This is a genomic window from Delftia sp. K82 (assembly GCF_002193035.1).
Lineage (GTDB): Bacteria > Pseudomonadota > Gammaproteobacteria > Burkholderiales > Burkholderiaceae_C > Comamonas > Comamonas acidovorans.
The window spans coordinates 364035-419332 of record NZ_MYFL01000004.1; the positions used below are offsets into that span (position 1 = coordinate 364035).

At 68.6% G+C, this 55298-nt stretch carries 55 protein-coding genes and 1 pseudogene (2 of these 56 cut by a window edge); 33 read left to right on the forward strand and 23 right to left on the reverse strand.

Annotated elements, in window-relative coordinates:
- The 10 genes from KDK82_RS25015 to KDK82_RS25060 all read left to right on the forward strand — a co-directional run.
- Positions 1–543: the end of a glucarate dehydratase family protein gene (locus KDK82_RS25015; protein WP_088166540.1), read on the forward strand. Its footprint begins 774 nt before the window's first position; the window shows 543 of its 1317 coding nt (coding positions 775–1317); its start codon lies off the left edge, out of view; its stop codon occupies positions 541–543.
- A 50-nt stretch (positions 544–593) separates the two neighbouring features.
- Positions 594–1592 (forward strand): tripartite tricarboxylate transporter substrate binding protein, encoded by a 999-nt coding sequence (locus tag KDK82_RS25020; RefSeq protein ID WP_034397734.1) that lies wholly within the window; start codon positions 594–596, stop codon positions 1590–1592.
- A gap of 174 nt (positions 1593–1766) precedes the next feature.
- Positions 1767–3332, forward strand: a complete 1566-nt coding sequence (gene garD / locus KDK82_RS25025; RefSeq protein ID WP_088166541.1) for a galactarate dehydratase — start codon at positions 1767–1769, stop codon at positions 3330–3332.
- Between the two features lie 69 nt (positions 3333–3401).
- Positions 3402–4388: a YihY/virulence factor BrkB family protein gene (locus KDK82_RS25030; RefSeq protein WP_088166542.1), complete on the forward strand. Its 987-nt coding sequence runs from the start codon at positions 3402–3404 to the stop codon at positions 4386–4388.
- A 124-nt stretch (positions 4389–4512) separates the two neighbouring features.
- Positions 4513–5451: a LysR family transcriptional regulator gene (locus KDK82_RS25035; RefSeq protein ID WP_013800135.1), complete on the forward strand. Its 939-nt coding sequence runs from the start codon at positions 4513–4515 to the stop codon at positions 5449–5451.
- 236 nt (positions 5452–5687) lie between these two features.
- On the forward strand, positions 5688–6551 hold the full coding sequence (locus tag KDK82_RS25040; protein ID WP_012202199.1) for a branched-chain amino acid ABC transporter permease: 864 nt from the start codon (positions 5688–5690) through the stop codon (positions 6549–6551).
- Positions 6552–7526 (forward strand): branched-chain amino acid ABC transporter permease, encoded by a 975-nt coding sequence (locus tag KDK82_RS25045; RefSeq protein WP_012202200.1) that lies wholly within the window; start codon positions 6552–6554, stop codon positions 7524–7526.
- Entirely contained in the window at positions 7513–8277 is a 765-nt protein-coding gene (locus KDK82_RS25050; protein WP_013800137.1) for an ABC transporter ATP-binding protein, read from the forward strand. Before KDK82_RS25045 ends, KDK82_RS25050 begins: the two co-directional genes overlap by 14 nt.
- The gene (locus KDK82_RS25055; protein WP_088166695.1) at positions 8264–8971 is read left to right on the forward strand and encodes an ABC transporter ATP-binding protein; all 708 of its coding nucleotides are present in this window, start codon (positions 8264–8266) and stop codon (positions 8969–8971) included. The genes KDK82_RS25050 and KDK82_RS25055 overlap by 14 nt, the downstream gene beginning before the upstream one ends.
- Positions 8972–9148: 177 nt before the next feature.
- Positions 9149–10324, forward strand: coding sequence for an ABC transporter substrate-binding protein (locus KDK82_RS25060; protein WP_012202203.1), 1176 nt, complete (start codon positions 9149–9151; stop codon positions 10322–10324).
- Positions 10325–10364: 40 nt separating this feature from the next.
- Here the strand turns inward: KDK82_RS25060 and KDK82_RS25065 are convergent, their stop codons facing one another.
- The 6 genes from KDK82_RS25065 to KDK82_RS25090 all read right to left on the reverse strand — a co-directional run bounded on the left by KDK82_RS25065 (position 10365) and on the right by KDK82_RS25090 (position 14822).
- Complete coding sequence (locus KDK82_RS25065) at positions 10365–10703, reverse strand: BrnA antitoxin family protein (RefSeq protein WP_051941035.1); 339 nt, start codon at positions 10701–10703, stop codon at positions 10365–10367.
- Between the two features lie 2 nt (positions 10704–10705).
- Positions 10706–10999 (reverse strand): hypothetical protein, encoded by a 294-nt coding sequence (locus KDK82_RS25070; protein ID WP_043823439.1) that lies wholly within the window; start codon positions 10997–10999, stop codon positions 10706–10708.
- Between the two features lie 95 nt (positions 11000–11094).
- Positions 11095–11868: an SDR family oxidoreductase gene (locus KDK82_RS25075; protein WP_012202205.1), complete on the reverse strand. Its 774-nt coding sequence runs from the start codon at positions 11866–11868 to the stop codon at positions 11095–11097.
- A 133-nt stretch (positions 11869–12001) separates the two neighbouring features.
- A complete protein-coding gene (locus tag KDK82_RS25080) occupies positions 12002–12808 on the reverse strand; it encodes an IclR family transcriptional regulator (RefSeq protein WP_088166543.1) in 807 nt (268 codons plus the stop codon).
- A 44-nt stretch (positions 12809–12852) separates the two neighbouring features.
- Positions 12853–13626, reverse strand: coding sequence for a ferredoxin--NADP reductase (locus KDK82_RS25085; protein WP_012202207.1), 774 nt, complete (start codon positions 13624–13626; stop codon positions 12853–12855).
- A gap of 260 nt (positions 13627–13886) precedes the next feature.
- Positions 13887–14822, reverse strand: a complete 936-nt coding sequence (locus KDK82_RS25090; protein WP_088166544.1) for a LysR family transcriptional regulator — start codon at positions 14820–14822, stop codon at positions 13887–13889.
- Positions 14823–14915: 93 nt separating this feature from the next.
- Here KDK82_RS25090 and KDK82_RS25095 point away from each other — a divergent pair, with 93 nt between their 5' ends.
- Complete coding sequence (locus KDK82_RS25095) at positions 14916–15707, forward strand: SDR family NAD(P)-dependent oxidoreductase (protein WP_088166545.1); 792 nt, start codon at positions 14916–14918, stop codon at positions 15705–15707.
- 17 nt (positions 15708–15724) lie between these two features.
- Here the strand turns inward: KDK82_RS25095 and KDK82_RS25100 are convergent, their stop codons facing one another.
- The 4 genes and pseudogenes from KDK82_RS25100 to KDK82_RS25115 all read right to left on the reverse strand — a co-directional run bounded on the left by KDK82_RS25100 (position 15725) and on the right by KDK82_RS25115 (position 19044).
- Positions 15725–16012: a DUF3325 domain-containing protein gene (locus KDK82_RS25100; protein WP_088166546.1), complete on the reverse strand. Its 288-nt coding sequence runs from the start codon at positions 16010–16012 to the stop codon at positions 15725–15727.
- Positions 16009–17726: pseudogene (locus KDK82_RS25105) on the reverse strand (PepSY-associated TM helix domain-containing protein). Before KDK82_RS25105 ends, KDK82_RS25100 begins: the two are co-directional and overlap by 4 nt.
- Positions 17723–18037: a DUF3649 domain-containing protein gene (locus KDK82_RS25110; protein WP_088166547.1), complete on the reverse strand. Its 315-nt coding sequence runs from the start codon at positions 18035–18037 to the stop codon at positions 17723–17725. Before KDK82_RS25110 ends, KDK82_RS25105 begins: the two are co-directional and overlap by 4 nt.
- Before the next feature lie 146 nt (positions 18038–18183).
- Positions 18184–19044, reverse strand: a complete 861-nt coding sequence (locus KDK82_RS25115) for a LysR substrate-binding domain-containing protein (protein WP_088166548.1) — start codon at positions 19042–19044, stop codon at positions 18184–18186.
- 162 nt (positions 19045–19206) lie between these two features.
- Between KDK82_RS25115 and KDK82_RS25120 the strand changes: the two genes are divergently transcribed.
- The 4 genes from KDK82_RS25120 to metC all read left to right on the forward strand — a co-directional run bounded on the left by KDK82_RS25120 (position 19207) and on the right by metC (position 23726).
- Positions 19207–19743, forward strand: coding sequence for a cysteine dioxygenase family protein (locus KDK82_RS25120; RefSeq protein ID WP_049801474.1), 537 nt, complete (start codon positions 19207–19209; stop codon positions 19741–19743).
- Positions 19744–19874: 131 nt separating this feature from the next.
- On the forward strand, positions 19875–21455 hold the full coding sequence (locus tag KDK82_RS25125) for a rhodanese-like domain-containing protein (protein ID WP_088166549.1): 1581 nt from the start codon (positions 19875–19877) through the stop codon (positions 21453–21455).
- Positions 21456–21510: 55 nt separating this feature from the next.
- Positions 21511–22509, forward strand: a complete 999-nt coding sequence (locus KDK82_RS25130; RefSeq protein ID WP_088166550.1) for a tripartite tricarboxylate transporter substrate binding protein — start codon at positions 21511–21513, stop codon at positions 22507–22509.
- Positions 22509–23726: a cystathionine beta-lyase gene (gene metC, locus KDK82_RS25135; protein ID WP_088166551.1), complete on the forward strand. Its 1218-nt coding sequence runs from the start codon at positions 22509–22511 to the stop codon at positions 23724–23726. The genes KDK82_RS25130 and metC overlap by 1 nt, the downstream gene beginning before the upstream one ends.
- Positions 23727–23739: 13 nt before the next feature.
- Here the strand turns inward: metC and KDK82_RS25140 are convergent, their stop codons facing one another.
- Together KDK82_RS25140 and KDK82_RS25145 are read right to left on the reverse strand one after the other, a co-directional pair.
- Entirely contained in the window at positions 23740–24813 is a 1074-nt protein-coding gene (locus KDK82_RS25140; protein ID WP_088166552.1) for a nitronate monooxygenase family protein, read from the reverse strand.
- 34 nt (positions 24814–24847) lie between these two features.
- Positions 24848–26050 carry a YbfB/YjiJ family MFS transporter gene (locus KDK82_RS25145; protein ID WP_088166696.1) on the reverse strand — a complete coding sequence of 401 codons (1203 nt, stop codon included), beginning with the start codon at positions 26048–26050 and terminating at the stop codon, positions 24848–24850.
- Positions 26051–26152: 102 nt separating this feature from the next.
- Here KDK82_RS25145 and KDK82_RS25150 point away from each other — a divergent pair, with 102 nt between their 5' ends.
- Positions 26153–27076 (forward strand): LysR family transcriptional regulator, encoded by a 924-nt coding sequence (locus KDK82_RS25150; protein ID WP_088166553.1) that lies wholly within the window; start codon positions 26153–26155, stop codon positions 27074–27076.
- Between the two features lie 3 nt (positions 27077–27079).
- On the opposite strand, the gene KDK82_RS25155 is transcribed toward KDK82_RS25150, so the two are convergent.
- The 6 genes from KDK82_RS25155 to KDK82_RS25180 all read right to left on the reverse strand — a co-directional run bounded on the left by KDK82_RS25155 (position 27080) and on the right by KDK82_RS25180 (position 33867).
- Positions 27080–28435 (reverse strand): HipA domain-containing protein, encoded by a 1356-nt coding sequence (locus KDK82_RS25155; RefSeq protein ID WP_088166554.1) that lies wholly within the window; start codon positions 28433–28435, stop codon positions 27080–27082.
- Positions 28436–28442: 7 nt separating this feature from the next.
- Positions 28443–28742, reverse strand: a complete 300-nt coding sequence (locus KDK82_RS25160) for a helix-turn-helix domain-containing protein (RefSeq protein ID WP_088166555.1) — start codon at positions 28740–28742, stop codon at positions 28443–28445.
- A 170-nt stretch (positions 28743–28912) separates the two neighbouring features.
- Positions 28913–30562, reverse strand: coding sequence for a YifB family Mg chelatase-like AAA ATPase (locus KDK82_RS25165; RefSeq protein ID WP_088166556.1), 1650 nt, complete (start codon positions 30560–30562; stop codon positions 28913–28915).
- A gap of 164 nt (positions 30563–30726) precedes the next feature.
- A complete protein-coding gene (locus tag KDK82_RS25170) occupies positions 30727–32109 on the reverse strand; it encodes a tripartite tricarboxylate transporter permease (protein WP_013800161.1) in 1383 nt (460 codons plus the stop codon).
- Between the two features lies 1 nt (position 32110).
- Positions 32111–32536, reverse strand: a complete 426-nt coding sequence (locus KDK82_RS25175) for a hypothetical protein (protein WP_016448616.1) — start codon at positions 32534–32536, stop codon at positions 32111–32113.
- Positions 32537–32577: 41 nt separating this feature from the next.
- Positions 32578–33867 carry a hydroxymethylglutaryl-CoA reductase, degradative gene (locus tag KDK82_RS25180; protein ID WP_016448615.1) on the reverse strand — a complete coding sequence of 430 codons (1290 nt, stop codon included), beginning with the start codon at positions 33865–33867 and terminating at the stop codon, positions 32578–32580.
- A 118-nt stretch (positions 33868–33985) separates the two neighbouring features.
- Here KDK82_RS25180 and KDK82_RS25185 point away from each other — a divergent pair, with 118 nt between their 5' ends.
- Positions 33986–35392, forward strand: a complete 1407-nt coding sequence (locus KDK82_RS25185) for a PLP-dependent aminotransferase family protein (RefSeq protein WP_088166557.1) — start codon at positions 33986–33988, stop codon at positions 35390–35392.
- Here KDK82_RS25185 and KDK82_RS25190 read toward each other — a convergent pair.
- Entirely contained in the window at positions 35380–36399 is a 1020-nt protein-coding gene (locus KDK82_RS25190; protein ID WP_088166558.1) for a LysR family transcriptional regulator, read from the reverse strand. The genes KDK82_RS25185 and KDK82_RS25190 overlap by 13 nt on opposite strands.
- A gap of 204 nt (positions 36400–36603) precedes the next feature.
- On the opposite strand from KDK82_RS25190, the gene KDK82_RS25195 reads away from it, so the two are divergent.
- The 4 genes from KDK82_RS25195 to aldA are packed head-to-tail and all read left to right on the forward strand — an operon-like array spanning position 36604 to position 41387.
- Complete coding sequence (locus tag KDK82_RS25195; protein ID WP_088166559.1) at positions 36604–37899, forward strand: MFS transporter; 1296 nt, start codon at positions 36604–36606, stop codon at positions 37897–37899.
- A gap of 29 nt (positions 37900–37928) precedes the next feature.
- Positions 37929–39116: an L-rhamnonate dehydratase gene (gene rhmD / locus KDK82_RS25200; RefSeq protein ID WP_088166560.1), complete on the forward strand. Its 1188-nt coding sequence runs from the start codon at positions 37929–37931 to the stop codon at positions 39114–39116.
- 11 nt (positions 39117–39127) lie between these two features.
- Positions 39128–39937 (forward strand): HpcH/HpaI aldolase/citrate lyase family protein, encoded by an 810-nt coding sequence (locus tag KDK82_RS25205; RefSeq protein WP_088166561.1) that lies wholly within the window; start codon positions 39128–39130, stop codon positions 39935–39937.
- 16 nt (positions 39938–39953) lie between these two features.
- The gene (gene aldA / locus KDK82_RS25210; RefSeq protein ID WP_088166562.1) at positions 39954–41387 is read left to right on the forward strand and encodes an aldehyde dehydrogenase; all 1434 of its coding nucleotides are present in this window, start codon (positions 39954–39956) and stop codon (positions 41385–41387) included.
- A gap of 21 nt (positions 41388–41408) precedes the next feature.
- Here the strand turns inward: aldA and KDK82_RS25215 are convergent, their stop codons facing one another.
- Positions 41409–41924, reverse strand: coding sequence for a MarR family winged helix-turn-helix transcriptional regulator (locus KDK82_RS25215; protein ID WP_013800170.1), 516 nt, complete (start codon positions 41922–41924; stop codon positions 41409–41411).
- A 102-nt stretch (positions 41925–42026) separates the two neighbouring features.
- Between KDK82_RS25215 and KDK82_RS25220 the strand changes: the two genes are divergently transcribed.
- Both KDK82_RS25220 and KDK82_RS25225 read left to right on the forward strand, forming a co-directional pair.
- A complete protein-coding gene (locus KDK82_RS25220; RefSeq protein ID WP_088166563.1) occupies positions 42027–43010 on the forward strand; it encodes a tripartite tricarboxylate transporter substrate binding protein in 984 nt (327 codons plus the stop codon).
- Between the two features lie 85 nt (positions 43011–43095).
- Complete coding sequence (locus KDK82_RS25225; RefSeq protein ID WP_088166564.1) at positions 43096–44424, forward strand: sulfatase; 1329 nt, start codon at positions 43096–43098, stop codon at positions 44422–44424.
- A gap of 34 nt (positions 44425–44458) precedes the next feature.
- Here the strand turns inward: KDK82_RS25225 and KDK82_RS25230 are convergent, their stop codons facing one another.
- On the reverse strand, positions 44459–44977 hold the full coding sequence (locus tag KDK82_RS25230) for a DUF2165 family protein (RefSeq protein ID WP_088166697.1): 519 nt from the start codon (positions 44975–44977) through the stop codon (positions 44459–44461).
- A gap of 500 nt (positions 44978–45477) precedes the next feature.
- Here KDK82_RS25230 and KDK82_RS25235 point away from each other — a divergent pair, with 500 nt between their 5' ends.
- The 10 genes from KDK82_RS25235 (at position 45478) to KDK82_RS25280 (ending at position 54051) form a co-directional block, all read left to right on the forward strand.
- Positions 45478–46209, forward strand: coding sequence for a TorF family putative porin (locus KDK82_RS25235; RefSeq protein ID WP_013800176.1), 732 nt, complete (start codon positions 45478–45480; stop codon positions 46207–46209).
- Between the two features lie 23 nt (positions 46210–46232).
- Positions 46233–46571, forward strand: coding sequence for a P-II family nitrogen regulator (locus KDK82_RS25240; RefSeq protein ID WP_012202241.1), 339 nt, complete (start codon positions 46233–46235; stop codon positions 46569–46571).
- A gap of 31 nt (positions 46572–46602) precedes the next feature.
- Positions 46603–47976, forward strand: a complete 1374-nt coding sequence (gene amt, locus KDK82_RS25245) for an ammonium transporter (RefSeq protein WP_179217977.1) — start codon at positions 46603–46605, stop codon at positions 47974–47976.
- 197 nt (positions 47977–48173) lie between these two features.
- Positions 48174–48557, forward strand: coding sequence for a type II toxin-antitoxin system RelE/ParE family toxin (locus KDK82_RS25250; protein WP_071953825.1), 384 nt, complete (start codon positions 48174–48176; stop codon positions 48555–48557).
- Entirely contained in the window at positions 48538–48849 is a 312-nt protein-coding gene (locus KDK82_RS25255; RefSeq protein ID WP_088166565.1) for an XRE family transcriptional regulator, read from the forward strand. Before KDK82_RS25250 ends, KDK82_RS25255 begins: the two co-directional genes overlap by 20 nt.
- Positions 48850–48985: 136 nt before the next feature.
- Entirely contained in the window at positions 48986–50140 is a 1155-nt protein-coding gene (glcE, locus tag KDK82_RS25260) for a glycolate oxidase subunit GlcE (protein WP_088166566.1), read from the forward strand.
- Positions 50141–50165: 25 nt separating this feature from the next.
- Positions 50166–50948: a YoaK family protein gene (locus KDK82_RS25265; RefSeq protein WP_088166567.1), complete on the forward strand. Its 783-nt coding sequence runs from the start codon at positions 50166–50168 to the stop codon at positions 50946–50948.
- Positions 50949–51009: 61 nt separating this feature from the next.
- Complete coding sequence (gene glcF, locus KDK82_RS25270) at positions 51010–52260, forward strand: glycolate oxidase subunit GlcF (protein WP_088166568.1); 1251 nt, start codon at positions 51010–51012, stop codon at positions 52258–52260.
- Positions 52261–52344: 84 nt separating this feature from the next.
- Positions 52345–53211: a ProQ/FinO family protein gene (locus tag KDK82_RS25275; RefSeq protein WP_034397802.1), complete on the forward strand. Its 867-nt coding sequence runs from the start codon at positions 52345–52347 to the stop codon at positions 53209–53211.
- Positions 53212–53532: 321 nt separating this feature from the next.
- Complete coding sequence (locus KDK82_RS25280; RefSeq protein WP_013800183.1) at positions 53533–54051, forward strand: AmiS/UreI family transporter; 519 nt, start codon at positions 53533–53535, stop codon at positions 54049–54051.
- A gap of 19 nt (positions 54052–54070) precedes the next feature.
- Here KDK82_RS25280 and KDK82_RS25285 read toward each other — a convergent pair whose 3' ends face one another.
- A complete protein-coding gene (locus KDK82_RS25285) occupies positions 54071–54970 on the reverse strand; it encodes a DMT family transporter (RefSeq protein ID WP_034397804.1) in 900 nt (299 codons plus the stop codon).
- Between the two features lie 63 nt (positions 54971–55033).
- On the reverse strand, positions 55034–55298 hold the final stretch of the coding sequence (lplT, locus tag KDK82_RS25290) for a lysophospholipid transporter LplT (RefSeq protein WP_034397807.1). The gene runs 1037 nt beyond the window's last position; the window shows 265 of its 1302 coding nt (coding positions 1038–1302); its start codon lies beyond the right edge, outside the window; it ends in the stop codon at positions 55034–55036.

The following is a 55298-nucleotide window of genomic DNA, read 5'->3' on the forward strand; positions in this document are numbered from 1 at the left end:
TACTACGAGGACCCGGCGCCCGGCCTGGACGGCATGGCCGCCGTGGCACGCGAGTGCGATGTGCCGCTGGCCACCAACATGGTGGTGACGGACTTTGCCGAGTTCCGCCGCAACGCCGACATGGGCTGCCCCGTGAAGATCGTGCTCAGCGACCACCACTACTGGGGCGGGCTGCGCGCCACGCAGCGCCTGTCCACGCTGTGCCGCACCTTCGACCTGGGCCTGTCCATGCACAGCAACTCGCACCTGGGCGTGAGCCTGGTGGCCATGACGCACCTGTGCGCCAGCGTGCCCCTGCTGACCTATGCCTGCGACACGCACTACCCCTGGCAGGACGAGGAAGTCGTCGAGGGCGGCCGGCTGCAGTTCGAGCAGGGCAGCCTGCGCGTGCCCACGGCGCCCGGCCTGGGTGTGCGGCTGGACCGCGAGGCCCTGGCACGCCTGCATGACAACTACCTGCACTGCGGCATTCGCAACCGCGACGACCTGGGGCAGATGCGCAAGTACGACCCCGCGTTCACCGGCCACCAGCCGCGCTTCTGAACCCGCTTTCACACCATTCCAACGACAAGCCCTTCCCGGAGACAAGCACCATGCAACGCCGCACACTCATCCAACATTCCCTCGCCAGCGCCCTGCTGCTGGGCACGGCCCTGACCGCCATGCCCGCCGCCGCGCAGGGCAACTGGCCCACGGGCAAGCCCATCACCTACCTGGTGCCGTTCCCGCCTGGCGGCAATACCGATACGCTGGCGCGCGTGATCGCCCAGCCGCTGAGTAAGGCCCTGGGCACGCCCGTGGTGATCGAGAACAAGGGCGGCGCGGGCGGCAGCGTGGGCTCGGCCATTGCGGCGCGCGCACCGGCCGATGGCTACACCATCCTGGGCGGCACCATCAGCTCGCACGCCATCAATGTGAGCCTGTACGCCAAGCTGGACTACGACCCGGTCAAGTCCTTCACGCCGGTCGCCATGCTGGGCTCGGGCCCGCTGGTGCTGGTGGTGCCGGCCTCCAGCCCCTACAAGACGCTGGCCGACGTGCTGGCCGCCAGCAAGGCCAAGGCGGCGGCGGGCGGCCTGACCTCGGCTTCGCCGGGCAGCGGCACCTCCAACCACATGGCGCTGGAGCTGCTGGGCTACCAGACGGGCGTGAAGTTCACCCACGTGCCCTACAAGGGCAGCGGCCCGGCCGTGCAGGACGTGATCGGCGGCCAGGTGGACATGATGTTCGACACCGCCCTGGTCGTCGGCCCCCATGTGCAGGCCGGCAAGCTGCGCCCCATTGCCGTGACCAGCTCGCGGCGCCTGGAGTCGCTGCCCGATGTGCCCACCATCGCCGAGGCGGGCGAGAAGGGCTTCGACATGGGCTCCTGGCAGGCCGTGTTCGCGCCCGCAGGCACGCCGGGGCCCATCGTGGAGCGGCTGCATGCGGAGATCATGAAGATCGTCGCCACGCCCGAGGTGCAGGCGCGCCTGAAGAACTTCGGCATGCTGCCTTCGCAGATGACGCCGGCCGAGCTGGGCGAGTTCCAGAAGGCCGAAGTGGTCAAGTGGGGGAAGGTGATCAAGGCTGCTGGAATAAAGGTGGAATGACCCCCTGAGGCGCTTCGCGCCTTCCCCCTTCTCGCTTCGCGGAGGGGGACAACGCCTTCGGCTGGGCGCCCCCGCCGCGAGGCGGCTCTTGCTCGGCGTTCCTGAGTGGGGACGTGACGGTTGCGAGGGCTGCACTCCGATTGCGACAGGCCCCTAGAAAATTGAGACATTGCCATGAGTACCCCACTTCCTCTTTCCATCAGCATGCATCCGGCCGATAACGTGGCCATCGTGGCCAATGACGGGGGGTTGCCTGCGGGCACGGTGATGCCCGGGGGGCTGGTGCTGGTCGACAAGGTGCCGCAGGCGCACAAGGTGGCGCTGGTGGACATCGCCGAGGGTGGCGAGGTGCGCCGCTACAACGTGGTGATCGGCTATGCGCTGCAGGCCATTGCCGCGGGCAGCTGGGTGCATGAGCGGCTGCTGCGCATGCCGGGGGCGCTGTCTCTTGAGGGGTTGCCGATCGCCACGGTGCAGCCGCCCGAGCTGCCGCCGCTGACGGGCTACACCTTCGAGGGCTACCGCAACGCCGATGGCACGGTGGGCACGCGCAATATCCTGGCCATCACCACCACGGTGCAGTGCGTGGCCGGGGTGCTGGATTTCGCGGTGGGCCGCATCAAGGCCGAGCTGCTGCCGCGCTATCCGAATGTGGACGATGTGGTGGGCCTGGAGCACAGCTATGGCTGCGGCGTGGCCATCGATGCCGTGGGCGCCGAGATTCCGCAGCGCACGCTGCGCAACATCAGCCACAACCCGAATTTCGGCGGCGAGGTGATGGTGGTGAGCCTGGGCTGCGAGAAGCTGCAGCCCGAGCGGCTGCTGCCGCCGGGCTCGTTTCCCATCGTCGATGAGCGAGAACCCGCGCTGGACGTGGTCTGCCTGCAGGACGAGGCGCATGTGGGCTTCATGTCCATGGTGGACTCCATCATGGGCCGCGCCAGGGTGCATCTGGAGCGGCTGAACGCGCGCCGGCGCGAGACCGTGCCGGCCAGCGCCCTGGTGGTGGGCGTGCAGTGCGGCGGCAGCGATGCGTTCAGCGGCGTCACGGCCAATCCGGCCGTGGGCTTTTGCACCGATTTGCTGGTGCGCGCAGGCGCCACCGTGATGTTCAGCGAGGTGACCGAGGTGCGCGACGGCATCGACCAGCTGACCTCGCGTGCCTCCAGCCCCGAGGTGGCCCAGGCCATGATCGAGGAGATGGCCTGGTACGACGCCTACCTGGACAAGGGCCGCGTGGACCGCAGCGCTAACACCACGCCGGGCAACAAGAAGGGCGGCCTGTCCAACATCGTCGAGAAGGCCATGGGCTCCATCATCAAGAGCGGCACGGCGCCCATCACCGGCGTGCTGTCGCCGGGCCAGCGTCTGGCCGACCGGGGCATCCAAAGCGGCCTGGTCTATGCAGCCACGCCGGCCAGCGATTTCATCTGCGGCACGCTGCAGCTGGCTGCCGGCATGAACCTGCATGTGTTCACCACGGGCCGGGGCACGCCCTACGGCCTGGCCCAGGTGCCCGTGATCAAGGTGGCCACGCGCAGCGACCTGGCGCGGCGCTGGCATGACCTGATGGACGTGAACGCGGGTCGCATCGCCGAAGGCCAGGCCAGCATCGAGGACGTGGGCTGGGAGATGTTCCGCCTGATGCTGGACGTGGCCAGCGGCCGCAGGAAGACCTGGGCGGAGCAGTGGAAGCTGCACAACGCCCTGGTGCTGTTCAATCCAGCGCCCGTGACCTGAGCCACGCACACAGGCCCCTGTCGGCACAGGCTGACAGGGCGCTGGTGCGCCGCTGCGCACAATGGGGCCATGCCCTCAGATACCCCGGAAACTCCCCCCGCCTCGTCCTGGTCCGCACGCCTGCAGCGCCTGATGGAGCTGAACCCGCTGCGCGCCATGTGGAATGCCGTGCAGCTGTGGCTGGACGCCGATGGCCTGCGCATGAGCGCGGCCATGTCCTTCTACGGCATCCTGAGCCTGGCGCCGCTGCTGCTGCTGCTGGTCGGCCTGCTGGGCTGGTGGGTGGACCGCAGCTATGTGGAGCACCAGTTGATCGACCAGGTGCAGGACGTGATCGGCGAGCGCGGTGCCCAGGTGGTGCGCGGTGCGCTGGAAAGCGCCCAGCGGCCCGACGAGGGGCGGCTGGCCTCGCTGTTCGGCTTCATCCTGCTGATGTCGGGCGCCACGGGTGTGTTCGTGGAGCTGCAGTCCGCGCTGGAAAAGCTCTGGACCTCGAACGGCGAGCCACCGCCGCCCAAGGCCGTGTGGTGGCGCATGGCCGCGCTGCGGCTGCGCGGCCTGACCTATGTGCTGGCGCTGGGCTTCTTGCTGCTGGTGTCCATGGCCCTGTCCACGGTCATCCAGCTGATCACCAACTGGGCCGGCACCAAGCTGCAGATTCAGCCGCTGGGGCCGCTGATCAGCCTGATCAACGAATGCGTGTCCTTCGGCATTGCCGTGCTGCTCTTCGTGGGGCTGATGCGCATCGGCAGCGGCCCCAAGCCCCGGCTGCGCTATCTCATCTTTGGCGCCATCGTCGGCGCCCTGCTGTTCACGCTGGGCAAGCAGGCCCTGGCCTGGTATCTGTCCACGGCGGCCGTGGTCTCGGCCTATGGCGCGGCGGGTTCGCTGGTGGTGCTGTTGATGTGGATCTATTTCTCGTCGGCCATCCTGCTGCTGTCGGCCGCTACGGCCAAGGCTTTCAGCGACGCCGAGGTGCGCTTCACCCACCCCATCCGCTGGGCGCCGCCCGCCGGTCCAGCGCAGGCCAGGGACACTTCGGACGGCAAGGGCTGAGCGGCTGCATTTCGACGAAGATGAACGCCTGCGCCGCGGCCCGCAAAGCCGCGGCGCAGGGCGTTTGGGAGTGGAACAATGCAGCGAAAGTCCCCGGGCACCGAGGCCCGGGGCCAAGGACAACATGGACCGATTGCAGACCATGCGGGTGTTTCAGACCGTGGCCGACGAGGCCGGGTTTTCGGCGGCGGCGCGTCGCCTGGACATGTCCGTGCCCACGGTCACGCGCCTGGTGGCCGACCTGGAGCAGCACCTGGGCACGAGGCTGCTGCAGCGCACCACGCGCAGCGTGTCGCTGACCGAGGCCGGCGAGGCCTACCTGGAGCGCGTGCGCGGCATCCTGGCCGATGTGGAGGATGCCTTCAGCCTGGCGCAGGCGCACACGCTGGAGCTGTCGGGCGCCGTGCGCGTGCTCACGCCGCCCGTGTTTGCCGAGCATGTGCTGGCGCCGCTGGTGGCGGACTTCCACCGCCTGCACCCGCGCATCTGCATCGAGGTCTTCGTGGAGTCGGCCAGCGAGGCCGCCGTGGGCGAGTACGACATCACCTTCCTCAACGCCGAGGAGGGCTATGACGGCAACGTGGTGGCGCGGCCCATCGTCACCACCTGCGGCCTGGCCTGCGCCTCGCCCGAGTACCTGGACGCCCATGGCGTGCCCGCCGTGCCCGGGGATCTGGCGGGCCACCAGTGCCTGCTGCGCCGCCGCGCCCAGGGCCGCTCCGACGTGCTGCGCCTGCGCCGGCTCGATGGCAACGCGGGCGAGGCCGAGGTGGCCGTGCAGCCCGTGCTGGTGGCCAACCACACCGGCACGCTGCTGCGTGCCACGCTGGACGGCGCGGGCATCAGCACCCAGCCGCTGGACCTGATTGCGCGCCACCTGCGTTCGGGCCGCCTGCGCCATGTGTTGCCCGAATGGACCACGGGCCATTTCACCCTCTACGCCACCTTGCCCACGCGCAAGTTCATGCCGGCGCGCGTGCGCAGCTTCCTGGACTTCGTGGCCGAGCACACGCAGCGCTCCATGCAGGGCCTGCCCGCCAACTTGCCGGCCCTGTCCATCTGAGCGCGGCTGTCATCTAGGTTACTGGCGGGGCCCTGAGGGTCTCGGGGTTTCCCAGGTGAATTCCGCTGTGCGGAATCTTCGGGTTGATCGTGGCGCCGCCCCCCTCCTAAGCTGGCCTTGCCTGTCTGCCGCATGCGTTGTCGCGCCGCGCCGGCCGGCCATGCAAAGGAGACAAGACAATGCAAGCACAGACCCTGGCCGGGCGCCGAGCCGCGCCTTTCCGCAGGAGGCGTTGAATGGACGTTTTTCTGCAGCAAGTGCTCAACGGCCTGACCCTGGGCGGCATCTACGGCCTGGTGGCCCTGGGCCTGACCCTGGTCTACGGCATCCTGCACGTGCCCAATTTCGCGCACGGCGGCTTCTACATGATCGGCGCCTTCGTGGCCTTCCAGGCCATGGTGGCCTGGAGCTGGGGCTACTGGGCGGCCATGCTGACCGCAGCCGTCGCGGTGGCGGTGCTGGGCATCGTCAGCGAGCGGCTGATCTTCCATCCGCTGCGCAAGGCTTCGCCCCTGCATCCCAAGATCGCCTCCATCGGGCTGCTGCTGTTCCTGGAGGCGGGCGCCCAGGCGCTGTGGGGCGCGGACTTCCAGCGCATGCCCACGCCCTACACCTCCATCGTGGAGATGGGCGGCATCACGGCGCCCGCGCAGCGTCTGCTGATCATCGGCGCGGCCTTTGCGCTGATGGTGGCCCTGCACCTGTTCCTGACGCGCACCATCACGGGCGCGACCATCATCGCCATGGCGCAGAACCGAGAAGGCGCATCCATGGTGGGCATCGATGCCAACCGCGTATCCATGCTGACCTTTGCCATCTCGGGCGTGCTCGCGGCCGTGGCGGCCACGCTGTATGCGCCCATCAACCTGGTCTATCCGGCCATGGGCCACCTGGTCATCACCAAGGCCTTCGTGATCATCATCCTGGGCGGCATGGGCAGCATCCCGGGCGCCGTGCTGGGCGGACTGATCATCGGCTTTGCCGAGAGCTTCGGCGCCTACTACATCTCCACCGACTACAAGGACATCATCGCCTTCGTGCTGCTGGTGGTGATCCTGTCGCTGCGCCCGCAGGGCCTGTTCGCCAAGAGGAGTCATTGAATGAACGGATTCATCGACTCCCGCGTTGCCTGGGGCCTGCTGCTGGCCGCCGGCATCGCCTTTCCCTGGCTGGCGGGCAACGACTACCACCTCACGGTGATGAGCACGGCCTACATCTTCGCCATCGCCACGCTGGGCCTGAACCTGATCACGGGCTACACGGGCCAGCTCAATCTGGCGCATGCGGGCTTCATGGCCGCGGGCGCCTATACCGTGGGCATCCTCACGGTGGACCATGGCTGGCCGTTCTGGGGCGGGCTGGTGATGTCGGGCGTGGTGTGCGCGGTGCTGGGCTACCTGATCGGCATCGTCTCGCTGCGCCTAAAGGGGCACTACTTCTCGATCTTCACGCTGTGCGTGGGCTACATCATGTTCCTCGTGATCGAGAAGTGGGAGGGCCTGACCCACGGCACGGTGGGCATCATGGGCATCCCCGCGCCCGAGGCCCTGGGCGCGCTGAGCTTCGAGTCGCCGCTGGCGCTGTACTACCTGGTGCTGGCCTTCCTCGTGGCCTCGGTCTGGGTGATGCGGCGCATCGTCCGGTCGCTGCTGGGCCGCACCTTCATGGCCATCCGCAACAGCGACGAGCTGGCCGAGGCGCTGGGCATCAACCTCATGCGCAACAAGGTGCTGGCCTTCATGCTGAGCGTGGTCTACGCGGGCGTGGCCGGCGGCCTGTACGCAGGCTTCGTGCGCTTCATCGGTCCCGACATGGCCGGCGTGCACCACACCTTCGACATGATGATCTTCGCCATGGTCGGCGGCATGGGCACGGTGCTGGGGCCGCTGCTGGGCGCCATCGGCATGCCCTGGATCACGCAGTACCTGCAGTTCCTGCAGGAGTACCGCTTCATCGTCTTCGGCCCGATTCTCGTGATGCTGGTGATCTTCATGCCCTACGGCGTGGTGGGCAGCTTCACCGCATGGCGCGCGCGCCGCAATGCCAAGGAGGGCAAGCCGCATGCTCAAGATTGACCACCTGACCAAGACCTTCGGCGGGCTGGCCGCCGTCAACGATGTCAGCACCGTGATCGAGGAAGGCCGCATCAACGCCATCATCGGCCCCAACGGCGCGGGCAAGACCACGTTCTTCAACCTGATCAGCTGCGTGCACAAGCCCACCTCGGGCACCATCACCTTCAACGGCCAGGACGTGACCTCGCTGCGCACGGACCAGGTGGCGAAACTGGGCGTGGCGCGCACCTTCCAGACCACGGCGCTGTTCGACCGCGCCACGGTGCTGGACAACCTCATCGTGGGCCACCGGCTGCGCACGCGCTCAGGCCTGTGGGACGTGCTGCGCGGCTCCAGCCGCCTGCGCGAGGAAGAGCGCGTGTGCCGCGAGAAGGCGCGCGACGCGCTGGACTTCGTGGGCCTGTCGCATGTGGCCGGCCGCATCGCGGGCGACATCACGCAGGAGGAGCGCAAGCGCGTGGCCTTCGCGCTGGCCCTGGCCACCGACCCGAAGCTGATGCTGCTCGACGAGCCTGCCGGCGGCGTCAACCCAGAGGAGACCGAAGGCCTGGCCGAGCTGATCCGCAAGCTGGTGCGCCATGGCATCACGGTGGCGCTGATCGAGCACAAGATGGGCATGATCATGAGCCTGGCCGACAAGATCCTGGTGCTCAGCTACGGCGAGAAGATCGCCGAGGGCACGCCCGAGGAAATCCGCCGCAACCCCGCCGTCATCGATGCCTACCTGGGGAGCGAGCATGCTGAAGTTTGAGAACGTGTCGCTGCGCTACGGCAGCTTCCTGGCGCTGGACGGGGTCAGCCTGCATGCCGACCGCGGCGAGCTGGTGGTGCTGCTGGGCGCCAACGGCGCGGGCAAGAGTTCGTTGTTCCTCACGGCCAGCGGCATCCACAAGGCCGCGGGCGGCTCCATCGTCTGGAATGGCAAGGAGCTGGCCGGCAGCAAGCCATCGGCCATCGTGCAGTCCGGCGTGGTGCAGTGCCCCGAAGGGCGCAAGCTGTTTCCCCAGATGTCGGTGCTGCGCAACCTGCAGCTGGGCGCCTATGTGCACCGCCGCGACCCCGGTCCCAGCCAGAAGACGCTGCAGGAGGTAATGGAGCTGTTTCCCATCCTGCGCGAGAAGCAGCACGACCCGGCCGGCTCGCTATCGGGCGGCCAGCAGCAGATGGTGGCCATCGGCCGCGCCATGATGGGCCGGCCCCAGGCCCTGCTGCTGGACGAGCCCTCGCTGGGCCTGGCGCCCCTGGTCATCAAGCAGATGTTCGAGGCCATACAGCGCATCAACGCGGCCGGCACCACCGTGCTGCTGGCCGAGCAGAACGCCTATGCGGCGCTGAAGATCGCGCACCGCGCCTATGTGATGGAAAGCGGCCGCATCGTGCGCCAGGGCAAGCCGGCCGAGCTGCTGGCTGACGACTCCATCCGAAAAGCCTACATCGGTGCATGACATGACACTGCACCCCCTGAGCCGCTGCGCGGCTTCCCCCTCTCTCTCGCTTCGCGAGGGAGGGGGACGACGCCCTCGCTGCGGGGCGGCCCTTGCTCGGCGTCCCTGGTCTGGGCTGCGCCGGATTTATGCGTTGCGTCAGCAGCGATTCGTTCTTCACTATCCAAGGAGACAGACATGACAGCATTCGCACCATTGACCCGCCGCAGGGTGGGCACGCTGGCCCTGGCCTGCGCCGCCGTGGCCGCCGCCGGCCCCGCGCTGGCGCAGGAGGTGGTCAAGATCGGCTACTCCGGCCCGCTGTCGGGCGGCGCTGCCCAGTACGGCAAGAACGTGCTCGACGGCATGCAGATGGCCGTCTCCGAGATCAATGCCGCAGCGCCCGAGATCGGTGGCAAGAAGGTCAAGATTGAGATCGTGCCGCTGGACGACAAGTACAACCCGTCCGAGACCGCGATCAATGCCCAGCGCCTGGTGCAGCAGCACAAGACGGCGGCCATCCTGGTGCCGCATTCGGGCGGCATCTTCGCGCTGCAGACCACCAACGAGCGCAGCAACTTCATCGTGCTGGCCTACAGCTCGGTGCCGCAGATCACCAACCGGGGCAACAAGCTGACCCTGCGCATCCCGCCCGAGTTCACCTCGTACATCGACCCGTTCTCCAAGTATGTGATGGGCCGCTTCGGCAAGAAGGTGGCCCTGGTGGGCGCCGACCACGACTACGCCAAGGCCTGGGTCGCCGCCTTCAAGCCCGGCTGGGAAAAGCTGGGCGGCACCGTGGTGGCCGAGAACGCCATGAGCTACAACCGCGCCACCGACTTCTACAGCGGCGTGAGCAAGGCCCTGGCCGAGAAGCCCGACGTGCTCTTCGTGGGCGGTGCCTCCGAGCCCACGGCCCTGGTCGTCAAGCAGGCGCGCGAGCTGGGCTTCAAGGGCGGCTTCGTGGTCATGGACCAGGCCAAGCTCGACGAAATGGCCCGCGTGGTCGGCGGCTATGCGCCGCTGGAAGGCGCCATCGGCGTCATGCCCGTCTCCGAGGACACCAAGCCCGAGAACAAGGCCTTCGTCGAACGCTTCGGCAAGGTCTACCCGGGCCGCATCCCCGGCTCGGAGGCGCAGTGGAACTACACGGCCGTGCACGCCACCGTCAAGGCCATGCAACTGGCCGGCTCGGCCTCGGACACCAAGGCCATCCACGCCAAGCTGGACGAAGCCTACAAATCCCTGCGCCCCGACGTGAACCCCGGCGGCGTCAAGGGCGTCGATGAGCGCGGCGGCACGTTGACCACGGAGCGCGGCGCCGCTGTGCGAGACGGCAAGATTGAGGCGGTGATGACGGTGGGGAGCAGGTAAAGCTATTGAGCGCGGCCGTGCCTTCGTGTCCGGCCGCGCCTCAGAGGCTGCGCTTGAGGCGCCCGGATTCGATATCCGCGCGCAGCAATTCGTTGACGCGTGTTTGCCAGCCCTGGCCGGTGGCCTTGAGCGCTTGCAGTACGTCGGGGTCGAAGCGGATGTTGGTGGCGATCTTGGCATCTGCCTTGACCGAGCCTTGCGGGCGGCCCCGTTTGCGCGAGGCAATCTGCTCGGGCGTGTGCACGGCGGCAAACTGGCCTGTCTTGGCCTCTTGCAGCGCCTGACGCAGGCCGGGAACCGCCTCGCCCGCGTCGGCCTCGATGGCCTGGGCCAGCTTTTCCGTGTCCATGGCCTGCAGGGCCTTCAGGGACTTCACCATGGTCAACTCCTTCGGATGTCCTTGGGTAGGATGTTTGTTTGCTCGGCCTTGGCATACATGGTTGCCAACAGCACGATTTCTTCGGCGCTGAAGTTGAAATAAATCACTCTGACGCCTGCTCGTTTGCCCCGGCCTTTCACTGTCCATCGGATCTTGCGGGCGCCGTCTGTGCCGGGTATCACGTCACCTGAGCCAGGGTTGGCAGAGATCCAGGAAATGAAGTCCAGGCGCTCTGTCTCCGTCCACAGGCTGGCGGCCTGCTTCTGGAATGTCGGGGTTTCGATGACGGTGAACATGAATTTATCGTATCCACAGAAAATCATCCGACAAGGGCTTTTATTGAAACAAAAAGGAGCGCCGCGGCGCTCCTCTGTGATTAGTGCGATGCGCCTTACAACAAGCTCGCTCCACCATCCAGCACCAACGCCTGCCCCGTCATGTGCCGAGACGCATCGGACGCCAGGTAGACCACGGCGCCCTTGAGGTCCTCCTCGCCGCCGATGCGGCGCAGCGGGGCGCGGGCGATGAGCTGGTCGCCGAGCTTGTCGATGAGGCCGTTGGCCAGCTTGCTGGGAAAAAAGCCCGGGCAGATGGAGTTGACGCGGATGCCGTAGTGGCCCCATTCCGAGGCCAGGGTGCGCGCCAGGTGCACGGCAGCCGCCTTGGAGGTGTTGTAGGCCACGGTGTTCATGCCGGGCGGCGTGCCCTTGAAGGCCGCGACCGAGGCGGTGATGATCACGTTGCCCTGGCCCTTGGGGATCATCACGCGCCTGGCCACTTCGCGGGTGAGGAAGAAGGGCGCGGAGACGTTGAGGTTCATGACCTTGTTCCAGGCCTCGTCCGGGTATTCCTCGGCCTTGGCGCCCCAGGTGGCGCCGGCGTTGTTGACGAGGATGTCGATGTCGCCGCAGCGCGTCAGCACGTCGTCGACCAGGGCGGGGATGGTGTCGAACTTCTGCAGGTCGTTGGTGAAGGTCTCGACCTGGTAGCCCAGGCCTTGCAGGTGGGCCTTGGCCTCGGCCAGTTCATCGGACTTGCGCGCCGTGATGGCGAGGCGGGCGCCCATCTCGCCCAGCGCCTCGGCCATCTGCAGGCCCAGGCCGCGCGAGCCTCCGGTGATGAGGGCGGTCTTGCCGGTGAGGTTGAACAGTGCTTTCACGCTCATGCTGGGTGTCTCCTGCCTTGGTTTCCTGATGGTTGAGCAACGCCCTCCATGCTAGGGCGCCAGTGCGGCGCGCGCTGTCGTCTTGGCTACTGTGCGGGCGCCTGCGGGACAGCCGGCCAGGCCCGGTCTGCGGTCAGGCGCGGTCTATGTCCTGCTGCAGCCGCCGCACCATGCGCTGCAGCGCAGGCACGCCGTCCTGGCGCAGCGCATCGGCCGTGACAAAGCGCGAGGGCCCGCCCAGGCTGACGGCCATCAGCGGCAGGCCACGCCCCGGCGAGAAGGCCAGGGCGATGGCGTTGACCTCGGGCTGCCAGTCGCCGAACGAGCACGACAGCCAGGGTTGCGGATGGGTGCTGGCACCGGGCCACAGCGGCAGCTGGGCCTGGGCGGCGGCCCATTGCTCGGGGGCATGCGATTGCAGGTAGTCCAGCGCGCGCTGGCGCTCGGATGCGGGGCTGGCGGCCAGCCAGGCGCGGCCCACGGCCGTGGTGGCCAGGGGGATGCGCGAGCCCATGTCCAGGTCGCGGTGCGTGAAGCGCGCGCTGGGGCAGTGCTCGATGTAGACCATGTTGTGCCGGTCGCGTGCGGCCAGGGCCACCTCGGCATCGGTGGTGGCGGCCAGCTTTTGCATCAGCGGGCGCGCGATCTGGCGCACGTCCAGGCGCGAGAGCATGGCGCTGCCCAGGGCCAGCGTGGCTGTGCCCAGGCGGTATTTGCCCTCTTCGGGCACATGGATGAGGTAGCCCAGCGTGGTCAGCGTGTGCGTGAGGCGCGAAACCGTGGACTTGGGCAGTCCGCAGCGCCTGGCGATGTCCTGGTTGCCCAGCAGCTTTTCGCCGGAGCGAAAGCAGGACAGGACATCAAGGCCGCGCGCCAGGGCGACGATGAAGTTGCGGTCATCGTCGCCGGGCTGGGGCGGCGGGGTGCGGGAGGGCGGCATGCGCCGATTATCGGCAGCCGCCCCGCCGCGGGGTGTCGTGGGCTTTACTTCTCGACGAAGGCGCGCTCGACCACGAAGTCGCCGGGCGTGGTGGTGTTGCCTTCCTTGAAGCCGCGGTGCTCCAGCAGCTCCTTGAGTTCGTTCAGCATGGCGGGGCTGCCGCACAGCATGACGCGGTCGGTCTCGGGATTGAGCTCGGGCAGGCCGATGTTCTGCGGGAAGGTGCCGGCCGTGATCTGGTTGGAGATGCGGCCCTGGTTGCGGAAGGGCTCGCGCGTCACCGTGGGGTAGTAGACCAGCTTGTCCTTGACGATTTCGCCGAGGAATTCATGCTCGGGCAGTTCCTTCTCGAACAGCTCCTGGTAGGCCAGCTCGCTGGCGTGGCGCACGCCGTGCACGACGACGACCTTCTCGTAGCGCTCGTAGGTCTCGGGGTCGCGGGCCACGGCCAGCCAGGGGGCCAGGCCCGTGCCGGTGCCGATCAGGTACAGGTTCTTGCCGGGCAGCAGGTAGTCGATCAGCAGCGTGCCCGTGGGCTTCTTGCCGACGAGGATGGTGTCGCCGACCTGGATGTTCTGCAGGCGCGAGGTCAGCGGACCGTCGGGCACCTTGATCGACAGGAACTCGAGGTGCTCCTCGTAGTTGGGGCTGGCGATGGAGTAGGCACGCAGCAGGTTCTTGCCGTCGACCTTCAGCCCGATCATCGTGAAATGGCCGTTGGAAAAGCGCAGCGCGGTGTCACGGGTGGTGGTGAAGGAGAAAAGGCGGTCGGTCCAGTGGTGGACGGACAGCACGCGTTCTTCAAGAAAAGCACTCATGTTGGCAATACGGTGAATTCGGGGCAGGCAGTGCCCGCCGGGACGTTGCAATGAGAGGTCAGTGCCATTCAGGCACGCGGTGGCGGGAAGCACAGGGGGCAGGCGCGGGGTGCGCGTTGCCGCTGCTTCGTGGCGGCCGGTGACCGGGGCAAGGTCGCTATTGTCCGGTAAATGGCGTCAAAAGGGGCAGGCGCGAACCTTTGTCTTGATACGGATTAGTGATAAGCAAAATGACGCTGGCTGAATCGCTGCAGCGCTCGCTAGGGCTTTTCGGCCGGGCCAGCGCCAAGCGTCCAGGGCAGGACCGCTTCGGCCAGCCAATCCATGAGCACGCGCACGCGGCGCGGCAATTGGCGGCGCTGGGCGTAGATCAGGTGCAGCGGCATGGGCGGCGGCGGGTGGCGGGGCAGCACCTCGACCAGTTCCCCTGCGTCCAGCAGCGGCTGCACGGCCAGGCGCGGAACCTGGATCAGCCCCAGGCCGGCCTGGCAGGCCGCGAGATAGGCCTCGGCGTTGTTCACGGTGAGCGCGCCCGCCATCGGCAGGTACCGGGGCTGGCCATCCTCCTCGTACTCGAAGCCCAGCGGCCGCGCGCCCAGCGTGCGCTGGTAGTGCACCAGCCGGTGACCGCCCAGATCCTGCAGCGTGGCGGGCAGCCCGTGGGCCTGGACATAGCCGGGGCTGGCGCAGGTGGCCAGCGCCACCAGGCCCAGCGGGCGTGCCACCAGGCCGGGCTCGTCCACGGGGCCCAGGCGCAGCACGCAATCAAAGCCTTCGCGCACCAGGTCCACGCGGCGCTCGGTGCAGCTCAGCTCCAGCTCCAGCGCCGGATGGCTTTGCAGCAGTTGCGGCAGCAAGGGCATGACGACGTGGCGCGCCAGGCCGGTGGTCATGTCCAGCCGGACCTTGCCCTGCAGCGGCGCGTCGCCGGCCTGCTGAAACTGGCCCTGGAACTCGTCCACGTCGGCCAGCAGGTCCTGGCAGCGTTCGTAGCAGGCCTGGCCGTCCTGGGTGAGCTGCACGCGCCGCGTGGTCCGGTGCAGCAGCCGCGTGCCCAGCCGCGCCTCCAGTTGCTGCACGGCTTGGGAGACGCTGGCTTTGGGCAAACCCATGCTGTCGGCCGCACGTGTGAAGCTGGCCATCTCGGCCACGCGGCTGAAGATCTGCATCTGCTCCAGAAGCTTGATTGTTTGCATGGGGCGAACAAATAAATCAGAAACAGCCAATTTATCCAAAAATCGACCTTCAATACAGTCGCTGTCATTGCAAACCACCTAACGAGGTCCGCCATGACAGCTTCTCCTTCGACCGCTTCTTCCCCTGCCGCCCGCCGCATCGTCCTCGTCACGGGCGGCAGCCGCGGCCTGGGCCGCAATACGGCCGAGCACCTGGCGCGCCAGGGCCTGGACGTGGTGCTGACCTACCGTGAGCGTGCCGACGAGGCCCAGGCCGCCGTGGCCGCCATCGAGGCGCTGGGCGGGCGGGCCGCCGCCCTGCAGCTGGACGTGGCGCGCAGCGCGGGCTTTGCGGACTTTGCGGCCCGCGTGCGCCAGGCGCTGGCCGATACCTGGCAGGCCGACCGCCTTGATGCGCTGGTGCACAACGCCGGCATCGGCATCAATGCGCCCTTCGCGGCTACCACCGAGGCGCAGTTCGACGAGCTGGTCGCCATCCACTTGAAGGCGCCGTTCTTCCTGAGCCAGCACCTGCTGCCCCTGCTGCGCGATGGCGGCAGCATCATCCACCTGTCCAGCGGGCTCACGCGCTTCACCCAGCCGGGCTATGCGGCCTATGCATCCATGAAGGGCGGGGTGGAGGTGCTGACGCGCTACCTGGCGCGCGAGCTGGGGGCGCGCGGCATTCGCGTCAACACGGTGGCGCCGGGGGCGATTGCCACGGATTTTGGCGGTGGCCGTGTGCGCGACGATGCACAGGTCGGCGCCGCCCTGGCCAGCCAGACTGCGCTGGGCCGCGTGGGCCAGCCCGACGACATCGGCCCCGTGCTGGCCGCCCTGCTGCAGCCCGGCATGGGCTGGGTGCAGGGCCAGCGCATCGAGGCCTCGGGCGGCATGTTTCTCTGAAGGCGCCGGGAGGGCCGTCAGCGCAGGCGCTCGCGCGCCACCATGGACAGCAGCACGATGGCGGCTGCTGCGGCGATGTGACCGAACCAGGCCACCAGCCCAAGCGACCAGGGCTCCACCTGCAGCGCCGCCCATAGCGACAGCGCCAGCAGCACCCAGCCGGCCGCGCGCAGGCGCCGTGTGTGGGCAGATGGCAGTTCCTTGCCGAACAGGTCGCTCTGGTGGCGGTCCATGGCCAGGGCCAGGGCCAGGCAGGCGAAGGCGCCCAGGGCCAGCAGCTGACAGAACAGATGGGCCATGCTCATGCGCTGGTCTCCGCTGCGGCGGCCGCTGCCGTGGCGGCCACAGCCGTGGCGGCTGCTGCAGTGGCGGCTGCCTTAGGCGCGGGCCGGGCGGCGCGCACCGGTTTGGCCTTGGGCTGGTGGCGCTGGGTGCGCAGGGCCAGATGGGCATGCAGTGCGGCCAGGGCCAGCAGCATGAGGTCCATGCCGGCGAACACCCAGTCGCCCGCGCGCAGGCTGGCCAAGAGGCCGCGATCCGTGGTCAGCGCGTTGACCACGGGCAGCAGGGCCAGGGCGGCGGCGCCGGCCCACAGCAACTCGATCCAGGCCCGCTTGGCGGGCCGGCCCATCGCCCAGAACAGGGTGGCGCCCCAGGCGATGAACATGGCGTGCACCTCCCACTCGGCGCGCTGCGCCATCTCCACCGGCAGCAGGCGATTGGCCCAGAGCATGCCGGCCATGCCGATGGACAGGCCGGCGATGGTGGCGATGTTCAGCCGTTCCACGAGCCGGAAGCCGAAATGCGGCCTTTCCGGGTCGGGCAGCTTGCTGCGCCGCTTCACGTTCCACAGCACCAGTCCCGTTCCCACCATGGCCGTGCCCGCAAGGCTGACGATGAAGTACAGCCAGCGTGTGGGCAGGTCGCCGAAGCGGCCCATGTGCAGCGCATAGAGCACGCCGCGCGTCTCGGCGGCGGCGCCCACGCTGTCCTGTGCCTGCAGCAGCTGGCCGCTGACGCCGTCGAACATCATGAACTGCGGGCTGATGGAGACGCGGCCGTTCTCGCCGCGGATGGCGGTCACGCGCGCATTGGCATCGCCGGGCAGGTTGACGTTCAGGCGCTCCACCTGGCCCGCGCCCCAGCGCTGCTCGGCCTGGCGGACCATGTCGGCCAGCGGTGCCAGGGGCGCGGCCTGGCCCGAGGGCTTGCCTGCGGGAACAAAGGCACTGAGCTGCTGGCCGGCCACCACGCGCTGCTCGGGCGTCATGGTCGTGGCCAGATTGGCCCAGGGCATGTACATCAGGGCCAGGGTCACCAGCCCGGTGTACGTGATCATCAGGTGAAAGGGCAGGCCCAGAACGGACAGCGCGTTGTGCGCGTCCAGCCAGGAGCGCTGCCCCTTGCCCCAGCGGAAGGTGAAGAAGTCGGCAAAGATCTTCTTGTGCGTGATCACCCCGCTGACGATGGCCACCAGCATGAACATGGCGCACAGCCCGCCAGATAGCGGCCCCAGAGCACGGGCATGTAGTGGAACTGGAAGTGGAAGCGGTAGAAGAACTCGCCGCCGCGCGTCTCGCGCACCGGGCCTTCGAGGCGCGTGCCGGTGGCCGGGTCGAAGCGGCCGTTCTCGAAGCGGCGCCTAGCGCCCTTTTCGGTCTGCGGCGGGCTCCAGAACACCGTGGCCACCGTGCTGCGCGCATCGGGCAGGTTGATCAGCCATTGCGGGCTTTGCGGCGCCACATGCGCCATGGCGTCGCCGATCCGCTGGGCCACCAGCGCGGGCTCGCTCGCCTGGCTCTGGTGCGGCTGCTCGGGCTGCATCCACTGCGTGATCTCATTCCTGAAATAGCTCACCGTGCCCGTGAGGAACATGGCGTAGAGGAACCAGCCCAGCAGCAGGCCGACCCAGGTGTGCAGGTCGGACATGGTCTGGCGGATGCCGGGCGCCTTGGCAGCTTTCCCGGGCTTGGCGGGCTTGCCGGCCGTGTTCGTGGTGTCCTTGGTGTTCGTGCTCATGCGCCCAGCCCCTTGCCCCAGGTCCACCACGCGGCAGGCGCCAGCGCCAGGGCGGTGACCAGCAGGCCGGCCCAGGCGCGCCGGGCGCTGCGCACGGCAAACACCCAGATCACCGCGCCCGCATAGACGGCAAAGCTCAGCAAGGTGCCCGAGATCGCCGCCTGCGTGCGGTCTGCGGGCAGGGCCAGCACGGCCACGCTGGCCAGCGCCGCCACGGCGTAGCCGCCAAACAGCGCGGCGAGGATGCGGGAGATCAGCGGCCCGTAGTCACGGAACCAGTCATGGGTGCGGGCAAGAGTGGGAGATGGCATGGCACGGGGCCTGGAAAGGCTCGAAAAACGCCGGCCGGAGGGGGCGGCGGTGGCGCGGATGTTATTTGAGAATAAGTCCCATTACAAGCGGTGCAGTCAAGTGCGCCGCCACATCCAGCGCTGCTGCGCGCCAAGCGCCCCGGCGCTTAGCCCGCCGGCTGCCGCATGCGGGCCTGCAGGTTCTCGAAGATCTGGCGTGTCACGGGGCTGATCACATGGCTGCGGATGTACAGGCGGTAGACCAGGTCCGGCAGCGGGGGCATGCCGTCGCCCGCGCCCAGCACGCGCAGGCCCGGGTCGAGCTGCTCCACGCCGCGCGCCGTCACGCCCAGGCCGGCGCGCAGCGCCGCGCGTATGCCGACCAGGCTGGTGCAGGTGTGGCGCGGCGTCCAGGCAATGCCGGCCGCATCCAGCGCATCGCAGCCCAGGCGCCGGAAGATGCTGGGCCCGTCGGCCATGACCAGGGGCACGGGCTTGCCCGGGTCATGGGCATAGCCCGCACCGCACAGCCACACCGTGGGTGTGGAGCGCAGGGCAAAGCCCTCGAAGCCTTCATCTTCCCGGTTGGAGATGGCCAGGTCCAGCTCGCCCTGCTTGAGCGACTCCATCAGGAACGGGCTGCGCCCCACATGGATGTCGATCTGCATGCCCGGAAAGTTCAGCGCAATCTCCTGCAGCACGGGCGGCAGCATGTTGTCGGCCGCGTCGTGGGGTGCGCCAATGCGCACCAGGCCCTGCACCTGGCGGAGCTGCAGGTTGCGCAGCGCCTCGTCGTGGATGGCCAGCATGTGGCGCGCATAGCCCAGCAGGCGCTGGCCATGATCGGTGAGGCGTTTTTGCCGGCCCTGCTTTTCGAACAGCGCGTGGCCGATCTTCTCCTCCAGCCGCTGCATCTGCTGGGTGATGGCCGATTGCGTGCGCCCCATCTGCACGGCGGCGGCGGCAAAGCTGTCGTGGCTGGCAATGGCGGCCAGGGTGCGCAGCAGGTCGAGGTCAAGCGTCTCCATACTTCAATTTTATTGAAGTATTTATTGGGCATGCGTGGATTGTTGCGGGCCGGGCGCCTCACTAAAGTGGACTTCAACGACGACAAGGAGCCCCTTTTGAACACCATCACCAACACCATCACCGAACAGCGCAGCGCCGCCGTGACAGCAGCCATCGACAGCATGAAGCAGGCCATTGGCGAGGACGCGGCCACGCGTGCCAGCCTGGACGCCGTGCTCCAGCAACTGCTGGGCCTGGCCGCGCGCCGCGATTTCTGGCAACAGACCGACTACGCTGCGCCCGAAGAGGGAGAGCACCAGGCGCGCTACCTGATCGCCGAGGACGCCGACCAGAGCTATGCGCTGTACCTCAACGTCATGCGCCCGGGCAAGCGCATCGTGCCGCACAACCACACGACCTGGGCCTGCATTGCCGCCGTGGAAGGCACGGAGCACAACCGCGTCTACGAGCGCACCGACGACGGCTCCGTCCCCGGCAAGGGCACGCTGCGCGAGACGGAGCTTGTGGTGGTCGCACCAGGCCAGGGCATCGCCCTCATGCCCGAGGACATCCACTCCGTGGAGATCCAGGGCGAGCAGGTCATTCGCCACCTGCACATGTACGGCCGCGCGCTGGAGACGCTCAACGAGCGCACCAGCTACGACCTGGCCACCGGTACCTGCCAGACCATGGCCATCGGCGTGCAGACGCGCCGCTGAGCCCCGGCCTCCCGGCCGCTACCTCCCGCTTCCTGCCATTTCCCTGTCCATGCCGCAGCGCGCCCCACGGGGCGCGCGTGGCAGGGCTTTGCCCGAAATTCCTTGCCGATCTTTTTCCCGGACCGCATGCAATGACCGCATCCATTGACGCCCACACACTCAAATCCTGGCTGCACGACGGCCAGGAGATCGCGCTGCTCGACGTGCGCGAGCACGGCCAGTACGGCGAGTCGCACCTGTTCTACGCCACGCCCCTGCCCTACAGCCGGCTGGAGCTGGATGTGCCCCGCCTGGTGCCGCGCCGGCAGGTGCGCGTCGTCACCTACGACGGTGGCGAGGGCGATGCCAGCGCGGGCGTGGCCGAGCGCGCCGCGCGCCGCCTCGAAGCACTGGGCTATACCCAGGTCGCCGTGCTCGAAGGCGGTGCCAAGGCCTGGAGCGCTGCGGGCTACACGCTGTTCGCCGGCGTGAACCTGCCCTCCAAGACCTTTGGCGAACTGGCCGAGCACGCCTATGGCACGCCGCGCATCACGGCACAGCAGCTGGCGGCGCGCCAGGCGGCGGGCCTGCCCCTGGTGGTGCTGGACGGCCGGCCCGTCTCCGAGTTCCACAAGATGAACATCCCCGGCGCCATCTGCTGCCCCAATGGCGAGCTGGCGCTGCGCGTGAGCCGCCTGGTGCCCGATGCGGCAACGCCCATCGTGGTCAATTGCGCGGGCCGCACGCGCTCCATCATCGGCGCGCAGACCTTGATCAACCTGGGCATTCCCAACCCCGTCTACGCGCTGGAGAACGGCACCCAGGGCTGGTACCTGGCCGACCTGCCGCTGGAGCACGGCGGCACGCACCGCTATGGCGACGACTCGGCCAGCAGCGCGCTGCAAACACAGGCCCGTGCCCTGGCCGAACGCTTCGACGTGCCCGAGGTCGATGCCGACATCGTGCGCGCCTGGAGCCAGGATGCTGCGCGCACGCTGTTCCTGTGCGATGTGCGCACGCCCGAGGAATTCAAGGCCGGTTCGCTGCCCGGCGCCCAGCACACGCCCGGCGGCCAGCTCATGCAGGCCGGCGACCAGTACGTGGGCGTGCGCGGTGCGCGCCTGGTGCTGTTCGACAGCGATGGCGTGCGCGCCCCCGTGGTGGCCAGCTGGCTGCGCCAGCTCGGCCATGACGCCTGCGTGCTGCGGGGCGGCCTGCAAAGCGGCCTGGACCTGGCACCGGCCCAGCCGCCCCAGGTCCCCGCACTGGCAGGCATCACGGCGCAGGCCCTGCACGAGCGCATGCACCAGGGCGAGGTGGCCGTGGTCGATCTGCGCGCGGGCATGAAGTACCGCGCAGGCCACATCGCCGGGGCCCGCTGGTCCATCCGCCCGTGCCTTGCCAGCGATCTGGCCGGCGAGACGCGCCAGATCGTGCTGGTGGCCGACGAGCCCGGCATGGCGCAATGGGCCGCACTGGAACTGCAGGGCGCCGCGCCGCTGCTGCTGGAAGGCGGCCTGGCCGCATGGCAGCAGGCCGGCCTGCCCGTCGAGGCCACGCCCGACAGCCCCACCGACGCCGAATGCATCGACTACCTGTTCTTCGTGCACGACCGCCACGACGGCAACAAGGAAGCGGCACGCCGCTACCTGGCCTGGGAGACGGGCCTGGTGCCGCAGCTCGATGCCCAGGAACTGGCCGCCTTCCGCCTGCCGGAGCCGGCAATGTCCTGATCCACGCAAAGAGCATCCGAACAGCCCAAGACCACATAACGACAGGAGACAAGACATGTTCGCAACCCTCAACCTGGCCAGGATGCTGGCCGCCGGCCTCGCGGCCCTGGCCATGCTCTCGCAGGCCACGGCCGAGCCGCTGGCTGCGCGCAACGGCTATCCGGCCCAGCCGATCCGCTTCATCTCGCCCTTCCCGCCGGGCGGCGGCAACGACGCCAGCACGCGCTGGGTCACCACGCGCCTGACCGAGGCCACGGGCCAGCCCTCCGTGGTGGAAAACCGGGGCGGCGCAGGCGGCAACATCGGCGCCAAGGCCGTGGCCGAGGCCAAGCCCGATGGCTACACCGTGCTCACGGGCCAGGTCTCGCTGATGGCGGTGAACCCCGCGCTCTACAGCGCGCCGGGCTTCGATCCGCTCAAGAACTTCGTGCCCATCACGCAGATCAACGCGGCGCCGCTGGCCATCGTGGTCGCCTCGGCCTCGCCCCTCAAGAGCTTTGCCGACCTGGTGGCGCGCAGCAAGGGCGAGCCGGGCCGCGTCACCTATGCCACGCCCGGCAACGGCACGCTGTCGCACCTGGTGGGCGTGGTGCTGTCCAAGGAAAACGGCGTGCCCATGACCCATGTGCCCTACAAGGGCGCGGGGCCGGCCATCAACGATCTGCTGGGCCAGCAGGTCGATGTGCTGATCACCTCCACCTCGTCCGTGGCCGGCATGATCCAGGCGGGCCAGGTGCGCGCGCTGGCCGTCACCAGCCCGCGCCGCATCGGCGTGTTCGGCAAGGTGCCCACGCTGGAGGAACTGGGCCTGCGCAATGCGCGCTTCGAGGACTGGTACGGCTTCTTCGCTCCCGCCGGCACGCCGCCCGAGCGCGTTGCCTTCTTGCACGACGCCATCGTGCGCACCCTGCAACTGCCGGAAGTGACCAAGCTCGTCGTCGATGGCGGCAGCGAAGTCGTGGCCAATACGCCCGAGGCCTTTGCCGCCCAGCTGCGCCAGGACATGGAGCGCTGGTCGCGCGTGGTCAAGCTCTCGGGCGCGAAGATCGACTGATGGCTGCCGAACACGCCCCCGTGCCTGGCGCATCCGCCCCTGGCGCCCCCGCGCTGGACCTGCAGACCCGGCTGCTGCATGCGGGCAAGCGCCCGGCCTATGCGGGCGGCACGGCCGTCAACCCGCCCCTGGTGCGGGCCAGCACCGTGCTGTTCGAGAGCACGGCACAGCAGCGCGAGATGCGCGAGCGCCGCGCCGGCGAGCGCATCTTCAGCTACGGCGCGCGCGGCACGCCCACCGGCTTTGCGCTGGAAGACGCCGTCAGCGAGCTGGAAGGCGCCCACCGCACGCGGCTGCTGCCCACCGGCCTGGCGGCCATCGGCATGGCCCTGCTCAGCTACCTGCGCCCCGGCGATCATGTGCTGCTGACCGACAGCGCCTACCAGCCTGTGCGCCACCTGGCTGGGCAATGGCTGCGGCCCTACGGCATCGAGTACGACTTCTTCGCGGCCGATGGCAGCGACGCCCAGGCGCGCATGCGCCCCAACACGCGCATGGTCTATGCCGAATGCCCGGGATCGCTGGTCTACGAGATGTGCGACCTGCCCGCGCTGGCCGCCATGGCCCATGCGCGCGGCGCCCTGGTCGTGGCCGACAACACCTGGGGGTCGGGCTGCCAGTACCGGCCGCTGGCGCTGGGGGCCGATGTCTCGGTGATGGCAGCCACCAAGTACCTGTCGGGCCACTCCGACGTGATGATGGGCACCGTGGCCACCACCGAGGCCGCCTGGGAGCCGCTGGCCGCGCGCTGCGATGCCTTCGGCATGGCGGTCAGCCCCGACGATGCCTGGCTGGTGCTGCGCGGCATGCGCTCGCTGGCCGCACGGCTGCACATGCACGAGGCGCATGCGCTGGAGGTGGCGCACTGGCTGCAGCAGCACCCGGCCGTGGCCACCGTGTTCTGTCCCGCGCTGCCCACGCATCCCGGCCATGCGCTGTGGCTGCGCGACTGCCAGGGCACGAACGGCCTGGTGTCGCTGGAGCTGCAGCCCGGCACCGCCGAGGCCGCCGTGGACCGCTTCATCGACGGCCTGCGGCTCTTCGGCATCGGCGCCTCCTGGGGCGGCTACGAAAGCCTGGCGACGGCCGCGCACATGGTGCAGGCGCGCAGCGTCACCGACTGGAGTGCGCGCGGGCCCGTGGTGCGCCTGCACATCGGCCTGGAGTCGCCGCGCGACCTCATCGCCGATCTGGAGCAGGGGCTGGCGGCACTTTAGTGGATAACACGCTCTAGCGGCCTGCCTGAGCGCTCGCCAGCTCGACGGCCAGCGTCTGCACCAGCGCGGCGGCCGGCATCTCGCGCGCCAGCGGCGCACCCTGGCCGGCCCAGTGGGCTGCGTAGTCGGAGCTGCCCTGGCCCGAGGCCGCCTGGTGCAGCGCCTTGCCCGCGTCGTAGACGCGCGGGTAGTCGGGCAGGGGCTGGCCATGGCTGGCGCCCAGCGCATGCAGCCGGTTGACCATGCCGCGCGCCGGCCGGCCCGAGATGGCGGCGGTGATGCCTGTGTGGTGGGCGCGTTCGCTGCGCAGCTCGGCACGGTAGGCCGGGCTGGCGGACGATTCAGGGCAGAGGATGAAGGCCGTGCCCAGCTGCGCCGCACAGGCGCCCAGGCCCAGCGCGGCCGCAATGCCTTCGCCATCCATGATGCCGCCGGCCGCGATTACGGGCAGGGTCGTGTTGCGCGCCAGCACGCGCACCAGGGCGAAGGTGCCCATCATGCGGTCCTGCGCGGGATCGAACGTGCCGCGGTGCCCCCCGGCCTCCACGCCCTGGGCCACGATGGCATCGACACCGGCCTGCTCCACCTGGCGCGCCTCGTCCAGCGACGTGGCGCTGGCCAGGGTCACGACGCCGGCCGCGCGCAGCGCATCGATGAAGCCCTGCTCAGGCAGCCCGAAATGAAAGCTCACCACGGCAGGCCGCTCCTGCAGCAGCATGGCCTGCAGCGCCGCGTTGCCGACGGCGGTGGCGTAGATCTCGTTCAGGCCGGCCGGCGGCTTGGCGCCAAAGCGCGCGAACTCGGGCGCCAGATGGGCCAGCCAGGCGGCCTCGCGCTGCGCATCGGCCTGGGCCGGCCGGTGGCAGAACAGGTTGACGTTGAAGGCGCCCGATGTCAGCGCGCGCGTCTGCACGATCTGCTGGCGCGCCTGCTCCGTGCCGCTGGCGCCAATGCCCAGCGAGCCCAGGCCGCCGGCCTCGGTGACGGCAGCCGCCAGCGCGGGCGTGGACGTGCCGGCCATGGGGGCCTGGATGATGGGATGGCGCATGCCCAGTCGGGCCATCCACGCGGTCTTTGCGGTGCTCATACGACTCCTTGTTTCCTGTCTCGAATCCGCGCACTCATGCGGCAGCCTGCCGGCGCGCGCTGGCGCGGCTGGCGGCGATCATGAGCGTGCCCAGCAGCAGCGACACGCTGCCGATGACGAACAGGCGCTGGTACGAGCCCAGGCCCGCATAGCTCCAGGCCATGAAATACCCCGACACGGCCTGCATCAGCGCAAAGGCCGCCGTGGCATAGCCCCACATGCGCTTGTGCTGCACGGGGCCGATCAGCTGCATCAGGTAGCCCGAGGTGATGGCCGCCATGCCCGGGGACAAGGCGCCCACCAGAAAGGACGAGGTCGCATGCCCCGCAAATCCCACCCAGAACAGCGGCATGGCAATGGCCAGGGTCTTGACCGCATAGGCGCCCGTGGTCGTGCCCCACCAGCCAAAGCGCGTGGCGCACAGCGAGGCCACCAGCGGCCCGGCAATGGCGCCCAGGCCGAACACGGCCCACTGCGTGGAGGCGTAGGCATCGCCCAACTGCAGCTCGCGCGCCAGGTAGTCCACCCAGAACACCGTGTGCGGCACAAAGCCGAAGGCGTCCGTCATATAGGCCAGCATCACCAGCACCACGGGCAGCGTCCACAGGGGTGCGGCGGGCACGGGCCGGACATGGGGCGTGATGGCGATGGGAGCTGGCACCGGCAGCCGCCGCACATGGCGCCAGCCCAGCCAGCCGGCCCAGGCGCAGACCGCCGCCAGCGCCCACCAGACGGCGCCCAGGCTCTGGCGCGCCAGCAGCGGTATCAGCGTGGCCGACAGCAGGGCGCCGGCACCTATGCCGCAGAACATCAGCGGCCCCAGGGCCGCACGCCGCTGCAGGGGCGTGGCCGCCAGGGCCACGGAGGGGCCCAGCACCATCAGGATGGCGCCGCCAATGCCCGAGATGCAGCGCCAGGCAAAGAACCAGGGCATGGGCAGAGGCCAGGCGCAGGCCGCAAAGCTCAGCGCCAGGGCCACCCAGCACCACAGCAGCACGCGCAGCGCGCCCAGGCGTTCGGCCAGCGGCGCGGCGGCCAGCGCCCCGATCAGATAGCCCAGCAGGTTGGCCGCACCCAGGTAAGCCACCTGCTCGCCGCTGAACCAGCCGGCATGCACCATCTGCGGCATCAGCGCCGTGTAGGCAAAGCGCGCCAGGCCGACGCCGCTGAGCGTGGCCATGAAGCCGGTCAGCAGCAGGGAAGTTTCGTTGCGTTGGATCACGGGAGTGGGCGCCATGCGGGGAGGATGGGCATACATTAGGCGCTGCCGCCCATCATGTCCAATGATTCAAAATGATGGCGTCGATCTCGATTGAAGATGGATGTCACTGGAGCCGCGATGCAACTGAAGTCCCTGCGCATGTTCCTGGCTGTCTGCGACAGCGGCAGCTTCGGCGCCGCCGCCCAGCAACTGCACACCGTGCAGTCCAACGTGACGGCCCATGTGAAAAAGCTCGAGGACGAGGCCGGCGTGCAGTTGCTGGAGCGCAGCGCACCCGTGCACGCCACGCCTGCCGGCCGCTTGCTGGAGCAATACGCGCGGCGCATGCTGGCCGACCATGACGAGGCGCTGGCGCTGCTGCAGGGCAGAGCCCGGGCCGCCGGCGCGCTGCGCATAGGCTCCATGGAAACCACGGCCGCGCTGCGCCTGCCGCCGCTGCTGGCGCGCCTGCACCAGGCCCAGCCCGGCCTGGACCTGGAGCTGCGCACGGCCACCACGGCCGAGCTGCTGGCCGATCTGCTTGCCGGGCGGCTGGACTGCGCCTTCGTCTCGGGCATGCCGCCCCAGTCCCGCCTGCAGGGGTGGCGCGTCTTCGAGGAAGAACTGGTCCTGGTCACCGCCTTCGCGCTGCCGCGCTTTCCCGATGCGGCCCAGCTCAGCGCCGTGCCCTTCCTGGCCTTCCGCCAGGGCTGCAGCTACCGCCAGCGCATCGAACTGCTGCTGGCCGCGCGCGGCGTGGCCGCACGCATCATGGAAATGGGATCGCTGGACGCCATCCTCGGCTGCGTGGCCGCCGGCATGGGCTACGGCCTGCTGCCGCGCAGCGTGGTCCAGGCCCAGCAGCACCGCTTCGGCGTGCACATCACGGCCCTGCCCGGCGCACTCGCCCAGGAAGTCGCCCGCGTGGAAACCTGGTTCGTCGTGCCCGCGCGCCAGGGCTGGTCGCCTGCGCTGCATGCGTGCGTGGAGGTGTTGGGGATCGAGGGTGTGCAGGGCGAGGCAGCCCTTGGCCTGGAGGAAGTCCCGGCGGCGTCTGCCTGAGGCTCAGAACAGGTCGGAAGGCAAGGCTGCTGCCTTCTGGGCGATGTCCACCAGTCTTTGGGCCTGGGTGGTCGCATAGGCGGCGATGCGCTGGGCGAAGGCGTGTTCTTCTGGCGTGTAAGGCGATTCGCGCAGAACCTTGGCCGCCGCACCAGGGGCTGCCTTGGCCATGCGCTGGGCTTCACGTGCGAGCAGCCTGCGGTCTATCGCACACAGGTGCGCGAAATGCGCAAACTCGAACGGTGTGAGTTCCTCCAGCGCAAAGCAGTCGCCGAAGGCCATGGCCAGTTCCTGGGACACATCGGGATACTGGGCCACGCTGACGAGGTCGTACCAGGGTGCGGTCGCCAGGCCCTGCGGCAGCACGTGGAAGGAGAAGTTCTTGCCATGTGCGTCGCCATTGCCGATCAGTATCTGGAACAGCGCCCATCGGATCATTGCCAGCTTGTCCGCAGCCTTCGCCACCGAGTGCTCCAGTAGACCGAACAGCCGGGGAAAGCTCATGCCGTCGCGGTATAGCCGGGCATCGCCCACGCTGCCGATGTGGTGCTCGTACTTGTAGCTGACGGGAAGATCGCCCGCTTGGCATGCATCGATGATGTGGGTGCGCAGGACCCGCCTTTGTGGCGCCTGCCGCACGCGGTCAAAGCGCCTGACTGCCAGCACCGGCTGTGGCACGTGCAGCATCTGCACCTCGGCTGCAGGCAAGCGCATGGCCGCTGCCAGGCGCATGCAGAAATGCTCGTTCACCACCATGTGCGGCACCGCGCTGTCGCGCGGCTGGGGTTTGAGGATGTGGGTGGACGGAACGTTGTCGGGAAGGAAGATGGTGCCTTCCTGCACGCTCTCGCCTTCCACGTGCACGGGCAGCTTGTCCTGGTAGCCAGCCACCGACATGCGCACTTTGCCATCCCACTCGATGAAAGGGCGTGTCTCTCGGTCTGCAATGCGTTGGGCGAGTTCGGCTGTCGATATGGGGCGAGCGGCATTGGCGGCCTGAGGATCGGGCTTGCTGCCGTCGGCCTGAAACCGGAAGGCCCCGGTGGTCTCGGCGCCGAGGGCGCGTATCAGACCGAAGATGTTGCCCTTGCCTATGCCCTGACTTCTGGCCACTACATCCAGCGCCGCGCCTTCGGGCAGCAGGTTCTCGATGAAACGCCGGATGGAGCGCGAGTCGTAGCCCCCTTCGGGAGCGGCCAGCGGCAGGCAGGGCGCCAAGTAGAAAGGCCGTTCCTGCTCCAGCCATGCAGGCGCATACCGCAGTCCCCAAAGATCGTTGTGCGGGTCGTGGGTCACATCGGCCACGTGCGTGCCGACATCGTTCCACAGCGAAAGCGAAAGCGACGGCGACGTGCCCATGTGCGCTTCAGGCCCGTGGAAGTCGTGCCATCAGGGCGTCCTGCTTGGGCGCGATGACCATGGCCAGGCCCAGCCCGTCGAGTACGGCCAGCAGCTTGTCGGAGCCCACGCCGCCCTTGCCGTTCTCCAGACGGGAGAGCAGATCCAGCGACACGCCGCACAGGGCTGCCGTGTCATCGATGCGCAGTTGCTGGGCCTTGCGCATGGCGCGGATCTGAGCGCCGAGCCCGGACAGGTCAGCGATGACCACGGCCCCGGGCTGCGGGCGATCCTGCTGCGGGTCGTTCATGGGCGTGGAAGACGGCATGGATGGATTGGCCTTATTTCTGATATTCCGAAATTCTAGGATTTCTTCGGGAATTTTCAAAATAATTTCCAATATTCCGAAATTCAGGAGTACTTCGTTTCATTCAGGAGGAAATTTCGGAATATCAGAAATAAGTCCGACAACCAGGCAACCGCGTTCAATGCAGATCCTCATGAAGGCAACCGCAACACCCTCCGGTACTGCATGGCCTCGGCCACATGCCCCGTCTCCACTGCCGCGCTGCCGGCCAGGTCGGCAATGGTGCGCGCCACCTTGAGCGCGCGGTGGGTGCTGCGGGCCGACCAGCCCAGGCGTGCGGCGGCCTTGTGGGCGAAGGTCAGGGCCTCGGGCGACAGGCCCAGGTGATCGTCCAGGGCCTGGCCCTGGAGCTGGTGGTTGGCGCTACCCTGGCGCTGCAGGGCCAGCGCGCGGGCCTGGACCACGCGCTCGCGCACGGTGTCGCTGGCCTCGCCAGAGCGCGCGGCCAGCAGCTCCTGCGGGGGCAGGGCGCCGACTTCCACATGCAGGTCGATGCGATCCAGCAGCGGGCCGCTGATGCGCGCCTGGTAGCGCGCCACCTTGTCGGGCGTGCAGCGGCAGCGCTGCACCGTCGACCCCCAATGGCCGCAGGGGCAGGGATTCATGGCCGCGACCAGCTGAAAGCGCGCGGGGAATTCGCAGCGCTGGGCGGCTCTGGCGATGGTGATCTGGCCGGTCTCCAGCGGCTCGCGCAGCGCCTCCAGCGCGCTGCGTGCGAACTCGGGAAATTCATCGAGGAAGAGCACGCCGTGGTGGGACTGCGAAATCTCGCCGGGGCGCGGTGGCGAGCCTCCTCCGACCAGGGCCACGGCACTGGCCGTGTGATGCGGGCTGGCCGTGGGACGCTGGCGCCAGCGCTCCGGCGTGAAGCGGCCGGCCAGGCTGGCGATGGCGGCGGCCTCCAGCGCCTCGTCATCGCTCATGGGCGGCAGCAGGTCGGCAAAGCGCTGGGCCAGCATGGATTTGCCCGAACCCGGCGGCCCCACCAGCAGCAGGCCGTGGCCTCCGGCCGCCGCAATTTCCAGCGCGCGCCGCGCCTGTGCCTGGCCACGCACCTCGGCCAGGTCCAGGCTGCTGCGCACTGGGGCAGCGGGCTGAGGCTGCACCGCATGCCAGCCCGGGCCGTGGCATGTCTGGGTGTCGCCTGCTGCCGGCAAGGCGTCGGTTTCGTCGGTCTCGCCGGTCTCGCCGGTGTCCTCGCTTTCGTCGCTGCAGCAGGCACCGTCCGTGTCCTGTTCCATCTGCACCAGGGCATTGGCCGAGCGTGTGATGAAGCGGCGCACCACGTCCAGCAGGTGGTGCGCGCAGAACACCTGGGCCGATGGCACGAAGGCCGCCTCCTGCGCGCTGCCCGGCGGCAGAACCAGGCGGGCGCCGTCCTGCTGGCGGTGCAGGGCCAGGGCCGTGGCCAGCGCGCCGCGCACGGGCCGCAGAGCGCCCGACAGCGACAGCTCGCCCGCGAATTCATACTCGGCCAGTGCATCGCCATTGATCTGCCCGCTGGCCGCGAGAATGCCCAGCGCAATCGGCAGGTCGAAGCGCCCCGAATCCTTGGGCAGGTCGGCGGGCGCCAGGTTGACGATGATGCGTTTGTTGCTCGGGAACTCCAGCCCCGAGTTCAGCAGCGCCGAGCGCACGCGTTCACGCGCTTCCTTGACCTCGACATCGGCCAGACCCACCAGCGTGAACGACGGCAGGCCGTTGGCCAGATGCACTTCCACGGTGACACGCGGGGCGGCCAGCCCCAGCAGCGCACGACTTTGAACCAGGGCCAGACCCATGGGCACCTCGCAGAAACGACAGACACAAAGCCACACAAAGGAAGAGGCCGCCTGCGGTGCGGCGGCCTCGGTGACCCAGTATGGCAACGGCCTTGGGCCTTGTGGGCGGCGGGTGCGGCGCTGCCCCCAAATCTCAGAATGTTCTGACCCTTGCGGCGCAAAAATCAGAACAGCTTCACCAGCGCCGGCACGCTCAGCACGGCCGTGTAGTAGCCCATGAACTGCACGCCGGTGTTGAAGCCGAAGCCGCGCGACAGCAGGCCGCCGAGCAGGCCCATGGTCAGGATCACGAGCAGGCCCAGCAACTGGCCTTCCCAGACGCTGATGACGATGATCAGGCCCACGAAGGTGGCGATGATGGCCTCGTGGCTGACCCGGCGCGAGACGAACAGCGCCGCGCTGCGCGCGAAGTTCATGGCGAAGGGGTAGGACACGAGGGCCGCCAGCAGCACGGCCAGCATGCCGTAGCCCAGGAACTCCCAGTGGCTGAGCAGGTTGTGCAGGTTGTTCACCTGGCCCGTGGCGGCATCGACGGTGAAGCGCGGCGGCGCGTTGAACAGCGGCGCGGCGGGGCCGGCGGCCACGGGGCTCAGCGGCAGGCCGAAGGCGATCAGCGGGATCAGCGCCTCGGCGATGTAGGTGGCCTCGGTCACGCCGTTGCGCGCGCTCAGCACCGTGGTCAGGCGGTGATAGGCATGCTTGATGCGCGAGCCCACCAGCTCGCCCAGCACCACGGTCATGGCCACGGGGCTGAAGACGAAGGTGGCGCTGGAGATGGTGGCCGTGGCCAGGGTCCAGCGCGTCTGCACGCGGTCCAGCACCTTGAGCGGGTTGGGGAAGTAGCCCGACCAGCCCTTCACGTCGGGCGCCAGGTTGAACTGGCGCACCTTGTCGCGCAGCATGCGCTGGCGGCCGGCCGGCGAGATCACGGTGAACAGGTCGGCGATCAGCGGCCCGATGGCAATGCCCAGGAAGTAGCTGATGCTGAGCTTGACCTCGTATTTGGCGGTGAGGCTTTGCAGCGCAATGATGACGACCACGAACGGAATCAGCAGCATGACCGAGGCCCAGCGCCCCGCCGAGAAGTAGGCGATGAGGAGGGCGGCGGCCAGGAAGATCCAGGGCGCCGTCTTGGTGATCATGCTGCCGAAGGGCGCCAGCATCACGGCGAACAGCACGGCCAGCGGCACGGCGACAAAGGCCGCGACGATGCCGCCCGAGACCATCTTGCGCAGCGCGATATGGGGCACGCCCAGCTTGCGCAGCATGTTGGCGTCCTGCAGCAGCGGCGTGGCCAGCGTGTCGCCGGGAATGCCCAGCAGCGCCGTGGGCACGGCATGCGTCATGTGCTTGGCCACGGCGCCGGCCAGGAAGAAGGTGAACACGCCGGCGGGCGGCACGCCCAGCAGCACCACCAGCAGGGTGAGCGGGGCCAGCGTGGTGGTCTCGTCCGTGCCGGAGACCAGGCCGATGGCGGCGAACACCACGGCGCCTATCAGTCCCATCGCCGCCGCGACGGCGATGTCATTGGTCAGCAGGGTTTCCATCTCATGCCCTCCCGGCTTTGTCGGCGAACAGCTCGTAGAGCTTGAGCTCCTTGAGCTCCTGCACCACGGCGGGCGGCAGGTCCTGCACCGTGCCCAGGCCTCCGGGCTGACGCGCCAGCTCCTCCAGCACTTCGCGGCGCCATTCGGGGTCGTTCGAGGTGTCCAGCTCGGTCACTTCCCGCTTGGGCGGAAAGGCGCGTGCGCAGATCACGCCGGCGATCACGCAGCCGGCCAGGCCCGCAAGCATGGCGTAGGCATGGGCCAGCTGGCGCGACTCGACCACCGTGGCCAGCCAGCGGCTGGCCAGGTAGAAGCCCAGCACGCTGATGCCGGTGCCGATGGCAATGGCCCAGGCCAGGTGGCGCAGGTCCACGGTGTCGCCCCAGACCTCGGCCAGCCGCCAGTCGGCGGGATCCTTGCTTGTCATGTGTGTCTCCTTGGGTTTTTGTTTGTGTGGCCGCGCGCTGGTCAGGCCCTGGCGCGCAGCGCGGCCAGCACTTCCAGTGCGCGGTCGGTGCGCACGTCGTGCTCGGCGGCCAGCTGGCGCGCCACGGCATCGACCTCGTCGCCCGTGGCGCCGGCCACCAGGGCGATGTTGCGGGCATGCAGGGCCATGTGGCCGCGCTGAATGCCTTCGGTGGCCAGGGCGCGCAGGGCGCCCAGGTTCTGCGCCAGGCCGACGGCGGCGGCGATCTCGCCCAGCTGCTGGGCGGACTGCAGGTCCATGATCTTCAGCGCCAGGCGTGCCAGCGGATGGGTCTTGGTGGCGCCGCCGACCAGGCCGACCGGCATGGGCAGCTCGATGCTGCCGACCAGTGCGCCGCCGGCATCCTTTTCCCAGCGCGTCAGCGAGGTGTAGCTGCCGCTGCGGCTGGCGTAAGCGTGGGCGCCGGCCTCGACCGCGCGCCAGTCGTTGCCCGTGGCGACGATGACGGGGTCGATGCCGTTCATGATTCCCTTGTTGTGCGTGGCCGCGCGGTAGGGGTCGATGGCCGCGAAGGTATAGGCGTCCAGCACGCCTTCGATGATCTCCTCGCCGCTGCGCTCCTGCGTGGCCAGGGTCTGCGGCGTGAGCCGCACGCGGGCGCGGGCCAGCCGCAGGTCGGCCAGGTTGGACAGGATGCGCAGCCGCACGCTGCCGCCCGTGATCTGCTCGACCAGGGGCGCCACCGATTCGGCCATGGTGTTGACGGTGTTGGCGCCCATGGCGTCGCGCACGTCCACGATCAGGTGGACCACCAGCATGGGGCCGCGCGGCGTGTCGGGGAAGACGTGGACCTCGATGTCCTTGCAGCCGCCGCCCAGGCCGATCAGCACCTTGTCGCGGCTGTTGGCGCGCTCGATGATCTGCGCACGCGCCTGCAGCACGGCCAGGCGTGCGCCGTGCGGATCGGTCACGCCCAGCACCTGGACCTGGGCGCGCATCAGCGGCAACGTGCTCGAGGTCTGAAAGCCCCCGTCCTCGCGCGCCAGCTTGGCCATGTACGAGGCGGCGGCCACCACCGAGGGCTCCTCCACCGCCATGGGCACCAGCACGTCCCGGCCGTTGACGCGGAAGTTGCCGGCCACGCCCAGCGGCAGCTCGAAGCTGCCGAACACGTTCTCGATCATGCCGTCGGCCAGCGCCAGGGGCAGGGCGCCGGGGGCGGCGAGCAGGGCGCGCTCGGCATCGGACAGGCCGCAGGCATCGGCCAGGAAATCCCGGCGCTGGGCCGGTGTGAGGGCACGGAAATTGGGCAGGCGCGAATCGGCAACCATGGAAGATATCTCCTCGAATCAAAACTCTGGTCGCCGGACTGTAGGAAAACTGTACCGCTTTCAAAAGGTACAGTTTCGGGGAACAGTACCATCGCACTGCAACATGAACGGAGGGCGCATGGCAGACACCAAAGGGCGCTCGGCCCCCATTGCCGAAAAGCTGGCCGACCTGATCGGCCAGCAGATCGCCGACGGCGTGTACCGCCCTGGCGACAAGCTGCCCTCGCTGCGCGAGCTGGCGCAGCTGCACCGCTATGCCAAGAACACCGTGGTCTCGGCCTTCGACCTGCTGGTCTCGCGCGGCATCGTGGAGCCGCGCCGGGGCTCGGGCTTTTACGTGCTGGGCACGGGGCGCGGTGCCCAGCGCACCGATGAGGACGCGGGCCAGCTGGGTCGGGCCATGGACATCGTCTGGCTGATGCGCGAGCAGCTCAAGACCCAGCCCGACTGCGTGGGCGTGGGCGACGGCTTTCCGCCCGTGGAATGGCTGGCCGACATGCGGCTGGACCGCTACCACCAGAAGGTGGTGCGCACGGGGCTGGGATCGCTGTTCCGCTACGGCAGCCGCTATGGCTATGCGCCGCTGCGCGACAGCCTGGTGCGCAAGCTGGGTGACTTCGGCCTGCAGGCCACGCCGGGCCAGCTGGTGCTGACCCACGGCGCCAACGAGGCCATGGACCTGGTCATCCGCTACTTCGTGCCGCCGGGGGCCACCGTGCTCGTGGACGAGCCCGGCTACTACCCGCTGTTCGGCAAGCTCAGGCTGGCCGGCGCCCATGTGGTCGGCGTGCCGCGCCTGGCCGACGGGCCCGACGTGGCCGCGCTCGAATCACTGCTGGCCCAGCACCGGCCGCGCCTGTTCTTCACGCAGTCGCTGGCCCACAACCCCACGGGCTCGGACATCTCAGCCGCCAAGGCCTACAAGGTGCTGCAGCTGGCCGAGCGCCACAACCTGCTCATCGTCGAGGACGACCCGCTGGCCGACTTCAAGCCCACCTCGGCCGTGCGCCTGTCCACGCTGGACCAGCTGGAGCGCACCATCTACATCGGCAGCTTCTCCAAGTCCTTCTCGGCCGCGCTGCGCGTGGGCTTCATCGCCTGCAACGATGCGCTGGCCAGCGACCTGGCCGACCTCAAGGCGCTGATCCACGTCAGCGGCTCCGAGTACTGCGAGCGCATGGTGGACGTGATGCTGCGCGAAGGCCACTACGAGCGCCACCTGGTGCGCCTGCGCCACAAGCTGGGCCAGGCCACGGCCCAGGCGCTGGGCTGGCTGGATGCCCACGGCTGCGAAGTCTTTGCGCGCAGCCCGCAAAGCCTGTACCTGTGGGTGGCCTTCCCCGGTGTGCAGGACTCGCTGCGCCTGGCCGAGCAACTGGTGCCGCGCAAGCTCAGCATGGCGCCGGGCCGTGTCTTCCATGTCGATCCCTCGGCTGTCTCGCGCTGGTCGCGGTGCAACGTCAGCGCCATGCTCGATCCGAGGTTCCAGGCCGCGATGGGGCAGGTGCTGGCTCAACCCGCCTGAGCCAGCCCCCGGGCCTGCGCGCGCAGCAGCGCGATGAAGCGCTGCTGCTCCTGCGTGGGCGCGTCGTCGGTGCGGGTGAGGATGCCGAAGGGCGCCATGGGCACGTCGATGCAGACCGGCAGCGCCCTGACCAGGCCCATGCGCAGATAGTCCTTGAGCGCGGATTCGGACAGCAGCATCACGGCGTCGGTCAGCTGCACCAGCTGCTGCATGGAGTACACCGAGCTGCATTCGATGATGTCGGCCGGCACGGGCAGTTCCAGGCGCTGCAGCAACTGGTCGAGCGCGATGCGCGCGGGGCTGGTGGCCGGCTGCAGTATCCAGGGCCAGTCGCCGACAAGCTCTTGCCAGCCCAGCTTGCGCCGGCGTGTCAGCGGATGGCCGCTGCGCACGACGACCAGCAGCCGCTCGTTGCCCAGTTCCTCGAAGCTGTAGCTGCTGCTGTGGGCCGCAGGGCTGCGCCGCGCAATGGCCATGTCGATGCGCCGCTGGTCCAGCAGGCGAAGGATCTGGTCGCTGGTGTCGCCCATGATGCGCAACCGCAGCTGCGGGCTTTGCGCCTTCATGCGGGCCACGGCCGTCATCACCAGGTCGGGTGCGGCGCCCATGATGGTGCCGATGGACAGGTAGCCGTAGCCGCCCTGGCGGCGCGCGGCCAGGTCTTCGGCGCAGCGGTCCAGGCTGTTGAGCGAAGCCTCGGCAAACCGCACCAGCTGCGCGCCCAGCGCCGTGGGCCGCATGCCGCGCGGCAGGCGCTCGAAGAGCTGGCAGCCGAACATGTCCTCAATCTCGCGCAGCATGCGCGTGGCCGCAGGCTGGGACATGGCCAGGCTCAGCGATGCGCGGTGCAGGTTCAGGCTCGATCCCAGCGCCACCAGCATGTGCAGGTGCTTGTAGCGCAGGCGGTTGAGCAGGCTGCGGTGCAGCACGGGCGGGGCGGATTCGGGCGTGTTCGCAGGCATAAGCGTAAGGTATCGGATGTGACCGAAATTCGATTTGTTGAGCATCGATCATGCGCCGTACATTGGCCCTGCGACAAGAAAAAACAGACCCAATCCAGGAGACAAGACATGCACAGCCCATCGCGTGTTTCATGACGCGCTGACGCGGCCGGCACCAACGCCGCGGCCGCGCTCGCACCTTCACAAAGCACGCCTTCAGCGCTCCGGACGACCGGGCGTGACGGCCTCTCATTGCCTGCAAGGAAAGTCATGAAAAAACTCCCCGCTCCCCTGCTCGCCAGGATCTCCTGGCGCCTGCTGCCCTTTCTTCTGCTCATGTACATCATGGCCTTCCTGGACCGGGCCAACGTGGGCTTTGCCAAGGTGGCCTTCCAGGCCGATACCGGCATCAGCGATGCGGCCTTCGCCTTTGGCGCGGGCGTGTTCTTCGCGGGCTATGCGCTGCTGGAAGTGCCCAGCAACCTGATCATGCACCGCGTGGGCGCCCGCATGTGGATGTGCCGGATCATGGTCACCTGGGGCTTGGTGTCGGCGGCCATGATGTTCGCCCACGACCAGACCACGTTCTACGTGCTGCGCTTTTTGCTGGGCGTGGCCGAGGCCGGGTTCTTCCCCGGCGTCATCCTGTACCTGACCTACTGGTTCCCGGCAGCGCACCGCGCGCAGGCCATGGGCTTTTTCTACTTCGGCGCGCCGCTGGCCTTCATCTTCGGCAGCCCGCTGTCGGGCCTGCTGCTGGAGCTGGACGGCATGGGCGGCTGGCACGGCTGGCAGTGGCTGTTCGCGGTGGAGGGGCTGATGGCGGTGGCCGTGGGCATCTGGGCGTATTTCCACCTGGACAACCGCCCCGCCGACGCCACCTGGCTCAGCCGAGAGGACAAGGCGCTGCTGCAGGACATCCTCGACAGCGAAGAGCGCGCCAAGGGCGGCCACGGCCACAGCCTGCTGGCCGCGCTGTGCCAGCCGCGCGTGCTCTACCTGGCGCTGATCTACCTGCTGATCCAGGCCAGCGTCTATGGCGTGGTGTTCTACCTGCCCAGCCAGGTGGCGGGCCTGCTGGGCACCAAGGTGGGCCTGCTGGTGGGCGTGGTCTCGGCCATTCCCTGGCTGTGCGCGCTGCTGGCCGCCTGGTGGATTCCCGGCCATGCCGAGCGAACAGGCCAGCCGCGCGGCATCGCCAGCCTGACGCTGGTGATGGCTGCCGTGGGCATGGCTGCATCGGTGAGTTTCTCCAGCCCCCTGCTGGGTGTGGCCGCGCTGTGCCTGGCGGCGGCCGGCTTCATCGCCGTGCAGCCCGTGTTCTGGACCTTTCCCGCCAACACGCTGGCCGGCGCTGCGGCCGCTGGCGGCATCGCCTTCATCAACTCCCTCGGCGCCGTGGGCGGCTTCATCGCCCCCATCGTCAAGAACTGGGCCGAGGGCTTCTTCCACTCCCCGGCGGCCGGCCTGTACCTGCTGGCCGGCACCACGCTGCTGGCTGCGGCCCTGGTGCTGGGCGTGCGCGCACGCCTGGCGCCGGGCCTGGCCGCACCGTCGGCCGCCTGAACCACTTGCACACGGAGCAGAACCATCCCATGACACAGATCCCCACCATCAAGCAGGTGCGCGCCTTCACGCTCAAGGGCGGCGGTGCCGACTACCACGACCAGTCCGACGGCCACTGGATCGACGACCACATCGCCACGCCCATGGCCAAGTACCCCGAGTACCGGCAAAGCCGCCGCAGCTTCGGCATCAACGTGCTGGGCACGCTGGTGGTGGAGATTGAGGACAGCGCCGGACGCGTGGGCTTTGCCGTGACCACGGGCGGCGAGCCTGCGGCCTACATCGTCGAAAAGCACCTGGCGCGCTTCCTCGAAGGCGCCCGGGTGACCGACATCGAGCGCATCTGGGAGCAGATGTACCTGTCCACGCTGTACTACGGCCGCAAGGGCATCGTCATCAACACCATCTCGGGCGTGGACCTGGCGCTGTGGGACCTGCTGGGCAAGGTGCGCGGCGAGCCCGTGCACCAGCTGCTGGGCGGCGCCGTGCGCGACGAGCTGCAGTTCTACGCCACGGGCGCGCGGCCCGACCTGGCGCAGAAGATGGGCTTCATCGGCGGCAAGATGCCGCTGCACCACGGCCCGGCCGAAGGGGAGGAGGGCCTGCGCCGCAACCTGCAGGAGCTGGCCACCATGCGCGAGCGCGTGGGCCCGGACTTCTGGCTCATGCTGGACTGCTGGATGAGCCTGGACGTGAACTACGCCACGCGCCTGGCCCAGGGTGCGCAGGCCCATGGCCTCAAGTGGATCGAGGAGGCCCTGCCGCCCGACGACTACTGGGGCTACGCGGCCCTGCGCAAGAACGTGCCCACCGGCATGCTGGTGACCACGGGCGAGCACGAGGCCACGCGCTGGGGCTTTCGCCAGCTGCTGGAGATGGGCTGCTGCGACATCATCCAGCCCGACGTGGGCTGGTGCGGCGGCATCACCGAGTTGCTCAAGATCTCGGCCCTGGCCGATGCCCACCAGGCCTTGGTCATTCCGCATGGCTCCAGCGTCTACAGCTACCACTTCGTGGCCACGCGCCACAACAGCCCGTTTGCCGAGTTCCTGATGATGGCCCCCAAGGCCGACGAGGTCGTGCCCATGTTCCATCCGCAACTGCTGGGCGAGCCCGTGCCCGTCAACGGCTGCATGCGCCTGTCGGCGCTGGACAAGCCTGGCTTCGGCGTGGAGCTCAATCCCGAGTGCGCCCTGCACCGCCCGTACACGCACTGAGGGAGCCCGCCATGCAACTGCCTGCCAACCCCTTCAAGGCCGCGCTGCGGCGCGCCGAGCCGCTGTACGGCATCTGGGCCGGCTTTGCCACGCCCTATGCGGCCGAGATCATCGCCACCACGGGCTACGACTGGATGCTGGTCGATGGCGAGCATGCCCCCAACACCGTGCCCACGCTGCTGGGCCAGCTGCAGGCCGTGGCGCCCTACGCCACGCACCCGGTGGTGCGTGCCGTGCAGGGCGACACCGTGCTCATCAAGCAGCTGCTGGACGTGGGCGTGCAGACGCTGATGGTGCCCATGGTGGAGACGGCCGAACAGGCGCGCGAGCTGGTGCGCGCCATGCGCTACCCGCCCCACGGCGTGCGCGGCGTGGGCGGCGGCCTGACGCGGGCCACGCGCTGGGATGCCGTGCCCGACTACATCCGCACGGCGCATGAACAGCTGTGCCTGATCGTGCAGATCGAATCGCCCCGGGGCGTGGCCAATGCGGCCGAGATCGCGGCCGTCGATGGCGTGGACGCCGTCTTCATCGGTCCCGCCGACCTGTCCACGGGCATGGGCCATGCAGGCGATGCCGGCCAGGGCGAGGTGCAGGACGCCATACGCCGCACCGTCGAGGCCACGCTGGCCGCCGGCAAGGCCTGCGGCATCCTCGCGCCGCGCGAGGAAGATGCGCGCCGCTATGCGGATTGGGGCTGCCGCTTCATCGCCGTGGGCATCGACATCAGCCTGCTGCGCCAGGCCGCGCTGGCCAATCTGGGTCGCTATCGCGCCACGCAAACCACGGACCAGGCGGCCCCTGCATCCCGCACCTACTGAACCCAAGGAGAACTCCATGGCATCCCCTACCGTGCTGCGCAATTTCATCGCCGGCAGCTTCACCGACAGCGCCGAACTGCATGAGGTGAACAACCCCGCCACGGGCGCGGTGCTGGCGCGCTCGCCCCTGTCCAGCCAGGCCGATGTGGACCGCGCCATCGCCGCTGCGCGCGGCGCCCACAAAGCCTGGGCGCGCCGCCCGGCCGTGGAGCGCGCGCAGTACCTGCGCCGCGTGGCGGCCCGCATCCGCGACAACGCCGCGCGCATTGCGCGCACCATCACCGAGGAGCAGGGCAAGACCCTGGGCCTGGCCGAGGTCGAGGTGAACTTCACCGCCGACTATCTGGACTACATGGCCGAATGGGCGCGCCGCATCGAGGGCGAGGTCATCACCAGCGACCGGGCCAACGAGCAGATCTTTTTGCTGCGCAAGCCGCTGGGCGTGGTCGCGGGCATCCTGCCCTGGAACTTCCCCTTCTTCCTGATCGCCCGCAAGATGGCGCCGGCCCTGCTCACGGGCAACACCATCGTCATCAAGCCCAGCGAGGAAACGCCCATCAACTGCCATGCCTTCACCGAGCTGCTGGCCCAGTGCGAGCTGCCGGCCGGCGTGTTCAACGTGGTCTATGGCCAGGGCGGCACGGGCGCTGCGCTGGCCGGCCATGCAGGCGTGGACATGGTCAGCTTCACGGGCAGCGTGGCCACGGGCGAGCGCATCGCCGCAGCCTCCGCGCCCCACATCACCAAGCTCAACCTGGAGCTGGGCGGCAAGGCCCCGGCCATCGTGCTGGCCGATGCCGACCTGGACCTGGCCGTGCGCGCCATCCGCGACTCGCGCATCATCAACACCGGCCAGGTCTGCAACTGCGCCGAACGCGTCTACGTGCAGCGCCAGGTGGCCGACGAGTTCACGGCCCGCATCGCCCAGGCCATGGCCGCCACGCGCTATGGCGACCCGATTGCGCGGCCCGACGTGGAAATGGGCCCGCTGATCAACCAAAAGGGCCTGGACAGCGTGCAGGCCAAGGTGCGCCAGGCCATCGCCGACGGCGCGCAACTGGTCACGGGCGGGCAGGCCGCAGACCTGGGCGCGGGCTTTCACTTCCAGCCCACGGTGCTGGCCGGCTGCCATGCCGGCATGGAGATCATGCGCAAGGAAATCTTCGGCCCCGTGCTGCCCATCCAGGTGGTGGAGGACCTGGACGAGGCCATCGCCCTGGCCAACGACTGCGAATACGGGCTGACCTCGTCGCTTTACACGCGCGACCTGTCCAAGGCCATGCAGGCCATGCGCGAGATCGACTTCGGCGAGACCTACATCAACCGCGAGAACTTCGAGGCCATGCAGGGCTTCCATGCGGGCGTGCGCAAGTCCGGCGTGGGCGGGGCTGATGGCAAGCACGGCCTGTACGAGTACACGCACACGCATGTGGTGTATCTGCAGGGGTGATTGACCTCCTGGGCCTTGGCGTCAGGGCGCTGCCGGTTTCTTGCGGTTGCGCGGCGCCTTGGGCGGCGGGCTGCTGGCCTCCAGCTCCCGCGCCCGGGTACGGATGCGCGCAAAGGCGCTGGCCATGGCCTGCAGCTCGGGCTCGGGCACGGCGTCCATGAGCTCGCGGTTGATGGCTTGCACCTGCGGGAACAGCTCGGCATGCAGGGCGCGGCCCGTGTCGCTCAGGCGCAGCAGCGCGCGGCGCGCATCGCCCACCTGGCTTTCTTTCCACAACAGCCCCTTGGCCAGCAGCGCCGTGACCGCGCGCGAGGTGCGCGTGCGGTCCAGCTGCGCCTGCTCGGCCAGCTGCGAGGGCTGCAGCTGCCCGGCCTCGGCCAGCAGGCAGAGCATGCGCCACTCGCGCCGCGTGATGCCGTAGCGGCCCTCGCACAGGCGCACCACGCGGCTGCCGGCCGCCGCCTGCAGCCGCGCCAGGTGGTAGAGGAACATGTCGTCGAGCACGGCGGGGTGGCGCCAGCGGTGGAGGTCGGTCATGGACTCGCGGGCCGGTTTCGGGTTTACGCTAGGGATGATGGATTAGATGCATTGTCTGCGGCCTGCGTACATTGGCCGCAAGACAACGACAAGGAGACAAGTATGCCCAGCCCCCTCGCAGCCCTGGCGCGTGCCGCCCTGGCCCTGGCCCTGACCGCCGCCGTGCTGTGCGCGGCGCCCGCCCTGGCCCAGGAATGGCCCAAGGCCAGGCCCATACGCATCGTCGTGCCCAACCCGCCGGCTGGTCCGTCCGACATCTCTCTACGCCCCGTGGCCGCCGCCATGCAGGCCGCGCTAGGCCAGGCCGTGGTCGTGGACAACAAGCCCGGCGCCAATGGCAACATCGGCGCGGCCGAGGTCGCGCGCTCCGCGCCCGATGGCTACACCTGGCTGTGGGCCATGGACCCGGTGCTCACCGTCAACCCCCATGTCTACAAGAACATGGGCTACAAGGCCGACGCGCTGGAAACCCTGGTCGTGGCTGCGCGCTTCTCGCAGACCCTGGTCTGCGGCCCGGGCACGGGCTTCAAGTCCGTCAAGGACATGGTGGCCGCCAGCAAGACGCGCGAGCTGACCTATGCCTCGGGCGGCGCGGGCTCGCCGGGCCACCTGGTCATGGAATCGCTGCTGGCCACCTCGGGCGCCAAGATGGTCCACGTACCCTACAAGGGACCGGCGCCGGCCATGCAGGACCTGCTGGGCGGCCAGGTGGACTGCGGCTTCCTGGCCGGCCCCACGGTCTTCCCCCAGGTCCAGAGCGGCAAGCTGATCGCCCTGGCCACCTCGGGCAAGACGCGCTCGGCGCTGGCGCCCGAGCTGCCCACCATTGCCGAGTCGGGCTTCCCCGAGTTCGACGGCACCTTCTGGATCCTGCTGGCCGCACCCAAGGGCGTGCCGCCTGCCGTGCAAAAGCGCTTTGTCGACGCCATGAACGAGGCCATCCGCGCACCCGAGCAAAAGGAACGCGCCAAGGCCCTGGACATCGAGATGGTCGGCTCCACCGTGGCCGAGGCCCAGGCGCGTGCCAAGGGACAGTCCGCGCAGTGGGCCGCCCTGGTCAAGCGCATCCACCTGACCAACGACTGAAGCCGCCACCAGGGCCTGTGGCCCTGAGGCACCGCCGTTTTGGCGATACTCCCTTTCCCAACGCATCCACTGTCTCCTGGCTCCCATGGCAACCCAGCGCCCCAATCTGATCTTCATCCTGGCCGATGACCTCGGCTATGCCGACCTCGGCTGCACGGGCGCGCGCGATGCGCACAGCCGCGCCACCGATGTCTCGCCCCGCCTGGACGCCATGGCCGCGCAGGGCATGCGCTTCACGCGCGGCTATTCCAACTCGGCCGTGTGCTCGCCCACACGCTTTGCCCTGGCCACGGGCCGCTGGCAGTACCGCCTGCGCGGCGCGGCCGAGGAGCCGATCGCCAGCGTCCACGGCGACAAGGTGCTGGGCCTGCCGCCCGACCATCCCACCGTGGCCTCGCTGCTGCGCGACGCCGGCTACGCCACCGCCCTGGTCGGCAAATGGCACCTGGGCTACCCGCCGCACTTCGGCCCGCGCATGTCGGGCTACGAGGAGTTCTACGGCTTTCACGCAGGCGGCGCCGACTACTTCGCCCACTGCGACCCGCGCGGCCGCCCCGATTTCTGGATCAACGAGGAGCCGCACGAGGAAGAGGGCTACCTCACCGACCTGCTGAGCCGCCGCGCCGTGGACTTCGTCGAGCGCCAGACGGCCGACAAGCCCTTCTACCTGTCCCTGCACTACAGCGCCCCGCACTGGCCCTGGCTCACGCGCGACGACCTGGAGGAATCGCGGCGCATCGGCGGCTTCGGCAAGCACACCGACGGAGGCACCATCGAGACCTACCAGCGCATGATCCACCACATGGACGAAGGCATTGGCTGGGTGCTGGACGCGCTCGAGAAAAAGGGCATGGCCGAGAACACGCTCATCGTCTTCACCAGCGACAACGGCGGCGAACGCTTCTCCAACAACTGGCCCTTCATCGGCCAGAAGATGGACCTGCTCGAAGGCGGCATCCGCGTGCCCCTGGTGGCGCGCTGGCCCGAGCGCATGCCGGCGGGCATCGTCAGCGATACGCCCAATCTCACCATGGACTGGTCAGCCACCTTCCTGGCCGCCGCCGGCGTGCACGGCCACGCCGACTACCCGCTGGACGGCATCAGCCTGCTGCCCCTCATGGACGATGGCGCCTGGAACCCCGAGCGCGACCTGTGCTGGCGCATGAAGCACCGCGCCCAGCGCGCCCTGGTGCGCGGCGACTGGAAATACCTGCAGATCGAAGGCGTGGAATACCTCTTCAACGTGGCCCAGGACCCGCGCGAACGCGCCAACCTGCGCGACCGCGAGCCCCAGCGCCTGGCCGAGCTGCGCCAGGCATGGACGGCCTGGGATGCCAGCCTGCCGCCCATTCCCGAGGAGGCCAAGGTCTCCCTGGTCTTCACACGGCAGGACCTTCCTTCGGCCACCTTCTGAGGCCCGGACGGCGCAGGCAGCAAGGAGGTGGTGCTCAGCCTTGCGCCGCCTTGTCTTCTTCTTGGATGGCGTCGTTGTCCATCGTCAAATAGACCAGCACCAGCAGCAGCGTGATGAAGAAACGGAAGGCATCGGGCACGCCATTCCACTGCTTGGACATCCACATGCCGAACCACTCGCCGCCCACGGACATGAAGCCGACCTGCCAGGTCAGAAAGCCCAGGGTCAGCCCCGCCACCGCCCATGACTTCGCGGCGCGGAAGGCCCGGGTGCCGGCCTGTCGCGCCTGCAGCAGCCGCCAGCCGCCGATCCAGCACAGGACGGCGGTCGTCGTCTCCAGTGCAATGATGCCGATATAGCCCGCATGGTGCACCCATGGCGTCTGGATGGCGCGGTACATGATCCCGTTGCCGGGGAAGGTCGTGTCCATCAGGAAGACGTGGTGCACGAAGGCGAAGTTGGTTGCGTAGTCGGTGATGTTGCCGAAGGCGACCAGGGACGCGAAAAAGGCCATGGCAAGCACCATGGCGGATTTGGACAGGCGAATAAACATGAGGAACTCCGTATGGGCGGGCGCGCGCAGGCCTGCATGCCGGCGCACCGGCACGCATGGAGGCGACCCGTAGACAGGGGAAGACGCCAGCCGTGGTGGGGGGCTGGCAAACAGACGTGCGGACGCACGAAGGCGCGGAGATCGGGACTGGAAAACCTGAAGCCGGCAGTGCGTCTGGGAAACGCCCACACCAACTGGATCGAGTGCCACGCCAGGAGGGAGCCGCGATTGTGGGGGTGGGCATTGATGCGCGTCAATCTGCAGCTGCCGGCAAGCAGATCGGATCTGTCTGGTTGCACTGTTTTGGTGCAATGCTTCATCGTAGCCATGTGAGCGACCGCTATCACCGTAACGGTGCAGAACTTCTGCACAAAGCCGGTGCATGCGAGGATGCTGCGGTGCCGCATCGGTGAGTCGGAAGGCACATCACCAAGCAGAAAAGACTGGCACGGTCCGTGCTTAACCCGGTTGTCACGAAATTTTTCAAACCGGAGGATCCCATGTCCCGTGCCAGCCTCAAGTCGCTCGCCATCGCCTGTGTCGCCATCGCTCCGCTCTGGGCCCACGCCCAGCTCACGGCCAATGTGTCCCTGACGACGAACTACAAGTTCCGCGGACAGGACCAGGACACGGGACGCAACAAGGCCGTCAAGCCTGCCCTGCAAGGCGGTTTCGACTACACCTTCGGTGACAGCGGCTGGTACATCGGCAACTGGAACTCCAGCGTGGACTGGCTCCCCCGCAATTCGCTGGAAACCGATTTCTACGGCGGCTACAAGTTCAAGGCCGGCGAGGTGGACCTGGACTTCGGCGCGCTGCAGTACCTGTACTCGGGCAATTCCAGTGGCAACACCACCGAGCTGTATGGCGCGGCCACCTATGGACCGTTCACGGCCAAGTACTCGCACACCGTGTCCAAGGACTACTTCGGCTGGGCTGGCGAGAAGGCCGGCTCGGGACTATCGGGCCGCAACACCGGCTACCTGTGGCTGGGCTTCACCCAGGAAGTGATGCCCAAGGTGACGGTCAAGGCATCGCTGGGCTTCACCCGCTTTGCCAGCGACATCAAGGGCCTGGGCGTGCCCAACTATATGGACTACAGCGTGGGCGGCGCCTACGATTTCGGCGACGGCGTGTCGCTGGGCGCGGCCGTGACGGGTGCGAACAAGAAGTCGTACTTCGGTGACGTCAACAAGGCGCGTCTGATCGTGACGCTGACCAAGACCCTGTAACCGGACCTGAGGAGCAAAGCATCATGAAACTGGTGACCGCCATCATCAAGCCCTTCAAGCTCGACGAGGTGCGCGAGGCGCTCTCCGACATCGGCGTGCAGGGCATCACCGTGACCGAAGTCAAGGGCTTCGGCCGCCAAAAGGGCCATACCGAGCTGTATCGCGGCGCGGAATACGTGGTCGATTTCCTGCCCAAGCTGCGCCTGGAGGCCGCCGTGCCCGACGCGCTGGTGGACCAGGTGATCGATGCCATCGAGGCCGCTGCGCGCACCGGCAAGATCGGTGACGGCAAGATCTTCGTGCTGCCCATCGAGCAGGCCGTCCGCATCCGTACCGGCGAGACCGGCGACAGCGCACTGTGAGTTTCAACCCCTCGTTTCCCGAAAGACTGCCATGACCAAACGACTTCTTTCCATGGGCCTGGGGCTGGGCCTGCTGGCCGCAGGCGCCGCTGCCCTGGCACAGGAGCCCGCCGCCGCTGCAGCCGTTGCCGATGCAGCCGCTGCAGCAGCCCCCGCCGCTGCGGCCGCAGCCGAGGCGCCGGCCCCCGCACTCAGCGCCGGTGACACGGCCTGGATGCTGACCTCGACCATGCTGGTGATCCTGATGGTGATCCCGGGCCTGGCACTGTTCTACGGCGGCCTGGTGCGCACGAAGAACATGCTGTCCGTGCTCTGCCAAGTGTTCGTGATCTTCTCGCTGATCACGCTGCTGTGGGCCGTCTACGGCTACTCGCTGACCTTTGCCGGCGAAGGCAACTTCTTCGGCGGCTTCAGCAAGATCTTCCTCAAGGGCATTGCGCCCGACACGCTGGCCGGCGCGCTGCCGACCATTCCCGAGTACGTGTTCGTGGCCTTCCAGTCCACGTTCGCCGCCATCACCGTGGCCCTGATCGTCGGCGCCTTCGCCGAGCGCATCAAGTTCTCGGCCGTGATCCTGTTCTCGGTGCTGTGGTTCACCTTCAGCTACATCCCCATGGCCCACATGGTCTGGGGGGGCGGCCTGCTGGGCAAGGACGGCGCGCTGGACTTCGCCGGCGGCACCGTGGTGCACATCAACGCCGGTATCGCCGGCCTGGTGGGTTCCTACATGCTGGGAAAGCGCATCGGCTTCGGCCGTGAAGCCCTGCCTCCGCACAGCCTGACGCTGACCATGGTCGGTGCCTCGCTGCTGTGGGTGGGCTGGTTCGGCTTCAACGCCGGCTCGGCAGGCGCTGCCAACGGCATTGCCGGCCTGGCCTTCATCAACACCATCGTCGCCACGGGCGCCGCCACCATCTCCTGGCTGGCCGCCGAAGCCCTGCACAAGGGCAAGGCCTCGATGCTGGGCGCCGCCTCGGGCGCCGTGGGCGGCCTGGTGGTCATCACCCCGGCGGCCGGCCTCGTGGGCCCCATGGGTGCCATCGTCATGGGCCTGATCGCCGGTCCCGTCTGCCTGTGGGGTGTGTCGGGCCTCAAGAAGGTGCTCAAGGTCGATGACGTCTGCGACGTGTTCGGCGTGCACGGTGTGGGCGGCATCCTGGGTGCCATCCTGACCGGCGTGTTCTGCGCCTCCAGCCTGGGCGGCATCGAGCCCGCAGACTTCAACATGGGCCATCAAGTGTGGGTGCAGGTCAAGAGCGTGCTGCTGACCATCGTCTGGTCCGGCGTGGTGGCTGGCATCTCCTACAAGATCTGCGACCTGGTCGTCGGCCTGCGCGTCAGCGAAGAATCCGAGCGCCAGGGCCTGGACATCACCACGCACGGCGAGGTGGCGTACTACCGCTGATCGGTTTCCAGGGAGTTCATTGCGGATTGGCCTCGGTGCTTGCACCGGGGCCTTTTTTCATTGCCGCGCCGCAAACGCCCTTCAGCGGCTGAGGAAATCAGGAGGCCTGCTGCACGCCAACCGCCTTATGGTGAGCTCCGTTATAAGACGGATCTTTGGCCTATATGCCATTGACGGAATATATTCTGGAGGGAATAATGACCCAACCCTGGGAGGTGGAGTACACCGACGAGCTTGGCGATTGGTGGGCTGATCTGACGCAGGCCGAGCAGGAGTCCATCGACGCGTCGGTGCGTCTGCTGGAGGCAAGAGGGCCGAATCTCGGGTATCCCCATACGTCCGGCATCGGGAGTTCCAGGCATCCGCACATGCGTGAGCTTCGTGTGCAACATGAGGGACGGCCTTACCGACTGCTTTACGCGTTCGATCCGCGCCGCTGCGCAATCTTGCTGATCGGCGGCGACAAAACGGGCGATGGCCGCTGGTATGAGGTGCATGTGCCCATTGCCGACCGGCTGTACGACACCCACCTCGAAACCCTGCAAAAGGAAGGACGAATCGATGGCCAGGAAATTCAGTGAACTGCGCGCCAGGATGTCGCCTGAGGCACAGTCCCGGGCCGCCGCACGGGCCGAGGCCATGCTGGTGGACATGCAGCTCCAGGAATTGCGCAAGGCCCGCAACGTGACACAGGTCGAAGTGGCCAGGGCCATGAACGTGGAGCAAGCATCCATCTCCAAGCTGGAGCGCCGCGAGGACATGTACGTGAGCACGCTGCGCGAGTACGTCCGTGCGCTGGGCGGCGAGCTGAGGCTGGTCGCCTCGTTTCCCGACGCCGACATCCAGGTCCATCCTTTCGAGCCTCTCCGATGAGGGGCGCAGGCGGCTGATCCGGCGTCTGCCTTTGCCTTTTGGGTGAGGGTGTTTTGCGCCGCCCGCAGAACTTCAAGCGCGCCGTTCAAAAAATTCACGGGTCCGCACCGAGGCGCAAAAGGGCCCAGCCGCTACGATGCAGGCCATGGATTCAGCCCAAAGCCACCTCCTCCAGATCGCCCAGCGCGTGCGCGCTGCTGCGGCCGACGCCACGCCGCTGCGCATACGCGGCGGCGGCACCAAGGATTTCCACGGCCTGGCCCTGCAGGGCGAGCTGCTGGACACGCGGGCGCTGGCCGGCGTGGTCAGCTATGAGCCCAGCGAGCTGGTCGTGACCGTGCGTGCCGGCACGCCGCTGGCCGAGGTCGAGGCCCTGCTGGCCGCCCAGGGCCAGTGCTTGGCCTTCGAGCCTCCGCATTTCAATGGAGACAGCAGCAACGCCACCGTGGGCGGCATGGTGGCCAGCGGCCTGTCCGGGCCGGCGCGTGCCAGCGTGGGTGCCGTGCGCGACTTCGTGCTGGGGCTGGAGATGATCAACGGCCAGGGCGAGTTGCTGCGCTACGGCGGGCAGGTCATGAAGAACGTGGCGGGCTACGACGTCTCGCGGCTGATGGCGGGCTCCTGGGGCACACTGGGTCTGATCACCGAGGTCAGCCTCAAGGTGCTGCCCGTGGCGCCTGCCGAGGCCACGCTACGCTTCGAATGCACTCAGCAGCAGGCGCTGGACTGGCTCAATGCCTGGGGCGGGCAGCCGCTGCCGCTCAATGCCAGTTGCTGGCTGCAGGAAGACGGCGCAGCCCAGGGCATGCTGTATCTGCGCCTGCGCGGCGCGCGTGCCGCCGTGCAGGCGGCCTGCGAGCGCCTGGGTGGCGAGCGTGTGCAGCGCATGGACCATGTGCATGCCGCTGCCGACTGGCAGGCCTGCCGCGAGCAGCAGCTGCCCTGGTTCACCGCACGCGCGCCGGGCCATGCGCTGTGGCGCCTGTCCGTGCCGCAGACGGCTCCGGCCCTGGCGCTGCCGGACAGCTGCACGGGGCCGCTGATCGAATGGCACGGCGCGCTGCGCTGGGTACAGGCGCCGCGTGCGCTGGGCTATACGCTGCGCGCGCTGGCAAAAGCAGCGGGCGGATCGGCCACCTTGTTCCGCTCCGAGGCCGCAGACCAGCCCGGCGCCGAGCCCGATTTCGACGCCCAGGCGGCCGATGCCACGGCCGCGCTGCATGCGCGGCTCAAGCAGGCCTTCGATCCTGCGGGCATCTTCAACCGCGGCCGGCTGGCCGCCGCCTGGTAGGCCGGGCCACCGCCTGGCTCCGCCCATGCGCATGCGCCACCACCTGCACCTGCTCACGGACCGGCACCGCACGGTGGCCAGCAACCGCACGCTGGGCCTGCTGCTGGCCTTCAACGCGGGTGCGGTGAATGCGGGCGGCTTTTTGCTGGTGCACTCCTATACCTCGCACATGACGGGCTTTGTCTCGCTGCTGGCCGACAACCTCGTGCTGGGCAATACGGCGCTGGTGCTCAGTGCCTGCGGCGCGCTGCTGGCCTTTCTGTGCGGCGCGGCCGCGACATCGCTGCTGGTCAACTGGGCGCGCCACCACCGGCTGCGCAGCAGCTATGCGCTGCCGCTGCTGCTGGAAGCCGCGCTGATGCTGCTCTTCGGCGTGCTGGGCGCGGCCATGCTGGCCTGGCCCACGCCGTTCGCCGTGCCGCTGGCCGTGCTGCTGCTGTCCTTCATCATGGGATTGCAGAACGCCACGGTGACCAAGATGTCGTCCTCGCAGATCCGCACCACGCACATGACGGGCGTGATCACCGACCTGGGCATGGAGCTGGGTCGAGCCCTTTACTGGAATCGCCACGGCAGCCCGCCCGAGCACCGGGTCCACGCCAACCATGTGCGGCTGCGGCTGTTCGCAGGGCTGCTGTCCATGTTCCTGCTGGGCGGCATTGCGGGTGCGCTGGGTTTCCGGCACCTGGGCTTTGTGTTCGTCGTGCCGCTGGCCGTGGTGCTGTGCCTGCTGTCCCTGCCGCCGCTGTGGGCCGACCGTGCGCGATTGCCCCTGCTGCTGGGCCGGCGCCCCGCGCCTCGCGCGTGACCGCCGCGTCCGGCTGCCGTGCCTGACCGTTCCCCGATACCCATACAACAAGAGCCCCACCATGCAGACCCAACTCGCACCCCAGTACCGCGCCACGCCCGAGGGCCAGGAGGCCGAAGCCATTCTGCGCAAGTGCGTGCACTGCGGCTTTTGCACGGCCACCTGCCCGACCTACCAATTGCTGGGCGACGAGCTGGACGGGCCGCGTGGCCGCATCTACCTGATCAAGCAGGTGCTGGAGGGCGAGACGCCCACGCGCGCCACCCAGCAGCACCTGGACCGCTGCCTGACCTGCCGCAACTGCGAAAGTACCTGCCCCAGCGGCGTGCAGTACGGCCACCTGGTGGACATAGGCCGCAAGATCGTCGAGGAACAGGTGCCGCGCCCCCTCGGCGAGCGCGCCAGGCGCTGGGCGCTCAAGGAGGGGCTGAACTCGCCGCTGTTCGCCCCGGCCCTGAAGCTGGGCCAGGCCGTGCGCGGCCTGCTGCCCGAAGTCCTGGCCGAGAAAGTGCCCCAGCCCCAGGATGCGGGCGCCTGGCCCGTGCGCGAGCATGCGCGCAAGGTGCTGCTGCTGGCCGGATGCGTGCAGCCGGCCATGATGCCGCGCATCAACTTCGCCACCGCGCGCGTGCTGGATGCGGCCGGCATACAGACCGTGATCGCGCCCAAGGCCGGTTGCTGCGGCGCCGTGAAATTCCACCTCAACGACCAGGAAGGCGGCAAGGCGCAGATGCGCGCCAATATCGACGCCTGGTGGCCGCAGGTGGACAGCGGCGCGGTGGAGGCCATTGTCATGAATGCCTCGGGCTGCGGCGTCACCGTCAAGGAATACGGCCATCTGCTCAAGGACGATGCGCAGTACGCGGACAAGGCAGCCCGCATCAGCGCCCTCACGCGCGACCTGAGCGAGCTGCTGCCTGAGCTCCTGCCCGAGCTGGCCGAGCGCCTGCAGGGCAGGGTGCGCGCACCGGCCGCGCCCATGGCCTACCACCCGCCCTGCACGCTGCAGCACGGACAAAAGCTGCGCGGCGGCGTGGAAACCCATCTGGCCAGGCTGGGCTTCGAGCTGCGCGTGGCGCGCACCGAATCGCACCTGTGCTGCGGCTCGGCGGGAACCTACTCGGTGCTGCAGCCCGAACTCTCGCACCAGTTGCGCGACCGCAAGATCGGTGCGCTGACCGAAGGCTTCGATGCCCAGCGGCCCGCCGCCATCCTCTCGGCCAACATGGGCTGCATCGTCCACCTGCAAAACGGCACGGACCTGCCCGTGCGCCACTGGATAGAGGTGCTGGACGAGGCCCTGCTGGCCTGAGACCAGCCGCGTACCGAATGCGCATCTGTGCCTCCAGCGCGACGCCGTGGGGCCTATGCCCGCGCAAGCCTTTGCAATGCTGGCATGATGCGGGGTTTCGTTTTCTCCAAGCCCACGTGCTCCGCCATGACTGAATCCGTGTCTGAACCGCAAGAACAGAGCGCCGCGCTGCCGGCGGACGCCGCTGCCGGCACCGAGCCGCAGGCTGCAGCCAGCGCCGATGGCCAGGGCCGCAAGCGCTCGCGCCGTGGCGGACGTGGCCGCAACAAGGGCAAGGCCACCGAGCCTGCCGCCGACGCCGCATCCGGCACGGCCGCCAGTGCCGAGGCCAACGCTTCCAGGCCCGTGCGCACCCAGCACCCGCTGCTGGCGCAACTGGCCCAATGGCATCCGAACCTGTTCGGCGAGCAGCCGCTGCCGCTCAAGCGCGGCATCTTCGAAGACCTGCTGGCCGCCCATCCTGAAGCCATTGACCGCGACCAGCTCAAGCTGGCCCTGTCCCAGCACACGCGCTCGAGCCGCTACCTCACCGTGGTGGCCAGCGGCCAGGCCCGGCATGACCTGCAGGGCCAGTCGGTCGAGGCCATGGCGCCCGAGCATGTGCACCATGCGCTGATCGAAGTCTTCCGCCGCCGCCAGCACCGCTCGCCCGAAGACCTGGCGCCCAAGCTGCGCAACCGCATCATCGCGGCCTACGAGGCATCGGGCCTGTCGCGCGACGACTACGCGGCGCGTGTGCAAGGCCGTGACGAGGCCACCAACACCCTGGTGGCCGAGGCACTGGCCGAGGCCGATGCGCGCACCGCACGCGACGAGGCGCTGCTGCGCGCCTTCGAGGCCAGCGGCCAGACCTCCGAAGCCGGCTTTGCCGACATGTACGGCATGAACCCGCGCCAGGTGGCGCAGCAGCTGGAACGCGCCCGCCGCCGCCTGCAGACGCAGGCGGCCTGAGGCACAAGGACCGGCACCAAGGACCGGCGCCAAAGACCGGCGCCAAAGACCGGCAGCACCGCCTGCCGGCACACTCCACCGCCGCGTGCCCCGGCAAGGGCCGCGCCGGTGCACCTGCCCTGGATCACAGGCGGCATCTCTGCAGCGGACCCTTCCGCCAGCACGCAGATGCCCACCAGGGGCGGGCCCGGGGATGAACTGTTTCACGGACGCCGCTGCACCCGGCCACGGGGCGGCGGCGCCTTGCCGTGCGCGCTCGTTCCGGGAAATGAACACGGCGCGCAAGGCACTTCAAAGCAAAAAAGCAAAAGGAGACTTGCGATGTGGCTGGGTTTGTCGTTGTTCTACGTGGGCGCCGTGCTGTGCCTGAACGGCCTGTGGATGCTGGGGCGCATAGCCGACCGGGAGATCTGGGTCATCAACGTGTTCGCGGGCCTGGTCTCGCTGATCATCGGCCTGGCCTCCGCCTTCGGGCCCGAGCCCGATGCGGCTTCGGTCAAGACCGGCGCGCTGACCCTGCTGTTCGCCTTCACCTACCTGTGGGTGGCCATCAACCGCTTCACGGGCGCCGATGGCCGGGGCCTGGGCTGGTTCAGCCTGTTCGTGGCCATCACTGCGGTGCCCGTGGCCATCGACACCCTGCTGGGCGCGCGCACCGCCATCGACTGGTGGATGGCGGCCAACTGGGCGGCCTGGGCCGTGCTGTGGGCCATGTTCTTCGTGCTGCTGGCCCTGGGCCGCAACATCGGCCGCGTGACGGGCGCCCTGTGCATTGCGCAGGGCGTGCTCACGGGCTGGCTGCCGGGCTACCTGCTGCTGGCGGGACAGCTCACAGGCTGATTGCGCAGCGGGCAGGGCGTCAAGCCCCACGCCGCCGTGCATGCGCCAGCGCAGACAGCAGCGCGGCCGCGATGATGCAGGCACCGCCCAGCAGCGTGCGCGGCGTCAGCACCTCGCCTGCAATCAACACCGAGGAGACGCTGGCAAACACCACCTCGGCCAGCATGACCACGGCGGTCACGCCGGCCGGCAGGCGCGCGGCGCCGAACTGCAGCGCCCAGTTGCCCAGCATCAGCAGCACGGCCAGGCCGGCGGCAATCAGCATCCAGCCAGCCTGCGGCGCAGGCATGGGCGGCACCAGCCCCACGCTGCTGCCCGCGAAGGCGCTGGCCAGCCCCATGGCCATGCAGCCGCTGAACATGGCCAGCATGCGCGCCTGCGCCGGCACGGCCTGCAGGCGGCGCAGCAGCACATTGGTCAGCGCAAAGGTAAAGCCGCCGAACAGTGCCAGGCCGTCGGCCAGCGACAGACCGCGCAGCAGCCCGGGCGAGCCGCCGCTGAATGTGCCCTCGGGCACCAGCACCAGCGCCACCCCGCCAAAGGCCAGCAGCAGCCGCGTCAGCGCGGCCGGCGTGGGCCGCTCGCCCAGGATCTTCCAGGCCAGCAGCACTGACCATGCCGGCATCAGATAGAACAGCAGCACCACGCGCACCACATCGCCAATGGTCACGGCCCAGTTGAAGGCGATGTTGTTGCTGCCCGCGCAGGCGCCCAGCAGGATCAGCGCCGGGTACTGCAGCGCCTGGCGCAGGCTGGCCGGGCGCAGCGCCACCAGCCCCGCCAGCACCAGGGCATACATCAGCGCCGTGGCCCACAGCGGATGCAGGCCAGCCTCGTGCATGGCGCGAAACGGCCACCAGGCCAGACCCCAGACCAGGGTGTTGAACAGCAGGGCGAGAACGGGCAGGGGGCTGTGCATGGGGCAATGAAAAACGCCCGGGCAGGCAAGGCCTGCTCCGGACGCCGTGGGGACAAGGGCAGGCTAGTGGCAATCCTTGCGGGCAATCACCAGCAGGCGCTCGACTTCCTCGGGATGGTTGCGCACATTGCTGACGTGCCAGCGGCCGATCAGCCACATGATGCCGGCCACCACCAGGCCGAACACCGTGATGGCGCCGAAAGCCGACAGTCCGAACTTGGTGGACAGCGCATAGAAGGCGCCCAGCGCCAGGATGCAGGCCTGCTCATTGAAGTTCTGCACGGCAATCGAGCGGCCCGCTCCCATGAGGTTGTGGCCGCGGTGCTGC

Excerpts from the sequence above, each read along its gene's own strand:
- KDK82_RS25020 (WP_034397734.1), top strand. The coding sequence starts at position 594 with ATGCAACGCCGCACACTCATCCAACATTCCCTCGCCAGCGCCCTGCTG.
- garD (WP_088166541.1), top strand. The coding sequence starts at position 1,767 with ATGAGTACCCCACTTCCTCTTTCCATCAGCATGCATCCGGCCGATAAC.
- KDK82_RS25030 (WP_088166542.1), top strand. The coding sequence starts at position 3,402 with ATGCCCTCAGATACCCCGGAAACTCCCCCCGCCTCGTCCTGGTCCGCA.
- KDK82_RS25035 (WP_013800135.1), top strand. The coding sequence starts at position 4,513 with ATGGACCGATTGCAGACCATGCGGGTGTTTCAGACCGTGGCCGACGAG.
- KDK82_RS25040 (WP_012202199.1), top strand. The coding sequence starts at position 5,688 with ATGGACGTTTTTCTGCAGCAAGTGCTCAACGGCCTGACCCTGGGCGGC.
- KDK82_RS25045 (WP_012202200.1), top strand. The coding sequence starts at position 6,552 with ATGAACGGATTCATCGACTCCCGCGTTGCCTGGGGCCTGCTGCTGGCC.
- KDK82_RS25050 (WP_013800137.1), top strand. The coding sequence starts at position 7,513 with ATGCTCAAGATTGACCACCTGACCAAGACCTTCGGCGGGCTGGCCGCC.
- KDK82_RS25055 (WP_088166695.1), top strand. The coding sequence starts at position 8,264 with ATGCTGAAGTTTGAGAACGTGTCGCTGCGCTACGGCAGCTTCCTGGCG.
- KDK82_RS25060 (WP_012202203.1), top strand. The coding sequence starts at position 9,149 with ATGACAGCATTCGCACCATTGACCCGCCGCAGGGTGGGCACGCTGGCC.
- KDK82_RS25065 (WP_051941035.1), bottom strand. The coding sequence starts at position 10,703 with ATGGTGAAGTCCCTGAAGGCCCTGCAGGCCATGGACACGGAAAAGCTG.
- KDK82_RS25070 (WP_043823439.1), bottom strand. The coding sequence starts at position 10,999 with ATGTTCACCGTCATCGAAACCCCGACATTCCAGAAGCAGGCCGCCAGC.
- KDK82_RS25075 (WP_012202205.1), bottom strand. The coding sequence starts at position 11,868 with ATGAGCGTGAAAGCACTGTTCAACCTCACCGGCAAGACCGCCCTCATC.
- KDK82_RS25080 (WP_088166543.1), bottom strand. The coding sequence starts at position 12,808 with ATGCCGCCCTCCCGCACCCCGCCGCCCCAGCCCGGCGACGATGACCGC.
- KDK82_RS25085 (WP_012202207.1), bottom strand. The coding sequence starts at position 13,626 with ATGAGTGCTTTTCTTGAAGAACGCGTGCTGTCCGTCCACCACTGGACC.
- KDK82_RS25090 (WP_088166544.1), bottom strand. The coding sequence starts at position 14,822 with ATGCAAACAATCAAGCTTCTGGAGCAGATGCAGATCTTCAGCCGCGTG.
- KDK82_RS25095 (WP_088166545.1), top strand. The coding sequence starts at position 14,916 with ATGACAGCTTCTCCTTCGACCGCTTCTTCCCCTGCCGCCCGCCGCATC.
- KDK82_RS25100 (WP_088166546.1), bottom strand. The coding sequence starts at position 16,012 with ATGAGCATGGCCCATCTGTTCTGTCAGCTGCTGGCCCTGGGCGCCTTC.
- KDK82_RS25110 (WP_088166547.1), bottom strand. The coding sequence starts at position 18,037 with ATGCCATCTCCCACTCTTGCCCGCACCCATGACTGGTTCCGTGACTAC.
- KDK82_RS25115 (WP_088166548.1), bottom strand. The coding sequence starts at position 19,044 with ATGGAGACGCTTGACCTCGACCTGCTGCGCACCCTGGCCGCCATTGCC.
- KDK82_RS25120 (WP_049801474.1), top strand. The coding sequence starts at position 19,207 with ATGAAGCAGGCCATTGGCGAGGACGCGGCCACGCGTGCCAGCCTGGAC.
- KDK82_RS25125 (WP_088166549.1), top strand. The coding sequence starts at position 19,875 with ATGACCGCATCCATTGACGCCCACACACTCAAATCCTGGCTGCACGAC.
- KDK82_RS25130 (WP_088166550.1), top strand. The coding sequence starts at position 21,511 with ATGTTCGCAACCCTCAACCTGGCCAGGATGCTGGCCGCCGGCCTCGCG.
- metC (WP_088166551.1), top strand. The coding sequence starts at position 22,509 with ATGGCTGCCGAACACGCCCCCGTGCCTGGCGCATCCGCCCCTGGCGCC.
- KDK82_RS25140 (WP_088166552.1), bottom strand. The coding sequence starts at position 24,813 with ATGAGCACCGCAAAGACCGCGTGGATGGCCCGACTGGGCATGCGCCAT.
- KDK82_RS25145 (WP_088166696.1), bottom strand. The coding sequence starts at position 26,050 with ATGGCGCCCACTCCCGTGATCCAACGCAACGAAACTTCCCTGCTGCTG.
- KDK82_RS25150 (WP_088166553.1), top strand. The coding sequence starts at position 26,153 with ATGCAACTGAAGTCCCTGCGCATGTTCCTGGCTGTCTGCGACAGCGGC.
- KDK82_RS25155 (WP_088166554.1), bottom strand. The coding sequence starts at position 28,435 with ATGGGCACGTCGCCGTCGCTTTCGCTTTCGCTGTGGAACGATGTCGGC.
- KDK82_RS25160 (WP_088166555.1), bottom strand. The coding sequence starts at position 28,742 with ATGCCGTCTTCCACGCCCATGAACGACCCGCAGCAGGATCGCCCGCAG.
- KDK82_RS25165 (WP_088166556.1), bottom strand. The coding sequence starts at position 30,562 with ATGGGTCTGGCCCTGGTTCAAAGTCGTGCGCTGCTGGGGCTGGCCGCC.
- KDK82_RS25170 (WP_013800161.1), bottom strand. The coding sequence starts at position 32,109 with ATGGAAACCCTGCTGACCAATGACATCGCCGTCGCGGCGGCGATGGGA.
- KDK82_RS25175 (WP_016448616.1), bottom strand. The coding sequence starts at position 32,536 with ATGACAAGCAAGGATCCCGCCGACTGGCGGCTGGCCGAGGTCTGGGGC.
- KDK82_RS25180 (WP_016448615.1), bottom strand. The coding sequence starts at position 33,867 with ATGGTTGCCGATTCGCGCCTGCCCAATTTCCGTGCCCTCACACCGGCC.
- KDK82_RS25185 (WP_088166557.1), top strand. The coding sequence starts at position 33,986 with ATGGCAGACACCAAAGGGCGCTCGGCCCCCATTGCCGAAAAGCTGGCC.
- KDK82_RS25190 (WP_088166558.1), bottom strand. The coding sequence starts at position 36,399 with ATGCTCAACAAATCGAATTTCGGTCACATCCGATACCTTACGCTTATG.
- KDK82_RS25195 (WP_088166559.1), top strand. The coding sequence starts at position 36,604 with ATGAAAAAACTCCCCGCTCCCCTGCTCGCCAGGATCTCCTGGCGCCTG.
- rhmD (WP_088166560.1), top strand. The coding sequence starts at position 37,929 with ATGACACAGATCCCCACCATCAAGCAGGTGCGCGCCTTCACGCTCAAG.
- KDK82_RS25205 (WP_088166561.1), top strand. The coding sequence starts at position 39,128 with ATGCAACTGCCTGCCAACCCCTTCAAGGCCGCGCTGCGGCGCGCCGAG.
- aldA (WP_088166562.1), top strand. The coding sequence starts at position 39,954 with ATGGCATCCCCTACCGTGCTGCGCAATTTCATCGCCGGCAGCTTCACC.
- KDK82_RS25215 (WP_013800170.1), bottom strand. The coding sequence starts at position 41,924 with ATGACCGACCTCCACCGCTGGCGCCACCCCGCCGTGCTCGACGACATG.
- KDK82_RS25220 (WP_088166563.1), top strand. The coding sequence starts at position 42,027 with ATGCCCAGCCCCCTCGCAGCCCTGGCGCGTGCCGCCCTGGCCCTGGCC.
- KDK82_RS25225 (WP_088166564.1), top strand. The coding sequence starts at position 43,096 with ATGGCAACCCAGCGCCCCAATCTGATCTTCATCCTGGCCGATGACCTC.
- KDK82_RS25230 (WP_088166697.1), bottom strand. The coding sequence starts at position 44,977 with ATGTTTATTCGCCTGTCCAAATCCGCCATGGTGCTTGCCATGGCCTTT.
- KDK82_RS25235 (WP_013800176.1), top strand. The coding sequence starts at position 45,478 with ATGTCCCGTGCCAGCCTCAAGTCGCTCGCCATCGCCTGTGTCGCCATC.
- KDK82_RS25240 (WP_012202241.1), top strand. The coding sequence starts at position 46,233 with ATGAAACTGGTGACCGCCATCATCAAGCCCTTCAAGCTCGACGAGGTG.
- amt (WP_179217977.1), top strand. The coding sequence starts at position 46,603 with ATGACCAAACGACTTCTTTCCATGGGCCTGGGGCTGGGCCTGCTGGCC.
- KDK82_RS25250 (WP_071953825.1), top strand. The coding sequence starts at position 48,174 with ATGACCCAACCCTGGGAGGTGGAGTACACCGACGAGCTTGGCGATTGG.
- KDK82_RS25255 (WP_088166565.1), top strand. The coding sequence starts at position 48,538 with ATGGCCAGGAAATTCAGTGAACTGCGCGCCAGGATGTCGCCTGAGGCA.
- glcE (WP_088166566.1), top strand. The coding sequence starts at position 48,986 with ATGCAGGCCATGGATTCAGCCCAAAGCCACCTCCTCCAGATCGCCCAG.
- KDK82_RS25265 (WP_088166567.1), top strand. The coding sequence starts at position 50,166 with ATGCGCATGCGCCACCACCTGCACCTGCTCACGGACCGGCACCGCACG.
- glcF (WP_088166568.1), top strand. The coding sequence starts at position 51,010 with ATGCAGACCCAACTCGCACCCCAGTACCGCGCCACGCCCGAGGGCCAG.
- KDK82_RS25275 (WP_034397802.1), top strand. The coding sequence starts at position 52,345 with ATGATGCGGGGTTTCGTTTTCTCCAAGCCCACGTGCTCCGCCATGACT.
- KDK82_RS25280 (WP_013800183.1), top strand. The coding sequence starts at position 53,533 with ATGTGGCTGGGTTTGTCGTTGTTCTACGTGGGCGCCGTGCTGTGCCTG.
- KDK82_RS25285 (WP_034397804.1), bottom strand. The coding sequence starts at position 54,970 with ATGCACAGCCCCCTGCCCGTTCTCGCCCTGCTGTTCAACACCCTGGTC.